This is a genomic window from Anaerosporobacter mobilis DSM 15930, assembly GCF_900142955.1.
Classification (GTDB): domain Bacteria; phylum Bacillota; class Clostridia; order Lachnospirales; family Lachnospiraceae; genus Anaerosporobacter; species Anaerosporobacter mobilis.
This window is the reverse complement of record NZ_FRCP01000012.1, coordinates 173,014-230,684: the sequence shown is the minus strand read 5'-3', so window position 1 is coordinate 230,684 and position 57,671 is coordinate 173,014. Positions and strand designations below refer to the sequence as shown.

Annotated in this window: 42 protein-coding genes, 1 other RNA gene, 1 pseudogene and 1 riboswitch (2 of these 45 only partly in view); of the genes and pseudogenes, 7 read left to right on the top strand and 37 right to left on the bottom strand. The window is 35.4% G+C overall.

From position 1 onward, the window contains the following. The 3 genes from BUB90_RS12615 to BUB90_RS12605 all read right to left on the bottom strand — a co-directional run. Positions 1-655, bottom strand: the 5' end (the start) of a protein-coding gene (locus tag BUB90_RS12615) for a phosphoribosylformylglycinamidine synthase (protein ID WP_073288227.1). Its footprint begins 3,104 nt before the window's first position; 655 of the gene's 3,759 nt are visible here — the first part of the coding sequence; the start codon lies at positions 653-655; its stop codon lies beyond the left edge, outside the window. 320 nt (positions 656-975) lie between these two features. Continuing rightward, complete coding sequence (locus BUB90_RS12610) at positions 976-2,223, bottom strand: peptidylprolyl isomerase (protein ID WP_073288225.1); 1,248 nt, start codon at positions 2,221-2,223, stop codon at positions 976-978. A gap of 147 nt (positions 2,224-2,370) precedes the next feature. Next, the gene (locus tag BUB90_RS12605) at positions 2,371-3,267 is read right to left on the bottom strand and encodes a LysR family transcriptional regulator (protein WP_073288282.1); all 897 of its coding nucleotides are present in this window, start codon (positions 3,265-3,267) and stop codon (positions 2,371-2,373) included. Between the two features lie 271 nt (positions 3,268-3,538). Between BUB90_RS12605 and BUB90_RS12600 the strand changes: the two genes are divergently transcribed. Together BUB90_RS12600 and BUB90_RS12595 are read left to right on the top strand one after the other, a co-directional pair. Next, entirely contained in the window at positions 3,539-4,480 is a 942-nt protein-coding gene (locus BUB90_RS12600; protein WP_073288222.1) for a M14 family metallopeptidase, read from the top strand. Further along, positions 4,474-5,409: a M14 family metallopeptidase gene (locus BUB90_RS12595; protein ID WP_073288219.1), complete on the top strand. Its 936-nt coding sequence runs from the start codon at positions 4,474-4,476 to the stop codon at positions 5,407-5,409. Before BUB90_RS12600 ends, BUB90_RS12595 begins: the two co-directional genes overlap by 7 nt. A 71-nt stretch (positions 5,410-5,480) precedes the next feature. Here the strand turns inward: BUB90_RS12595 and BUB90_RS12590 are convergent, their stop codons facing one another. Then, positions 5,481-7,238 (bottom strand): putative bifunctional diguanylate cyclase/phosphodiesterase, encoded by a 1,758-nt coding sequence (locus BUB90_RS12590; RefSeq protein ID WP_084139234.1) that lies wholly within the window; start codon positions 7,236-7,238, stop codon positions 5,481-5,483. Positions 7,239-7,458: 220 nt separating this feature from the next. Next, positions 7,459-8,115, bottom strand: a complete 657-nt coding sequence (locus BUB90_RS12585; protein ID WP_073288218.1) for an HAD hydrolase-like protein — start codon at positions 8,113-8,115, stop codon at positions 7,459-7,461. Between the two features lie 240 nt (positions 8,116-8,355). Further along, positions 8,356-8,454, top strand: a riboswitch (TPP riboswitch). A gap of 176 nt (positions 8,455-8,630) precedes the next feature. Between BUB90_RS12585 and thiT the strand changes: the two genes are divergently transcribed. Then, a complete protein-coding gene (gene thiT / locus BUB90_RS12580; RefSeq protein ID WP_242952537.1) occupies positions 8,631-9,302 on the top strand; it encodes an energy-coupled thiamine transporter ThiT in 672 nt (223 codons plus the stop codon). Positions 9,303-9,511: 209 nt separating this feature from the next. Here the strand turns inward: thiT and BUB90_RS12575 are convergent, their stop codons facing one another. From BUB90_RS12575 to BUB90_RS12560, 4 genes are all read right to left on the bottom strand, one after another. Then, positions 9,512-9,919 carry an RNA polymerase sigma factor gene (locus tag BUB90_RS12575; protein ID WP_073288216.1) on the bottom strand — a complete coding sequence of 136 codons (408 nt, stop codon included), beginning with the start codon at positions 9,917-9,919 and terminating at the stop codon, positions 9,512-9,514. A gap of 403 nt (positions 9,920-10,322) precedes the next feature. Then, positions 10,323-13,529, bottom strand: coding sequence for a carbamoyl-phosphate synthase large subunit (carB, locus tag BUB90_RS12570; protein ID WP_073288214.1), 3,207 nt, complete (start codon positions 13,527-13,529; stop codon positions 10,323-10,325). Beyond that, a complete protein-coding gene (locus tag BUB90_RS12565) occupies positions 13,529-14,617 on the bottom strand; it encodes a carbamoyl phosphate synthase small subunit (RefSeq protein WP_073288212.1) in 1,089 nt (362 codons plus the stop codon). Before BUB90_RS12565 ends, carB begins: the two co-directional genes overlap by 1 nt. A gap of 409 nt (positions 14,618-15,026) precedes the next feature. Next, entirely contained in the window at positions 15,027-15,797 is a 771-nt protein-coding gene (locus BUB90_RS12560) for a flagellin (RefSeq protein WP_073288210.1), read from the bottom strand. 220 nt (positions 15,798-16,017) lie between these two features. On the opposite strand from BUB90_RS12560, the gene BUB90_RS12555 reads away from it, so the two are divergent. Continuing rightward, on the top strand, positions 16,018-16,899 hold the full coding sequence (locus BUB90_RS12555) for a carboxypeptidase-like regulatory domain-containing protein (protein ID WP_330393788.1): 882 nt from the start codon (positions 16,018-16,020) through the stop codon (positions 16,897-16,899). A 17-nt stretch (positions 16,900-16,916) separates the two neighbouring features. Here the strand turns inward: BUB90_RS12555 and BUB90_RS12550 are convergent, their stop codons facing one another. The 13 genes and pseudogenes from BUB90_RS12550 to gltB form a co-directional block, all read right to left on the bottom strand. Further along, a complete protein-coding gene (locus tag BUB90_RS12550) occupies positions 16,917-18,263 on the bottom strand; it encodes an ABC transporter permease (protein WP_073288208.1) in 1,347 nt (448 codons plus the stop codon). Beyond that, positions 18,253-18,870: a hypothetical protein gene (locus BUB90_RS12545; RefSeq protein ID WP_073288206.1), complete on the bottom strand. Its 618-nt coding sequence runs from the start codon at positions 18,868-18,870 to the stop codon at positions 18,253-18,255. Before BUB90_RS12545 ends, BUB90_RS12550 begins: the two co-directional genes overlap by 11 nt. An 18-nt stretch (positions 18,871-18,888) precedes the next feature. After that, positions 18,889-21,084 (bottom strand): COG1361 S-layer family protein, encoded by a 2,196-nt coding sequence (locus BUB90_RS12540; RefSeq protein WP_073288203.1) that lies wholly within the window; start codon positions 21,082-21,084, stop codon positions 18,889-18,891. A 341-nt stretch (positions 21,085-21,425) separates the two neighbouring features. Next, positions 21,426-22,046 (bottom strand): annotated as a pseudogene (locus tag BUB90_RS12535) (ABC transporter ATP-binding protein); the annotation flags it as partial. Positions 22,047-22,346: 300 nt separating this feature from the next. Next, positions 22,347-23,576 carry an AI-2E family transporter gene (locus BUB90_RS12530; RefSeq protein WP_073288201.1) on the bottom strand — a complete coding sequence of 410 codons (1,230 nt, stop codon included), beginning with the start codon at positions 23,574-23,576 and terminating at the stop codon, positions 22,347-22,349. Positions 23,577-23,581: 5 nt separating this feature from the next. Further along, on the bottom strand, positions 23,582-24,196 hold the full coding sequence (locus tag BUB90_RS12525; RefSeq protein WP_073288199.1) for a cytidylate kinase-like family protein: 615 nt from the start codon (positions 24,194-24,196) through the stop codon (positions 23,582-23,584). Positions 24,197-24,558: 362 nt separating this feature from the next. Then, the gene (locus BUB90_RS12520) at positions 24,559-25,836 is read right to left on the bottom strand and encodes a S41 family peptidase (protein ID WP_073288197.1); all 1,278 of its coding nucleotides are present in this window, start codon (positions 25,834-25,836) and stop codon (positions 24,559-24,561) included. Between the two features lie 113 nt (positions 25,837-25,949). Continuing rightward, on the bottom strand, positions 25,950-27,548 hold the full coding sequence (locus tag BUB90_RS12515; protein WP_073288195.1) for a flotillin family protein: 1,599 nt from the start codon (positions 27,546-27,548) through the stop codon (positions 25,950-25,952). A gap of 81 nt (positions 27,549-27,629) precedes the next feature. Continuing rightward, entirely contained in the window at positions 27,630-28,202 is a 573-nt protein-coding gene (locus BUB90_RS12510; RefSeq protein ID WP_073288192.1) for a hypothetical protein, read from the bottom strand. A 464-nt stretch (positions 28,203-28,666) separates the two neighbouring features. Next, a complete protein-coding gene (locus BUB90_RS12505; RefSeq protein ID WP_073288190.1) occupies positions 28,667-31,651 on the bottom strand; it encodes a C25 family cysteine peptidase in 2,985 nt (994 codons plus the stop codon). Between the two features lie 25 nt (positions 31,652-31,676). Further along, positions 31,677-32,375 (bottom strand): hypothetical protein, encoded by a 699-nt coding sequence (locus BUB90_RS12500; RefSeq protein ID WP_073288188.1) that lies wholly within the window; start codon positions 32,373-32,375, stop codon positions 31,677-31,679. A 316-nt stretch (positions 32,376-32,691) separates the two neighbouring features. Further along, positions 32,692-34,179, bottom strand: a complete 1,488-nt coding sequence (locus BUB90_RS12495) for a glutamate synthase subunit beta (protein WP_073288185.1) — start codon at positions 34,177-34,179, stop codon at positions 32,692-32,694. A 147-nt stretch (positions 34,180-34,326) separates the two neighbouring features. Next, a complete protein-coding gene (gene gltB, locus BUB90_RS12490; protein WP_073288274.1) occupies positions 34,327-38,886 on the bottom strand; it encodes a glutamate synthase large subunit in 4,560 nt (1,519 codons plus the stop codon). Positions 38,887-39,462: 576 nt separating this feature from the next. On the opposite strand from gltB, the gene BUB90_RS12485 reads away from it, so the two are divergent. Further along, entirely contained in the window at positions 39,463-39,897 is a 435-nt protein-coding gene (locus BUB90_RS12485) for a helix-turn-helix domain-containing protein (RefSeq protein ID WP_073288183.1), read from the top strand. Positions 39,898-39,955: 58 nt separating this feature from the next. Here the strand turns inward: BUB90_RS12485 and BUB90_RS24290 are convergent, their stop codons facing one another. The 5 genes from BUB90_RS24290 to BUB90_RS12465 all read right to left on the bottom strand — a co-directional run bounded on the left by BUB90_RS24290 (position 39,956) and on the right by BUB90_RS12465 (position 43,386). Then, on the bottom strand, positions 39,956-40,177 hold the full coding sequence (locus BUB90_RS24290; protein ID WP_242952540.1) for a GyrI-like domain-containing protein: 222 nt from the start codon (positions 40,175-40,177) through the stop codon (positions 39,956-39,958). A gap of 78 nt (positions 40,178-40,255) precedes the next feature. Further along, positions 40,256-40,384, bottom strand: coding sequence for a hypothetical protein (locus BUB90_RS24105; protein WP_278277291.1), 129 nt, complete (start codon positions 40,382-40,384; stop codon positions 40,256-40,258). Positions 40,385-40,428: 44 nt separating this feature from the next. Then, entirely contained in the window at positions 40,429-41,352 is a 924-nt protein-coding gene (locus BUB90_RS12475) for a hypothetical protein (protein ID WP_073288181.1), read from the bottom strand. Positions 41,353-41,389: 37 nt separating this feature from the next. Continuing rightward, positions 41,390-42,187 (bottom strand): YdcF family protein, encoded by a 798-nt coding sequence (locus BUB90_RS12470; protein ID WP_084139232.1) that lies wholly within the window; start codon positions 42,185-42,187, stop codon positions 41,390-41,392. 116 nt (positions 42,188-42,303) lie between these two features. Next, positions 42,304-43,386 carry a hypothetical protein gene (locus BUB90_RS12465; RefSeq protein ID WP_073288179.1) on the bottom strand — a complete coding sequence of 361 codons (1,083 nt, stop codon included), beginning with the start codon at positions 43,384-43,386 and terminating at the stop codon, positions 42,304-42,306. Positions 43,387-43,996: 610 nt separating this feature from the next. Between BUB90_RS12465 and fliK the strand changes: the two genes are divergently transcribed. Then, entirely contained in the window at positions 43,997-45,892 is a 1,896-nt protein-coding gene (gene fliK / locus BUB90_RS12455) for a flagellar hook-length control protein FliK (protein ID WP_073288174.1), read from the top strand. A gap of 157 nt (positions 45,893-46,049) precedes the next feature. On the opposite strand, the gene BUB90_RS12450 is transcribed toward fliK, so the two are convergent. Continuing rightward, positions 46,050-46,796 carry a hypothetical protein gene (locus BUB90_RS12450; protein ID WP_073288172.1) on the bottom strand — a complete coding sequence of 249 codons (747 nt, stop codon included), beginning with the start codon at positions 46,794-46,796 and terminating at the stop codon, positions 46,050-46,052. A 260-nt stretch (positions 46,797-47,056) separates the two neighbouring features. Between BUB90_RS12450 and rnpB the strand changes: the two genes are divergently transcribed. Further along, positions 47,057-47,405, top strand: an RNA gene (gene rnpB, locus BUB90_RS12445) — RNase P RNA component class A. A gap of 99 nt (positions 47,406-47,504) precedes the next feature. Here the strand turns inward: rnpB and BUB90_RS12440 are convergent. The 9 genes from BUB90_RS12440 to feoB form a co-directional block, all read right to left on the bottom strand. After that, positions 47,505-49,166 (bottom strand): nucleoside kinase, encoded by a 1,662-nt coding sequence (locus BUB90_RS12440; RefSeq protein ID WP_073288170.1) that lies wholly within the window; start codon positions 49,164-49,166, stop codon positions 47,505-47,507. 12 nt (positions 49,167-49,178) lie between these two features. Beyond that, positions 49,179-49,952: a Nif3-like dinuclear metal center hexameric protein gene (locus BUB90_RS12435; protein WP_073288168.1), complete on the bottom strand. Its 774-nt coding sequence runs from the start codon at positions 49,950-49,952 to the stop codon at positions 49,179-49,181. Beyond that, complete coding sequence (locus BUB90_RS12430) at positions 49,942-50,643, bottom strand: tRNA (adenine(22)-N(1))-methyltransferase (protein WP_073288166.1); 702 nt, start codon at positions 50,641-50,643, stop codon at positions 49,942-49,944. The genes BUB90_RS12435 and BUB90_RS12430 overlap by 11 nt, the downstream gene beginning before the upstream one ends. 228 nt (positions 50,644-50,871) lie before the next feature. Then, entirely contained in the window at positions 50,872-51,783 is a 912-nt protein-coding gene (locus tag BUB90_RS12425) for a LysR family transcriptional regulator (RefSeq protein ID WP_073288164.1), read from the bottom strand. Positions 51,784-51,976: 193 nt separating this feature from the next. After that, positions 51,977-53,098: an RNA polymerase sigma factor RpoD gene (gene rpoD, locus BUB90_RS12420; protein WP_073288161.1), complete on the bottom strand. Its 1,122-nt coding sequence runs from the start codon at positions 53,096-53,098 to the stop codon at positions 51,977-51,979. A gap of 32 nt (positions 53,099-53,130) precedes the next feature. Further along, the gene (gene dnaG / locus BUB90_RS12415; protein ID WP_073288159.1) at positions 53,131-54,903 is read right to left on the bottom strand and encodes a DNA primase; all 1,773 of its coding nucleotides are present in this window, start codon (positions 54,901-54,903) and stop codon (positions 53,131-53,133) included. 22 nt (positions 54,904-54,925) lie between these two features. After that, positions 54,926-55,957 carry a deoxyguanosinetriphosphate triphosphohydrolase gene (locus tag BUB90_RS12410; protein WP_073288269.1) on the bottom strand — a complete coding sequence of 344 codons (1,032 nt, stop codon included), beginning with the start codon at positions 55,955-55,957 and terminating at the stop codon, positions 54,926-54,928. A 461-nt stretch (positions 55,958-56,418) separates the two neighbouring features. Continuing rightward, a complete protein-coding gene (locus BUB90_RS12405) occupies positions 56,419-56,562 on the bottom strand; it encodes a FeoB-associated Cys-rich membrane protein (protein ID WP_073288158.1) in 144 nt (47 codons plus the stop codon). Between the two features lie 60 nt (positions 56,563-56,622). Next, positions 56,623-57,671, bottom strand: partial view of a ferrous iron transport protein B gene (gene feoB / locus BUB90_RS12400; protein WP_073288156.1) — the 3' portion only. The gene runs 1,000 nt beyond the window's last position; the window shows 1,049 of its 2,049 coding nt (coding positions 1,001-2,049); its start codon lies off the right edge, out of view — the gene reads right to left on this strand; its stop codon occupies positions 56,623-56,625.

Here is a 57,671-nt window from a genome sequence, read left to right as displayed (position 1 = left end):
GTACACGAATTTCAGTCATAGAAGGATCACGTTTTTCCTCATTCTTGAAGTAGTTTTGAATGTGGAGGAAATCTTTGAAGGTCATAGCAAGGTTAAGTGATTCATATAATTCATTCAATTCGGCTTCTTCCATAGTAACAAATCCATCAAACGTAATAACATCAGCCGGCTCTTTAAACTTGACTACTAATGTTTCTGGTTTTGCAGTATTACTTTCTCTTGAATCAACAGGGTTGATACAATATGCTTTAATGCGGTCGAATTCTTCTTCTGAGATATCTCCTGTTAATACATACGTTGTAGCGGAACGAATAATTGGTTCTTCTTTCTCGTTTAATAGTTTCACACATTGTTCTGCCGAATCTGCTCTTTGATCAAATTGACCTGGAAGATATTCAACAGAGAATACTTTATCATTACTATTCTTTTCAAATTCTTCTTCATATAATACATCTACAGGAGGCTCTGAAAATACGATGCCAAGTGCCTTCTTATAAGTTGTTTCAGTTAAATTCTCAATATCGTAACGGATTAATTCACGAACAGTATCTAATCCCTTCATTCCAAGATAACTCTTAATTTCTTCTTTTAGTTCATTTGCTCTGACAGCGTATGGTGCTTTCTTCTCAACATAGATTCTCTTTACGTTACTCATCGCTTACCTTACCTTTCTGACATACATGTATTTCAAGAATATCATTGCATTCTTGCTGCGCCTGCGCGTCAGCTATGCTGACTTACGGTTACTATCTTATCATTGGTTATATTATACCATACTAAGTTTTATAAATAAAATTAATATAATTCAATTTACTAATTAGGTTTCCTTATATAAGCGATTTGCTTTATTTTTATTATTTCTTGTAACCACAATGGATTTTTTCCTTATAATTCATGTTATAAAAATAGCCTTCTATCCCGAATTGGAGCAGATTCACAATGAATCCACTCCAATACTTGATAAAAGGCTATATACTAGTTGTTGTTAGATGAATCTTCTGTAGTTGCTTTTTCATCTGATGCACTTGAATCATCAGTTGTAGTTTTATCTTCTGTTGTTGTCTTATCATCCGTAACTGTTGTATCACCAGTTGTTGCTTTATCTTCTGCTGTTACAGGAACGATTGTGTTACTACCCATAACTACCTTGTCCCAAACTTCATTATTAATTTCTATTTTGTAGTTTTCTTTAATCTTCTCAAATTCTTGATCAAAACGAGCAGCTTCTGCTTCTTGAATCGCTGTATCTACCGCTTCATCGTAGCTTGTAGTTGCATTGTTATCAACCATTTTGATAATGTAGTAACCTTCTTCTGTTTCTACAATACCACTAATTTCTCCATTTTCAAGTTTCATAGCTTCTTTCATAAAGGTCTTGTTCGCTGTTTCGTTCTCATCGTTTGGTAAGAAGGATAAATCTGTATAATTCACATCTGAATCACCATCAGTGATACCGTCTTGTAAATTCTTGCTTTCTTTTACTTTATCATAGATCGCTTCAATTTTTTCTTTCGCAGCTTTTTTCTCATCGTCTGAAAAAGGTGTTACATTTCCTTCTTCATCTGTTGTTCCAGTTGGTACTAGAATATATTCTGTACTGTATTCTTTGTATTGTTTTTTATCAATACCTTCTTTAATTGCTTTATCATCGATATCGAAAGAATCAATTAAATCTTGATAATACTTATCTGTAACAGCCCATTTTTGTTGAATAGCTGTAACTGCTTCTTCAGTAAATCCTGTTAATGCAAGTTGTTCTTCTGACATCTGTTCAATAACAGCTGCGGAATTCTCTTTGATTTTTGCAATCTCTTCATCAGTTAAAGAATAATCTTTTTTAATTGCTTCTTTATATAATACTTCATAACGAATTGCTGTATCCATAGCTTGCTCTTTTGCATCTTGACGGATTGTTTTTCCTTCTTCGATTTCCATATCCCAATATCCAGTATTAAAATAATATTGGTACATTTGATCCATATAGTCAATTTGTGATTCGTAAGAATAGATATAATAAAGCATCTCTTCCATTGTTAACTTCTCACCATCAACTGTTAACGCTACATCATCTTTTTTATATTTGACACTTGTATCAACTGTTCCATCTTCTGTTTTACTAGATTCTTCTTTAGAATCTTTTTTACTACATCCAGCAACTAATGCCATACTACAAACTAGTACAACCATAAGTACTAGAAATTTTAACTTTCTAAACTTATTCACTTTATTTCCTCCATATTATCTTAAATTATAGCACACGATTCATTCTATATAACTTTGTCCCATTCGTCAAGTTGATTGCTATAATTCACAAAATCTTCACTTTTATTGGGCATTGATTTTTTATTCATATTCAATCACAATTTACTTCTATTGTGAAGCCAAATTATCTAAAAAATACTGAGAAGCTGCTGTTAACGGTATTTGATTACTGTAAGCTGCCACAAGCTTTCTTTGTGGGAGTTCTTCCTTCATATTAAGAATAATCATATCCTCATCTTTTGCATTCACAAGGTCTTTCACACAATAATCTGGAACAAAAGCTACTCCTAATCCAATATGAGCCATATCGATAAGCAAATCATTACTATTAAGTTCAATCGCAGGGGCTAAATCGATTGACTGCTGTAAGAACAAGCTATGAAGGAATTCACTTGTTGTAGATTGTTTATTTAACATAAGAATTGGATAATTTCTCAAATCTATTAATGTCATCTCACGTTCTACAGTTGGAAAATAATTCTTATTCGCAATGAAAACATCACGGAATGTTCCTACTTCAATAACGTTATTAATACTATTCAAACGACTATTGGGTGAATTCACTATTATTAAATCCACCTGATTGGATTCCAGTAGTTCTACGCATTGCAAGGAGGTACCATTGGTAACTTTTATATGCACTTTAGGGAACTTTTGATGAAAGTCTTTCAAAAACGGAACAAGGTAATAACGGCATATTGTATCACTAGCACCGATACGAAGCTGTCCGCCATTCAGTGTTCCTGCCTCCATAATCTGGCTCTCTCCACGATTAATAAGATTAATCGCTGGTTCTATATGTTTGAATAACATCTCACCCTCTTTTGTGAGTTTTACTCGTTTTGTACTACGTATAAACAACGTTTGATTCAGTCTCTTCTCAAGTACTTTAATGGACTGGCTAACTGCTGATTGCGAGATAAATAGTTCTTTTGATGCTTCCGAAAAGCTCAATGTTTTCCCCACATAATAAAACACTTTATATAATTCGTAATTAATATCCATTCCACATTTACCTTTCTGAATATTCTCTAAGCCAAAACTCAAGGATTACTTTGTAATTTCCCTCGTTAACTTATGACTCCCTCGGAGTATGTAGCTCCACTTTGTTCGGCTACTAGAAGTAACTTTGCTACTTCTCATAAGTTACATTATATCCTCTAATCTGAAGAAAGACAATGTAATTTGAGTAATAGATTTATTTTATCCGAAAATTTGACACCTATGGGATAGTATTGTATCATAATATGGAAAAATAAAAGAAAGGAAGTATCACATGATAAAAGACGTTATATCAGTCGGTCTGCCTGTTGCAGAATCAATGGACATCAAGAAAAATCGCTTACTTCCGCTAACTCTTACTGGTAAGGAGAAACGTATCTGTATCGTCACAGGAATCCATGGAGATGAATTAGAAGGTCAGTTTGTTTGTTACGAACTGATCCGTAAAATAAATGCTAATATTCAGTGTTTAAATGGTATTGTAGATGTTTATCCTTATGTTAATCCTCTTGGAATGGAATCCATAACTAGACGTATTCCAACCTTTGATCTTGATATGAACCGTAACTTTCCTGGCAATGAAGAAGGTGACATGGCAGAATGTGTAGCTGCTACCATTATTGATGATATTCTTGGCTGTGATTTATGTATCGATTTACATGCAAGTAACATATTTATTCGAGAAATTCCTCAAGTACGTATTAGTCAAGATAATCTAAATACCTTATTACCATATTCTAAACTATTGAATGTGGATTTTGTATGGGTTAATGACTCCGTTACCATTCTTAAATCTTCTTTAGTACATAGTCTGAATTCATTAGGTGTTCCCTCCCTAGCTGTAGAGATGGGCGTTGGAATGCGTTTAACAAAAGAATATGGGATGCAATTAGTAGATGGCTTGTTTAATGTTATGAAGGAACTTGGAATCTGGACTGGTGAAGTACCTCCAATACGAAAGCCCATTGTTTCTACGGATGGGCAAGTTGAGATGATTCACGCGGAAGCCTCTGGAATATTCGTTCCTGCTATCTCTCACTGGAAGGGGATCTGCAAAGGGGATTGTGTTGGTGATATTATAGATCCTCTAACAGGAACAGTGAAAGAACAAATTATCGCACCTTGTAGTGGCACCGTATTTACTCTTAGGGAATATCCTGTTGTTTACACAGGGTCTTTAATTGCTCGAATACTAGGAGGTACTGGCTTATGTTAAAAGAAACAATCTATACCTTAGATGCTCCATTTCGTGCCAATATGAATATATATGGATACACCTTCGGTAATGGTGACAAGTCTGCATGTGTCGTTGGTCCAACAAGAGGTAATGAAGTACAACAGCTCTATGTTTGTTCTCAATTAATAAAAACCTTAGCCCAGATTGAGAAAAATGGGCACATCCTAAATAATCATGAAATCTTAGTTATTCCATGTGTTAACAACTTCTCTGTCAATGTTGAAAAACGTTTCTGGGCCCTTGATAAAACCGATATTAATCGTATGTTTCCTGGCAACCCTTTGGGTGAAACCACTGAACGAATTGCTAACGCTGTATTCGAGAAGACAAAAGGATATAATTATGGTATACAATTCGCCAGCTTCCATACTCCGGGAGATTTCATTCCACATGTACGCATGATGGAAACGGGTCATCAAAACACTAGTTTAGCTAACCTATTCGGACTCCCTTATGTCTTAACTAGAAAACCTGAACCATTTGATACAACTACCCTTAATTATAACTGGCAGATGAATGAAACAAATGCTTTTTCTGTCTATACGAGTGCAACCGATCAAATTGACGAACCATCAGCAAGGCAGGCCGTATCCTCTATACTTCGTTTTCTCACTCGTATGGGGATTATTAAATATAACTGTCATAATGGTTTCATCGCAAGTGTAATAGAAGAAGAAACACTTTTACCAATTCGAGCAGATGTATCTGGTATCTATCGTAGACTCAAAAATCCCGGCGATGAAGTGCAATTTGGCGATACCCTAGCAGAAGTAATTGATCCATTGGAGGGGGAAGTCATATCTCAGATTCTTGCTCCAAGTGATGGTATTATCTTCTTTGCACATACCAAGCCACTAGTCATCCAAAACTGTGTGGTATATCAATTGATCAAACGGTTACATGAATAGGTTCCTTATATAAAAAAACCAAATGCATTTATTCTCTTTGCATTTGGTTTTTTTTACATCGTATTTTATTATTAGGTATTTTGTAATAGCTCTGCTTCAAAACTATCTAATGGCATTGGTTTAGCAAAAAAATAACCTTGTGCCATATCACACATGATACCTTTCAAGAACTCAGACTGTGCACGTGTTTCTACACCTTCCGAAATAACCTTCATATTCAATTTCTTTGCCATATTGACGATGCTAGTAATTATAATTTGTTCTTCTTTATGCATCTCACCTTCACGGAAAAACTGACGATCAAGCTTAATGATATCTGTTTCCATATCTTTCAATAAGTTCAATGATGAAAAACCAGAACCGAAATCGTCTATTGATACCAAGAAGCCATTTTCTCTGAACTGTTTCACCATATCAATCGCTACCTTGGAATTCTCAATACATACGGATTCTGTTAGTTCAAGCTCAATTAAATGAGTAGGTATTTCATATCTCTTCACCAACGATATCACATTCTGAACAAAGTATGGATTTGTAAGATGCGAGCCCGACACATTAACAGATATCGGTACTACCTTCTGCTTCCTATCTAAACGTTCTTTCAAAAATCGGCACACCTCTTCATATACAAAAAAGTCTACACGCTCAATAAATCCATTCATTTCAAAAATGGGTATAAACCGTATTGGTGATATAACCTCTCCATCTGCTACAATCCATCGCACTAGCGCTTCTGCTCCTACGATACACTCCGTTTCAAGAGAAATCTTTGGTTGATAGTACACACTGAATTCCTTGTTATTCAACGCAGCTTCCATATGTTGATTTACATACGTCTCCCATTGGATTTTTTGCTGCATCTCATTCGTAAATAATCCACAGCTAGTTATTAATGGATTACCCTTAACACTTTTTCTAGCAATATTTGCATTATCAATTGCACTTCTTATTGGAGTATCTTCTTCAAGGAGTGCAACACCACTACTTAGTATCAGTTTAACCCCTATACGTTCTTGATAGCACTGGTTTGAAAACTCTTCATTAAGTGTACAAATCTGCTCTGTTACTGCATCTTCTGTATCATAAGTAATAAGAAAAACAAAATTATCTGCTGATAACCTTGTAGCTTCCTTAACAACATTACGTTCTCTCTTCATCATCGCTGCAAAGTAAGCAAGCAATCGATTGCCTTCTAGATAACCATACATCTTATTCACAAATCCAAAATAATTGATGTCTGTGTATACTATCGCATATTTTTTTTCAGGTTCTCTTTTCATAATTTTCTTAGCTACTTCAAAGAAAAGAAGTTCATTAGGTAAACCTGTTATCCTATCACATTTATAACTCTTCTCTTTCGAAGGTAGATTGTTTTCAATCTCTTGAATCATAATCTCTTCAAAAAGCTCTTCATCAATTGCTTCTCTAGCACCAACTGTCTCTCTTTGCGATAAATAGTGATTTATTAATCTCTCAGAATTAAGGTTAAGCAACGTGGCGTATATCGAATCCTCTTCCTTTAATCCCTCACACGGATACCCTATAAGAAGTAACCAGTCTGTTTTTGCATTATTCATCAAACTATTACATTCAAATAATGCACGTCTATACGTTTGTAAGGCTTTGCAAAAAGCTTCCTTTTGATCTTCTTTTACAAAATGTATTAAATTGCTTTGAAAATCTGTTTCAAATTGTTCTTTGTTAAATCCTATCAAATCATATAATTCATTATCGGCTTGTAGAACTACGCCTCCTCTGGTTACTGACAAAATCAAATTAACATAGGTAGGTGGCGTCTTCCTAATGCTTTGAATTTTTGCCTTTATCATGTTTATGTACCTCACAATCTATGAATTGCATTACAGTATAGCTATCGCAAAACCGTTTCCGAACATCTTTACTCTGGCTATTTATTCTGGCTATTCTTTCTTACAATAAGCAACAGTATACCATATAATGGCACCTTTAACAACTTCAATCTAACAAGATATAACATTATATGATAAAAGCAGACATTCCCCTGCAATGCCTGCTTTATTCTTAACTATTCTATTTATTAAGTAATAATTTTTCTAATTCTAGCACTGTCTTTACAACGTAATCTGCCCCTGCACCTACTAATTCTTCTTCGCCACCATATCCGTAAGTAACTCCTATTACTTCAATTCCACGCTCATGCGCCCCAATTACATCGAACTTGCGATCTCCTACCATAATAATATCAGTTTTATCAACTTGTCCAAAGCCCGAAATAGAAACATCAACAACTTCCGCTTTATCAGAACGTGTCCCATCTAGGTTACTACCTATAATGTGATGGAAATACTCTTTGATTTCAAAATGCTCTAGAATCTTCTCTACAAAAATAGTTGGTTTCGAACTTGCTATTGCTAACATCTTACCTTCAGCTCTTAAATTCTGCAACATTGAGGCAATCCCTTCATAGATAAAATTCTCATACATACCAATCGTCTGGAATCTCTCTCTGTACTTAGCTTCCGCTTCATGTGCTTTTTCTTTCGTAAAACCATAGAATTCAACGAAAGAGTCTCTTAGTGGCGGCCCTATAACAACCTCTAATTTATCCAAATCTGGTTCATCAATCCCACAATGTGCGAGTGCATATTGAAAACACTTAGTTATTCCTTCTTTGGGATCTGTTAACGTTCCGTCTAAATCAAACAAGATATATTTCTTATCCTTCATTGAAATTTCCTCACTCTTCTTAAATTATATAGGCAATTGCTCCTCTTTACATTAACAACATAGATAAGATATTCGCAATTGGTAACTAAAATCATACTTTTCGTATCCTTTATGTTATTTCTAACATTTCAATAGATTGTACCACATTAATCCTATCCATTGCAATGTAGACTCTTTTAATATTGCCATTACACATTGACATATCCTAATTAACTTGCTATAGTATAGTCGTAAAACATAGCATAATGCTAGGGGAGCTCTTGTGGCTGAGATGTATTTATACAACCCTCATAACTTGAACTGGTTAAAACCAGCGTAAGGAAGCACATGTTTGTACATAATTCAGATTGTTTGCATTAAGCAATCTCGATCAAGTTGTTTTGTATACTACCATAAAACATAGCAGTTACCTATCTATATTCTGGTAAGTTATGATAGTAACAAAAGTCATTAACTTGAATTATATACAACAAAAGACAAGCTCCTCCTACGCAAGAAAAGGGAGGAATTTTTTTATGTATTTAGGAATTATGAATTTTTTTGCAACTGGTAATACTGATGATGGCTACGCACTAAAAGCACCAAGTTATGTTCTTTTTGTTGCTTTGGTACTTGCTCTTTTAGCAATTGTTTTTTTAAGCAAAAAGGAATCAAAGAAGATTCAAACGAAACAATTAGTATTTGCTTCTGTTGCAATGGCACTTGCGGTAGTAACCTCATTTATCAAATTCGTTAACTTACCATATGGTGGTTCTGCTACACTATTCAGTATGTTCTTCATCTGTTTAATAGGTTATCTATATGGAACAAAAATTGGTTTACTTACTGGTGTTGCTTACGGATTTTTACAATTAATAATCGATCCAAGTGTATATCATCCTGTTCAACTATTACTTGATTATCCAGTTGCATTCGGATGTTTAGGTCTTGCCGGTGTATTCAGCAAATCTAGACATGGTCTAATAAAAGGATATATTTTGGGTGTTGTAGGAAGATATATTGTACATGCAATCTCTGGTTACATCTTCTTCATTCAGTGGTTTCCAGCAGAGACAAATCCAGTCGTATACACATTAACATACAATGCTTCTTATATCGTACCAGAAGCTCTTGTTACAATCATAATCTTACTTATTCCAGCTTTCACTAATGGATTAAAAGAAGTAAAGCGCATGGCTAACGAATAAAGTTAACATAACAAACACGGCCCATTCACTGTATGGTTACGTCGGATATACATATCCTCGTAATTCATATAGCCAAGGGCCGTGTTTTATTCTACTCTTCTAGCCTTTCATATACACGAATTGCACTCATTAAATCGTCATGCAATTAGGTCATACCTCCAAATTGAGCATACCATTTTTCTCTATATTCTTGCAGTTCTTCATTTTCTTTATTTTCTTGTATTGATCTTTGATATGCTACCCAGTCCTCTTAGAGTAAACACTTCTTTATAAGGTTCCGGAATGGAATGCAGCACTTTATGTACAGACAAGGCTTGATCTCTATTAACAAGTTTCTCTGTAAACTCACTGGATTCTTCTCTTCTAACTTCTTCTTTACTAACATCGCAATCCGCATATTTTTTTCCACGTTTGCACTCGTTATAATACAGATTTTTTGCAATTTGACAAAGCCAAGCATACATGGTGCAATCACCACGAAATTGATGAATATGTAAGAAAGCTTTATAAAAGGTTTCTTGTGTCAATTCTTCCGCTATATGCACATCCCCCGATAAAGCAATTAGAAATCTTAGAACTTGTTTTGCATATTCATCATAGATATCCGAAAATCCCACCACCTTTTCTCCTTTCGCTTGAAGTAATCATTACGTAACGATATAGATAAGACAACCAAATGATAATAAAGATACAAAAAATTGCGAAACTCATAATAACTTCCCCTACATGTTTCATACCTTAGTTCTAAGACTAAGAAACGATTGCGTAGCAACTCTAGTACTTCTTTGTGTGTGTTAATTAACCTAGGAAGGCAAGGCATGGAAGCCGAGCCAGCCTGAGCACGACAGGATGTCGTGTCGATGGCGTTTCCGTAACTTTTGATTACAGAAACGCACACACTTAGAAGTACTTAGTTACGTAGCGTGTTTCGTGTCATAGAACTAAGTATGAAACATGTATGAAAAGCTTTCACAGTTTCGCAATTCTCTATAATTTATATTGTCAAAAATACGCAACAACCTAGATTTTAGCTACATCTATTAATGTAAGGTTCTTCTTATCATCTTCTGCTGTTTCTAAGCTTGTAAGAAGTGCATTCGCTGTATCAAGTGATGTAAGACATGTTACACCTGTTTCGATTGATACACGACGGATTAAGAAGCCATCTTTTGATTTTTCTGCACCTTGCGTAGGGATATCAATTACAAGGTCGATTTCATGTTCAAGGATTAAATCCATTAAGTTTGGTGATTCTTGCTCAATCTTGTTGATTGCGATTGCTGATACGCCATTTTCATTTAATAATTTAGCAGTACCTCTTGTTGCATAGATTGTATATCCTAAATCGATAAATCTCTTACCAACGCTAACTGCTTCAAGTTTATCCGCATCTTTAACCGTCATAATCATCTTCTTATGTTTAGTAGGATTTACGCCAGCACCAAGGAACGCTTTATATAGTGCTTCATTGAATGTCTTTGCGATACCTAAACATTCACCAGTAGATTTCATTTCAGGTCCAAGGCTAATATCAGCTCCACGAAGTTTCTCGAATGAGAATACTGGCATCTTAACAGCGATATAATCTGCTTCTTTTTGAAGCCCTGGTGTGTAACCAAGGTCACGAATCTTCGCTCCTAAGATTACTTTTGATGCTAGGTCTACGATTGGAATACCCGTAACCTTACTAATATATGGTACCGTACGGCTAGAACGAGGATTAACTTCAATTACATAGACTTCATCTTGGTAAACGATGAACTGAATGTTAATTAAACCGATAACGTTCAAGCTCTTAGCAAGTTTTCTTGTATATTCTTCTATTACTTTCTTAATCTTATCTGATACATTTTGTGTAGGATATACAGAAATACTATCACCTGAATGGATACCTGCACGTTCCACATGTTCCATTATTCCAGGGATTAAGATATCTGTTCCATCACAAACCGCATCCACTTCCACTTCTTTGCCCATTAAGTATTTATCTACTAAGATAGGGTGTTCTTGTACAATACGATTAATAATTCCCATGAATTCTCTTACGTCTTGATCATTGATTGCAATTTGCATACCTTGACCGCCAAGTACATAGGAAGGACGAACAAGTACTGGATATCCAAGTTCATTGGCTGCTGCTAGTGCTTCTTCTACCGTATATACCGTTTTTCCTGCTGGTCTTGGAATATTACAATTTTCAAGAATCTCATCAAATAGCTCTCTATCTTCTGCTGCATCTACATTCTCAGCGCTTGTTCCAAGGATCGGAACTCCCATCTTCAGAAGTGCTTCTGTTAATTTGATTGCAGTTTGACCACCGAATTGTACTACCGCACCATCTGGTTGTTCTAGATCCACAATGTTCTCAACATCTTCTGGTGTTAATGGTTCAAAGTATAATTTATCTGCGATATCAAAGTCTGTACTTACCGTTTCAGGGTTATTGTTTACGATAATCGTCTCATAACCACTTCTTCTAAGTGACCATACACTGTGTACAGAACAGTAGTCGAATTCGATACCTTGACCGATTCGTATTGGACCAGAACCAAGCACCATAACTTTTTTCTTCGTTTTCGTAGCATCTACTTCGTTTTCATTGTCGAAACAAGAGTAATAATATGGTGTGGAAGCTGAGAACTCAGCTGCGCAAGTATCAACCATTTTGAAAGAAGCTGTGATTCCATATTGCTTACGAAGTTCCTTCACTTCTTTTTCTGATTTACCAGTCCATTTACCAATTAACTTATCTGGGAATTCTAATTTCTTTGCTTCTAATAATAATTCTTTTGTTAATTCAGACTTCTTAAGAGTATCTTCCATCTCTACTAAGATCGCAATCTTATCGATGAACCATTCATCAATCTTAGTAATTTCATGTATCTCTTCATAAGTGATGCCAAGACGTAATGCCTCTGCGATTGCATAGATTCTTCTATCATCAATTTTATGAAGTTCTTCTAACATTCTTTCACGGTCAAAACCATCATATAATCCTGTATTTTCAAGACTATCTACGTGTTGTTCTAAGGAACGAATAGCTTTCATTAGAGCACCCTCGAAGTTAGTACAGATACTCATAACTTCTCCAGTCGCTTTCATTTGAGTCGTTAAGGTTCTCTTTGCAGAGATGAATTTATCGAATGGAAGTCTTGGAATCTTAACAACTACATAGTCAAGTGCTGGCTCAAAACTTGCATAGGTCTTTTTCGTAATTGCATTAGGAATTTCATCTAAGGTATAACCAAGTGCTATCTTTGCTGCTACTTTAGCAATTGGATATCCAGTTGCTTTAGAAGCAAGTGCTGATGAACGGCTTACACGAGGGTTAACTTCGATTACACAATATTCAAAAGATGTCGGGTGAAGTGCGTATTGTACATTACAACCACCAGTAATTTTAAGTTCATCAATTATGTTAAGTGCTGAGCTTCGAAGCATCTGATATTCTTTATCTGATAGCGTCTGAGAAGGTGCTACTACGATACTATCGCCTGTATGAACACCAACAGGGTCTAAGTTTTCCATATTACAAACGGTAATGCAGTTTCCATTAGCGTCACGCATTACTTCATATTCGATTTCTTTCCAACCTGATATACAACGTTCTATTAAACATTGTCCTACACGACTAAGTCTAAGACCGTTAGTACAGATGTCAATTAATTGTTCTTCATCCTGCGCGATACCACCACCACTTCCACCAAGGGTGTAAGCCGGGCGAACAACTACTGGATAACCAATTGTTTTTGTGAATTCAATTGCAGCTTCAACCGTTGTAACAACTTCACTGGCTGCACATGGTTCCCCAATCTTCTCCATTGTATTCTTGAATTCAAGACGGTCTTCTGCTTTCTTAATAGTAAGAGAAGTTGTACCAATTAAGCGAACATTGTTTTCACTAAGGAATCCGCATTCTTCAAGTTCCATAGCTATATTAAGCGCTGCCTGACCACCAAGTGTAGGTAATACACTGTCTGGTCTTTCTTTTATAATAAGTTGTTTTACAATTTCAGGATTTAATGGTTCGATATATACACGATCTGCTATATCTTTATCTGTCATGATTGTAGCTGGATTAGAGTTTACTAATACAACTTCAACTCCTTCTTCTTTCAGAGAACGGCAAGCCTGTGTGCCAGCGTAATCAAACTCTGCTGCTTGACCAATAACGATTGGTCCAGAACCAATAACTAATACTTTTTTAATATCTTCAATCTTTGGCATTATTTGCAATCCTCCATCATAGTAATAAATTTATTGAATAAAAGTTCGGAATCTCTTGGACCTGCACATGCTTCTGGGTGGAATTGCACTGTGAAGATATTCTTACCAGTATATTCTAGTCCCTCTACTGTACCGTCATTAACATTCACAAAACTTACTTTCGCAATACTTTCGTCTAAGCTACTGTCATCTACAACGTACCCATGATTCTGTGAAGATATGTATACTCGATTTGTTGATAAATCCTTCACTGGGTGGTTCGCACCTCTATGACCGTATTTCATCTTGTGAGTATCCCCTCCATTAGCAAGTGCCATCAATTGATGACCAAGACATATTGCGAAGATTGGAACATCACTATTATATAATTTCTTTATCTCTTCAATGATACTGGTACATTCTTTTGGATCACCAGGGCCATTTGACAACATAATTCCGTCAGGATTCGCTGCAAGAATCTCTTCTGCTGATGTTAGTGCAGGATATACTGTTACGTGGCATCCTCTCTTAGTAAGGCATCTTGTAATATTATTCTTAGAACCAAAGTCCATCAGTGCAACCTTTAATCCCTTATCTGTTCCTTCATCAGCTGGGTGTTCCGTCTTCTTAAGACGACTTACTTTCTCAACAACACCTGCTGGGGAATACTCTTTTAGTTTTGCCTTCACTTCTTCTAAATCATAATTCTCATTCGTTGTTATCATACCATTCATGGTACCCTTTTCTCTTAGAATCTTTGTAAGAGCTCTTGTATCGATTCCGCAGATTCCCGGAATATCATGTTTTAAAAGAAAGGTTTCAATTCCATCTTGAGAACGGAAATTGCTTGGTCTTCTGGCAATCTCACGTACAATGTAACCATCTGGCCATGCTCTAAGAGATTCCATATCCTCATAACACACACCGTAATTGCCAATCAAAGGATATGTCATAACAACTGCTTGACCAGCATAAGAAGGGTCTGTTAGCACTTCTAGATACCCTGTCATAGAAGTATTAAATACGATCTCACTCACAACTTCTTTTGTTGAACCAATACTGGTTCCTGTAAACACATTGCCATCTTCAAGTATTAAAAAAGCTTTCATATATTAATACCTATTCCTTTCTTTAATAACATTGTTATATATAAACTCTATGAGCTTATTTTAGTTTCCATTTGATTTTTGATAAATTTTTATTATTCTACCACAGAGATAACCAATACACAAGTATAATATGCACTTTTTTCTTGATTTAGTGAATTTTTATACAATTGTGTAAATATTTTAATTTATTAATACATTTTACACAATTTATTCGTCATTAGAAATGGGCAAAAAAAATTAAAACTTAAATTCTTTTTCTTTCTTCCAAATGTTACATTGATTTACCATGAGATACTTCACTAATATTATTCTCAGAATCATTATAAGAATATTTTCTACGATTTTTTTCGTGAAAAAGGATATTTCAAAATCTATGATTTCAAAATACCCTTCCTATATATACCATCCATCAGGATCGATTCCCTAATAAAATGGAAATGCCTCTAGTTGCTTGCCCTGTCTTTGCTGACTGAACAAACATTCTATACTCATCCAATATTCTATTTTTACTTAAATCTGAAACATATCTAGGTACATCTAAATCTTCTATACGACTTCTTGCATCCGTAAGATTTTGACTTGTATATTGATTATTAGAATATACATAATCAAGAGCGTTTGATGAAGCACCAATAGAACTTCTCGACGCCGATACATTCTTAATCGCGTCGTCAATCTTTTGAATGTCAAATTCACCGGTTACATCGTAATCGGCTATCCCCAGTGCATCTAAAGTCGAATTAGGTAATTTTGTATTCATACCAGAACCATTAGCAGACAAAGCAGTATTCACGCTTGTAACACTACCATCTAATAATTTCTTTGTATTATACTCTGTATTCCCAGCAACAGAACTTATATGCTGTTTTAATTGGTCAATTTCACTTTGTATACCTGCTTTATCGTCATCAGAGTAAATTGAGTTGCTTGCTTGCAAACTAAGTTCTCTAATTCTTTGTAGACTATCAGATATAGAACCAAGTGCACCGTCAGCAACATTAAGCATATTCTTTGAATTCGCTGCATTATTACTTGCCATGTCGTATCCATTCGACTGACTCTTAAGACTTTCAGCAATCGATAAACCTGCCGCATCATCTGCCGCAGAATTAATTCTCTTCATTGTTGATAGATGTTCATAGTTGGTATTTAATTGTTTATTAATACTTGATACTGCCATACTATCACCTTCCAATCGAATTCCAAATTCTACACATAAGTTACCACTGTATTACTTAGTTAGACACATTATACTAGAATCCTCATTTGTTGACAAGTCCTTATTTTCACTTTATTTATTAATCATAATTATAGACTATATCACTTCTCTCTATAAGCTTAACATTTTCCAAAGAGAAACATATCTTAATACTATATCTTATTATGAATTGAGGTATCTCATGAGAAACTATGTTTACCCTGCGCAAATGCAGACACAATCTATGGGTAAGTTATCAGTTCGTGTTAACTCACAAGCAAACTTAAGACCAATAGAGAATGCAACTGTTAAAATCACTCGTACTGGTGACCCTACTAATGTACTTGAAGAAATACAAACTAATTCTGTAGGTAGAACGGAAACAATTGAGCTACCAGCTCCTCCATTAGACTACAGTTTAGAACCAGAATCCATGCAACCATACTCGGAATATACTTTAGTAATTTCTGCACCTGGTTTCGAAGATATGACTGTTTCAGGTGCACAGATTCTACCTACCGTTACGGCTTTACAAAGTTCCCAGCTATTACCTATCGTTCAACCTGAAACAAGCGAATTGTTTGTTATCGCACCTCATACTTTATATTACGAATACCCTCCTAAGATAGCGGAAGACGAAATCAAAGATGTTTCTAATTTTAATATCGTACTTGATCGAGTTGTTGTACCTGAATACGTTGTTGTTCATGATGGTCCACCTTCTGATAACTCCGCTAAAAATTATTATGTACTCTACCGTGATTACATTAAAAACGTAGCCTCCAGCGAAATCTATGCGACTTGGCCAGAGGCTACGATACAAGCAAACGTTTTAGCAATTATGTCCTTCACGCTAAATCGTGTATATACGGAATGGTATCGTAATAAAGGCTATAGCTTTACAATCACTTCCTCCACCGCTTTCGATCATAAGTGGATTCCAGAGAGAAATGTTTTTGAAAATATCTCTGTAGTTGTTGACAGTATATTTAATAACTACTTATCACGACCTGGCGTAAAACAGCCAATACTCACACAGTACTGTGACGGTGTTCGTGTTCAGTGTCCGAATTGGATGACCTAATTGCAATTAGGGAGGCATTAGCCTTCCGTCTTCATTGCTTCAATTGCACTAATCTTTGTTGCTCTCTTAGCTGGATAATATCCTGAAATTACACCAACTGCAATAGCAAAACCTGCTGCTAAGAATGGTAACCAAATTGGTATAATCGAGAAGCTTGTCGTAACCGAATTATCATACATAACAGATGTAGATTTCATCAACGCTTCGAATAGAGGTCCACCATATTTGTTAATACAAAAGGATGCAATATAGCTAAGAATAATACCAATTATTCCACCGATTAAGCCAATCATTCCTGCCTCAAACAAGAATAATTTCTTGATGTCCGTAATACAGCATCCTAGTACTTTCATAACGCCTATCTCTTTGGTTCTTTCATAGATTGACATAATCATAGTATTGGCGATACTAATTGCAGATACCAGCATGGCAACTGCACCAACACCACCAAGAACCATTTGCATCATATTCGAAGTTTGCTCTAATGGGGCTAGATAAGAATTCAAACTTTCTGTTTGATATCCCATCTCCTTAATCTTTTTCTCTACCTTGCTAACGTTCTTAACATTATCTACATTCAATTGTATGGTTTCATATTCTTTCAGCGCTTTGATAGCCTTCTTCTTATCTGATGGTTTTATATAATCAATAGCTTCCATATACCATTTCTTAAAGGTATCTAATGACATAAAACATTGATAGTCATACTGTGAATTCTGTTGTAAGATTGCAATATTAGTACCTAAATAAAATTCAGCTCTTTTTGCAGGATCCTTTAACTCATACTGATACATCTCCATATAAGCTAATATCTTATCCTTACCAGCTTCAAACTGATAGGGTTCATATCGATTACCTTTCGTTGAATAGAAATAATTCTTAGGTACCTCACTTCCCATAATCAGTACGTCAGGATTTTCTTCTGTTGGCATTTCACCATACTGTACATCTGGCATACCAAATTCTTTCATTGCATCAACATCCATAACAGAACAATACGCATACCCTTCTACTGAGTTACCAATTTTAAGAGTTAATTGCGCATTAAGAACTGGACTGGCTGTTTTAACATGCTCAATTTGCTTTACGGTATTCAATAAATCCTCGTTAATGATCTGCTCTTTCGTATCAATATAATTACCTTTATCATCCTTAATAGCTGCATACTTACTAATTGTTATTGTGGACAAACTTCCAAGTTCCATTACCTGAGACTTGAATCCTGTATTCATACCAATACCGATGGAGATCATTACTACAATCGAAATAGTACCAATCACAACACCAACAACAGTTAATGCAGTTCTGGCTTTTCTTCTACTAAGATTTCGAAGTCCCATCTTAATAAGATCACTAATCTTCATACAGATCAATTCCTTTTTTTATTTTCTTCTTAGCTAGTAGAATTCCAATAATAACTCCTACCACCAAAGTAGCTGCTGATATTCCTGCAATCGGTACATAACTAGATAAGAACGGGTCCTTAGTTGTCGAACCAGTAGTTTCACCATACATACCGTCCACGCCAGGCATATCGCCTCCAATAGACGTATCTCCTCCTATCGCCATATCTCCGGTATCTCCAGTGCCATCGATTACTTCACCTTCATCGACACCTGTATCCATATTGGTTGAATCTGTATCTCCTTCTACTGTACCATCTGTAGTATCTGTATTCGTTGTTTCACCTTCCACATTCGTTGCATCGGTATTAGCTGAATCACCTTCCACATTGGATACTTCTGTATCCGCCGTATCTCCTTCTACATTGGTTACATCGGTATTGGTTGTTTCACCTTCTACATTCGTTGTGTCAGCTGGTGCTTCATTTGTTGTAGACTCTGTACTGCCTTCTGAACTTTCTAATAAGTTCCCACCACTGCCTGAACTAGAAGTATCTGAACCTCCAATTTTTATTTCTGCAGTCGTTGTTGTATATAATAACTCATTACCTATCATGGTATTATGCATCTATCTTCATCTCCTTTCTTATAAGTCTGCTTCCTCTTCTTTACGTAATTTCTTCTTGTACAAGCTGATTACTACCTTCCTAGCAATAACAATAGCTACAACGAACACTACTACTTGAATTACGATAAATAACCAAGTAGGTAGAATCGCTTTCTTTGCTTCTGGTACAACTGGAATCTCTTCTGGAAATTGACCATTAGTATTAGGATCCATAGTAGGTTGTGCATTAATGAATTGAGTAAAGTCCGCAAACAATTCTACCGTTTCTCCATTACTATCTTCATAAGTAATCTTTAACTGACCAGGACAATCACCTTCCATCAATGGAATTACATCAATCTCATATGTATTTCCTTGTCCTGCTTCAACATTACCAATGAACTTAGTTGATGTATCTGATGCTTGATAGAAATCACTTACTACAGTTGCTGTTACATTATTAAGAGTTGATTTACCCATATTATAGAAGTTAAATGTTAATGTAGTTGCTTCGTTTACACGTGGTTCATCATAGGAACTAATATAGATATCTTGCACTACTGGTCTTGCATTCTCAGCAACTTGAATATTCAATACTTCATCTACTGTTTTAGAAGCAGTACCAACTTCTTCTGTCTTTCCATCTGGACTTGCTGTTTTTCCATCATATTCATAATCAAAACTTATCTTTAATGGATACGCATTAGAAGCTGCATCTGCTTTTACTTTTAATTCAATTGATTGTGTTATTGTTGTTCCTGCTGGTATCTGTTCTATATAGAAACTATTACTTCCTTCCGTTTGAGAGAATATATTATTTTCAGAAGAAATTGTTACTTTAATGTTTTTTGCAGCAATTGACGCATGTGTATTCTTAACATCAAACGTAAATGTAAATACAGATCCAGCCTTTAACTTTTCATCACCTGTATTAAAATTACTTATAATTAATTTTGGTACACTCGTATTTACCGTAACTTTTGGATTAGTAATATCCCGTACGAATAAACTAACATTCTCAGTACCATCTTCAAAATCAGTACCGTCTTTGTTTAAGTATTTATATGTGAACACATATGTTAATTCATGTAAACCTTCTGTAATATCCTCTGATAATTCGTATTGCATCTTAACTGTCTTCTTCTTACCAGCTTGTAATTCATCAATATAAACATAAGGTTTTGCCGATGCTGGGCTAAGTCCTGATGCTGCAATATTAGATGGTGTGAATTTTAATTGTTTAACCGTTGTCTTACCTTTGTTCTCAACTGTAAAAGCTAGAGTTACTTTACCATTAGCAATTGGTGTTTCTGGAGATTGTATTACATTGGTAATAACAATGTTTGGTTTACCATTATTCTGTACTTGATCTTCAGGAACAACGACATTGATAAAGATATTTGCCGTTTCTGTATATCCTTCACCTTTTTTATCATCATACCATGAAACTGTAACCTTTAAGGATTTCGTTCCTGCTGTAGCTTTCGAAGTAACCTTTACAGGGAATTTAACACTCTTTGTAGCTCCGTTTGATAGATTACCTAAAGACATATCGGATGTTGAATAATTTGGCACTATATCTGTTTGAGTTCCAAAATCCCCTAAAGATATACTTACATCCTTAGCAGTTAAGTCACCTGTATTCCCAACTTTCAATGAAATATCAAATTCATCTCCACGATTCACTTCTTCATCATAATTAATACTACTGATTTTAATCTTTGATGCAGCTTTCTGTCCTGTTACTTTAACGCTTAATTTCTTAGAAAAATTTAAAGCACATGTAGAATACTCACCTGTATCATAGTCAATATAATCTCCAGTACCTACAATTGATAACTTATATGTCCCATTACTTGCTAACTCTGTGGTTTCAATATCAAACTCTAATACATATTCTGTATTTTTGGTAAGCGTTGTTACTTCTGCTGAAGTACTTGCAAACTTTACAGTGACATCTGACGTAATATTAATCGGTGCATTCGTATCAACATCTACACTAAAACTAATATTTTCTACGGAATTAAAATATGTATTGCTATTTAGGTTAAACGGAATCTTAACATGTTGTGTTTCTCCCGCTTTGATTTCTACAGTATCTAACGTACCCTTTAACTTAAATGTTTTTGTAACCTCTGACGCTTTACTCACCATTCCATTGCCAACAATATTTACGACAACCATCGCAAGTAGCGCAATATATGAAAGCAGTTTTTTCATCTTCTTTCCTTTCATTATAACTTTCCTCCTCTTTACCTACTTTTCTTCCATTTTCAATTATATCAATCATAAATGATATCGTTTCTTCTGATAATCATTTTTCGTAACTCTCAATCCGATTCAACAGTTGCAGCTGATGTTTCTTCCAGTTCATTATCACCTGTAACCTCACTTCCACTTGTAGTCTCTGATTGTGTCACGATTAAACTTTGGATATTATCCTCTTCATCTACTTTCTTTTCTACTTTCTTTTCTTCTTTCTTTTTTGCAACTTCTTGGAATGATTCAGGTTCTTGTGTATCTTCTACACTTTCCTTGTCCATCTTCTCGTCAGAATTCAACAAATCAATACTCTCGATCCTGCCATCTAAGATACGAATAATCTTATCTGCAAATTCTGCTAATCGCCTGTCATGCGTAACCATAACAATTGTCTGATTATTAGCTCTCGCAACCTCTTTTATTAATTCCATAACTTCCATCGTTGTCTTCGTATCAAGATTACCAGTAGGCTCATCTGCAAACACAATTTCTGGTTTTGCAACGAATGCTCTTGCTATACCAACCCTTTGTTGCTGACCACCACTCATTTGCTTTGGCTTATGTTCAAGCCTTGTTTTAAGACCAACCTTAACCAACATATCTCTTGCCATCTTTTTTCTTCTCTTGGGTGGTATTCGTTTGAAAACTAATGGGAACTCAACATTCTCTAAAGCAGTCATTGAATTCATTAGATTATAAGACTGAAACACAAATCCTAGATACTTTTGACGGAATTTCGCAAGATTTTTCTCACTCATCTTATGAATATTCTTACCCTTTATAATAATCTGTCCACTTGTTAACTTCTCAATGCCTGCCATTAAGTTTAGTAAGGTTGATTTTCCAGAACCAGATGTTCCTAACAAGCAACAGAACTCACCTTTATAGATATCAAAACTCACATCTTCTACCGCAGTAATTCGTTCGCTACCCATTCGGTATACCTTTTTTACATTACGAACCTCAATTACTTTTTCTTTTTCCTCTGCCACTATCTCACCCCCCTTTCAAATATAGTAAAACTAGTCAAACGGATTTCTAACCGATTACCCGTTATTCAGTTAATCGTATACAGTCTTACATCTACAATCGTACTCTATATTTGTCCAATATAGAAGTATTTTTTTCTTAAGAATTTCTTACAATAAATTGCCAAAAAACACGAAATCCAAACAAAAACCGTAGTACAGTAGTTAGAACTTGTCTATTTACCATAATACGGTTTGAAATGTCTCTTATTTTGATCTTTTTACAGAAGAAGCAGCTTTTATAACTTCCTGAGCTTCCCGCTCTTCTTGATCTTTCAATTCTAATCGGTAGTCAATAAAACGAACAAATAAAACCTTAATCAAAGCACCTACTGGTACCGCTAAAATCATGCCTAAGAATCCACCAACTGCACTACCAAAAATCAAGAAAATAATAACTAGTAATGGGTGAATCTCAATACTATGACTAAGTAGTTTAGGTCCTATAATATTACCATCTATTGTTTGAATGATGAATAAAGCAATAACCCCCATAATCATTCTCTTATAATCAGTATTAATTAAACATACTATTATCGTTCCCGCATATGCTACAAATGGTCCAAAATACGGTATCAGATTACAAAGTCCAGCCAATACGCCAATTACAATACTAAACTTAACACCTATAACAGATAATGCAACACTAATTAATACCATCATAACAAGAACATCTGTTAATTGTCCTTTCAAATAACCAGAGAAAACGGTATCTGCATCTCTAATAAATTGTCTAGCATGTTTATTGAATTTCGTACTTAATAATGCTCTTGATACTTTACTGATATAGTTCTTAATCATAGCACCATCAATTAAGAAATAAATTCCTATAATAAGTGCAAAGATAAATGTTGTTAGATACCCTGAAATATTTGTTACAGATCCTAATATGGAATTACCAAATCCTTTTAAACCATTCATTAAAAATGTGGTTGCTTCTTTGATATATGAATTCAGTTCAGCTGATTGAATATTCAAGCTCTCTAATTTTCCCATAATCTGATTAACAAATTCATTAACAGTATTGATGAAATTAGTAACAATTACTACAATATCATCAAAACTAGCGAAACGAACCTGATCTGTTACACTGTATACAAGCATTGAAATCAATGCAGTTACTGCTAATAATATGATAACCAACGTTGTTACTACAGCGTAAGTTCTACACGAATTTTGCTTCTTTTTAAAGATACGCCAATTTTTAAAATGGTTCTCAAAGAAATTCACAATTGGTTCTGTCAAGTAAGCAAACACAAATGCTAAAAGTATTGGCTTCATCACGCGTAATATCCAGTTTAGTATCTCTAACAAGTTAGCTACAATAGCTGGTGCACTTTTTGCTACCAAGCTCAAACAGTAGATAATGATACAAGTCACGATAACATAGATGGACACTAAGGTGTACTGTTTGTTCATCTTATCTTTTACTTTCATTCTGTTTAAACACCTTTTTCTACAAATAATTTTATTACTTCCACAGCATTATCAATACCAACGAAATCACTCTTGATAGACAAATGATAGTTTTCTGCTTTACCCCACTTCTCATTGGCATGATAATTGTAATAGTTAGCCCTTCGCTTGTCAATCTTTAAGATATTTTCTTGTGCCTTTGCTATTGGCATATTGTACTTCGTAGTGGCACGTTCAACACGATTTTTTATGTCTGCCCATACAAACACATGAACAACATTAGGATTATCTTTCAATATGTAATCTGCACATCTTCCCACAATTACACATGGTCCTTCTGCAGCAACCTTTCTTATAACATCAGATTGCGCCAAATAGATTCTGTCATCTAAAGATAAATTAGCAAAACCCATATCTTGATTTCCATAAGCGCTCATCCCCATAGCTATTGAATATAACAAACTATTAGTTGCCTTATCTTCAGCTCTTTCGAATACAGATTCAGCAAATCCACTTTCTTTAGCTGCTCTGGTAATTAATTCATTGTCATAGAATGGAATGCCTAATATCTTAGCTAGTTTCTCTCCGATTTCTCGTCCACCACTTCCATACTGTCTACTAATTGTAATGATCTTATTCATAACAATCCCTCCATTCATCATAATAATCTGTACAAACTTATAACTTCTTAAAGTCAAGCTTCTTGACTTTGGTGCGGTCTTACACTACGTGTAACCCTAGCTCTAGAACCTTGTTCTATCGCTAACTGATCAGGTAAAATACGTTAGACTCGAGAAATCACTTCGTAATTTCCCTCGTTAACTTATAACTCCTGCGGAGTACGGTCTTACACTACGTGTAACCCCTAGCTCTAGAACTTCATTCTATCGCTAACTGATCAGGTAAAATCAAATACTCACTTCGTTCGTGCTTGATTTTCTTCCGATCAGTTACATTATACCACTTTTTATAATATCTGGACAGAATTATTTGATAGTTTACTTTAATTTTTCCCTTTCTCGATGATTTCTAAACATTCATCGAGAATATTCTCATTACTTGTCATAATATCGGGTGTAGTACCTACCTCTAAATTACAAGAACCATCTTGATTAAGTGGATAATCTCCACGATACCCCACTAACAGTTTACTATTCGGTAATTGGTATGCGAAAGCATCTAATCCCAAACCACCACCGCTAGTAGTTTCACCGACTACGGTAGCGAACCCCGTCTGTTCACAGAAGTTCGCGAATTTATCAGCCACGCCATATGTGTATGCATTGGTGAGAACCCATAGCTTCGAATTCAAAATCGCTTCTGTATCACTTGGTTCTATTTCGAAGGAATCTACTACATAACAATCCAAATTCTCTAAATCTTCTTTTACAATCTTATCAAAACTTGGGAGCGTATCAATACTCTTAATCTCCTCTTGCTTATAACGGCTTTGAATGAAGTTTCTATTGTTCTCGCCATCCTTAAAAAGAAGATACGTATCTGCAGTTAATGGCTTATCAATATTAGGTGCTATTATATTTTGTACCATATACTCCTCAACCCCTGAATAAACATTCTGTAAATCTATAATAACATGATTAAAATCCTTCACTTCATCAAAAAATGCTAATAACTTTTCTTTATCTTCTTTCACATATTCCCTGTCAAATGACTTAAATGCTATATACGCTACTTTTCCCTCTTCGATAATACCAATATTAAAGTTATTAGCAAGTACTGTCTTAACTTTCCGTTCTCTAAATTCAGAAACATAATCTCTAGTATTGTGGATGTATTTTAATGTATTATAGGATTTAACACTTTCCTGCTCTTCAATCAATGATAATAAATATTGATTCTTATCGGCTGTAAATCTTTGCATATAATCTTCGTTATACTTATATCTCCAGTAATCCCAGATGGAAAGATCACCTACATTCTTTATGCTCGCAAATGCTAAATTAAATATATTAAAATACTCGCTTCCATCTTTGCATTCCATCATCTTCTCTAAATAATTCTGTAATTTTTGTTCATAGTCAATCCCATATCTTTCTAGGAGACCAAAGTAAGGATAATTCTCCTTCAAAGCAGCCTCCATCTGTTCGTAGTCTTTTACCATCTCTTGCGTTGTCATTTCATATTGCTGCTTTCTACAACTAATAACAACCAATGCTGCTATAATTCCAATGAGTATTAGTAAGATAAAAGAAAATAACAATTTTCTTTTCGTAATATATAGTTTGATATCTATTAATAATATCTTTAATTTATTATTCATGTCTTCCCCTTACTGTCCTTTATTAATATCTTTAGAAATCATAACCCCTATTCACAAACGGGGTTGTTGCAAAACCTGTGTAGATATAGTGTTTTGCAACAACCCATGTTTGTTTACTCGCTAATAGCTTCTATTGTTTCTGCAATTTCCTTACTAGCATTCGCATTGATATTAACATTCCTTGTAACTTGTGCATCATACCCTTTTGCCTTAACAAGATCAGATAAATCAATACCGGTTACTTCCTTCATCGACTCCATAACTTGAGTCATAACTCCTGTTACATTAGAAGCTACGTTGGCAACTCCGTTACCTTCTGTACTACCACCGCCATCCATGATAATAATTTTATCAATCTGCGATAATGGTTTTGCAATGTTCTCTGCAACATCTGGTAAAACTTTAATAAGCATCTCTGCAACTGCAGCTCCAGAATATTTCTGATAAGCCTCTGCCTTTTTCTCCATGGCTTCTGCTTCTGCAATACCCTTTGCACGAATTGAGGAAGCCTCTGCAGTACCCTTTTGGCTAATAACATCTGCTTCTGCTTGACCAGTTAGCTTAATAGCCTCAGCTTCTGCAATTGCTTTAATTTTTCTCGCTTCTGCTTCCGCCTGGGCAAATCTTGTTTGTGCTTGTGCCTGTGCTTCTGCTTCTGCTATTTTGCGATACTTTTCAGCATCTGCAATCGTTTGTTGCTTCTCTTTATCAGCAATCGCTGGTTCAACAACTTCTGCACGAAGACTTTCCTTCTTACGTTCCGCTTGTTTTTGTGCAAGTTCGATATTCTTCTGCTCCTTCGCAATCATAATCTGCACTTGAGCAGCTTCAATATCCTTTTGTCTTTCTTGCTTTAATAATTCAGCATCCATCTCTGCTGTTACTACTTCTTTATTGGTAATGTTTTTCTGAATTTCATAGGCTGCATCTGCTTTTGCTTTTGCTGCTTGCTGTTCTTGCATATATGCAGCTTCTTGAACTTGTTTTAACTTAGTAGCTTCTGCTATCTCTGTCTCAGCAAGTAATCTTGCTTGCTCACCAGCTCTTTTTGCTTTAGAAGTCTCAATCTGCATCTCACGGTCAGCTTCTGCTCTCGCTATCTCTGCATCTTTTTTCTTCTCAGCTATCTGTTTAACACCAAGTGCATTAATATAACCATTGCTATCATTAATGTCTTTAATGGTAAATACTTTAACTTCAAGACCCATCTCCGTTAATTCAGTTCCTACTACTTCTTGAACTTTAGAAGAGAAAGTCTCTCTATCACGATATATCTCTTCAACAGTCATGGTAGATACAATTTCACGAAGTTTTCCTTCAAGTACATTCGTTGCTGTACTACGGATTGATTGTTCAATCATAGTCTCATTCTTGCCTGTGAATTGCTCAATTGCATTGAATATAGAATTCTGTTCGTTCTTTACTTTAATTACCGCTGTGCCAATAACTGCAATTGGTACACCTTGAGACGACATACTCTCATCTGTTACAACATCTAACTGAATGTTGCCAAGTGATATGTAATCAATTCTTTCAAAAACTGGAATTACTAGACCACCACCACCGGTGATAATCCTCTTCTTCAATCCTGTAACAACTGCCGCTTTATCCTGTGGTACCTTCTTCCACATCGATAGAATAACCATCAAGATAATGACAATTCCAGCAACAATTAGTATTACTGGTAACATACTTTCTAAACTTTCTGGCATACTATACCCTCCTTAAACTCATTAACCTCTAGTTTCTCTATAGTCAAACAGATACTACTCTGCTTACTATCATACTGATTACTATAACTCCTCTAATTTCTCAACAATCGCAACATTCTTCTCAAAATATAACACTCTTACCTTTGTATCTTGCCGTATTCCCTCGGTAGAAACAACCGACTTTGCTGGATATGATGTTGTTATACCATCTAATGTTGTTATACTAACACTACCAAAGCCTCCCGGAATGATCGTATTCACTATTTTAGCATCGAACAAAAGTAATTGTTCTTTGGAATACGTGGTGTGTTCAATCTGTTTTAACTTATGAATTAAAGTCTGTACGATAATAGCAACTAGATATCCGAACGCCACCGCTATAATCATGCACAAGGTCTGATTACTCTTATGTATTAACATCTTACCAAGTGCACCGAATACCAATAATCCAGCACAGATACTTTGAACTGAAAAAGGGAGCAAACAAAGATGCATAGTACCTATTTCAATATTCAAGTCAATATGTAAACTTTCAAGCATACCAGACAAACCATCAAAAAACCCATCAATTATATTAGTTATTTGACCTAATATTAATGATAACAGTGGGATTCCAATACCGATTATCATACATATCGTATATGCCCTTTCCATATTATTCCCCATTTCTATAATTGTTTATTTTTATTTTATGGTTCGGGTGTCAAAAGTCATTCAATAAACTTACCTTCGTCAATTTGCACATTCACAAACCTGAGTATGTGATGCAGAACATAGTTTATTCGCAACCCGCTCTCGCTTGAATGAAGTTCGTAGTGGTACGTAAGGCTCTAATATACAGAGCCGAAGTACCAACGACTTCATACAATTGCTCACCAAACTATGTTCTGCATCACATTAGTCAGGTTATATATAAATTGTGCAAATTGACGATTCAAAGTATAAAGAGGACTTTTGACACCCAAATCATTCTATGTATCTTCCCAGATCAACAGTAACATTTGAACACAAAGGGAGCTTATTGATATATACTTTTCTGTATTATACACCATTAAACCCACCCTTTGATTAAATATTTATTAAGTTTTGATTTAATATATTTCCATTAATATAATCTTCTATTGTGTCCCATCATCATTAAGTGGTGGTAATATTCCAGTAACCTTACATACAGCACTCTTACCATTCGCCGTTCTACAATAGATATTACACTGCCCAGCACCAACAATCGTTACCACACCTTTGTTCGATACTGTGGCTACATTAATGTCAGAGGAGTACCAAAGCATACCTGTGCCACTCCCTTTAATACTCGCCTTCAATGTAAATGTTTCCCCTCGTAGTAAAGAAGCTTCGGTCTGAGACAACGTAATACTCTTAGTTGCTTTTGAGGACTTCTCAGCGTTGATAACAGTTACGGTGGTTACATATGTCTTTCCTCCCAAAGCCTTTGCGGTAATCTTAGCTGTTCCAGCTTTCCTTCCAGTAATTGTTCCCTTGTCATCTACGGTTGCTATTTTCTTATTGGAGGTTTTCCAATAAACTTTATCTGTATTATTCTTTGGATATAAGAATGCCGTTGCTGTGATATTCTTTCCCTTTTCTAGTTTAATATTCTTACCAATATTGACTTCAACAGAAGTCGCAGGAACTTGAACAGGGTTTGCTATCAGATATAAGCTGGTTTCTGGATCCCCTAACAAATTCTGCTCATAATAACAGAATAACATTGCAGTACTTGTACTGTAGCCCGTAAGATACTCAATGAAGTATTCTTTTGATAATGCTAACATGCTTCCGATATTCCTTGATGATTCATTGGTTGTAAATACTGCATCCCAGAACTTTCTATTATATGCTTGGGACGGACCATCTGTACCCACTCTACTGTACCATCCATATCTTGAATTCACGATACATGCATACGCACCACTTACACTATTACTTACAACCAATTGTTCCGCTACACAATCCGGTGCACTATATGCATCTTTCGTATCCATATTATCAAATGATCCCGCATAACATCCTTGCGTATACAAGAAAAATGCCTCTTTGTTCGTTAATGCCTCTATATCACTAACATCGCATTTCATTAAAGTGGTATTATTACAATGCCCTAAATGGTTGATAACCTCAGGCGAACTATTCATAACGGATATGACTTCTGATTTTGGCCAATTATACTTTTCATAGTCTCTATCATATAGAGTACTTTTATTATAATTATCAGGGAATCCTACCGTTTCGAAATCATTGCTTCCATTCTTAGTAATGGCACCATCTTTGATTTCATCCATGTAATCCCCACCAAAGATATAGTTTTCTTTATCATCTTCTCCATCAATCGACTTATATTCTACTGTCTTTGAAGTTTTGTTTGGATTGGTATATTTACTATTTAACACCACTTCTCCAAAGGATTTCCCCTCTGACATTCCTATATATGCACGCATATATTCAAGTTCATCTAATAACTGCTCTTTCTTATTATAGGAATAAGAACTTGATGTAATTGCCTTCTTTAGTTTTTTACAGAATGAAGTTAATGTTTGCACATCCTTTTTCGTAATCTTCGAGTCACAATCGCCAGTACGAACCAATGTTGACAAACTAGAATAATAATCAACTAAAATACCAGAAAACTCAACCAGCAAAGTCATATCATTAACAAATACACTCTTCAACAGATCATTAGAATCATAATATAGTGCAACATACTCCGCATCTACAATCTGATCTCTAACAACGCGTAAGTTATCTGTCAAAGTATCTGCGTCCATTGTACTCTGGATATCCGCTGCTAATTCAGAGGTACAGCCATCACTGTTGCTTTGTAATACCTCGCCAACGAAGGTAACTTTCGCACTCTGTTGTCTTTGTTCATAAGCAATGGTTTTTGTAACAAAATTCGTTGCCTCCGTTAAGTCATCAACCGGAGCACGACCGACTAATACATCATATGTAAAATCCACACTGTCTGCCATCTCGCCAAATATGGAATTGCGATTTGCATCAAAATCTCCGTCAAGGCAACCAAAATATAAATCAGATGCGATAGACGTGGTTGTATCCGTCGTAACTGGTTCACAATATAGAATACGTGTTGGTACCACAGGGTTCGTGCCATCAGCATCTCCACCAAGTAATACATACTTTATATGGTTAGTTCTATACGCATCGATAATAAAATTACGAATCTGTTCTGCTGTATCTCTACCACTATAACTCGAATAGATCTCCGTTGTTGTTACCGTTTTTGCCTTTATCCCTCTTGTAATCTTATGTGCTACTAGATTCTCGAAGGCAGGTTTTAAATTCTCCGCTGTAATTACTATATAGTCATATTGATCACTACCAAGTAATGTAGAGGATCCACTCGTTCCTCCTATTTTGTTATAGTAAGACATTGCTGCATCGATGTTCTCAACCTTATTCTCAATAAAGCTTTCATCTTCCTTAGTTGGTACAAAGATCTTATTGTCTTTTCTTGCCTGCGCACTAAACTTAATATCCTCATCTGCTAATGACACAACTATCTTCATATGTTTAGCAAATGACAATCCTTTATTCTGATATGTTACTGGATAGAGTAACATATTATAGATTTGATAGCCTCTTGTTGTGCTAGTACTTCCTTCAGATACTTGACTAACTGGATATTTATCATCGCCTTGATATACCGTTTGGTCGTATTCTACAGAGGCATTATCCACAATGAGTTCTGCAGATGAAACAATATCTGCTGCTGGCTCAACAAGTATATTATCATAATCTTCAATGTCACTGGTTAATACTTTTACGTTTGTAACCTGTTTTCCACTAGGTATTAATATGGAGATTGACTTTGATGGTAAATTAGGCATACCAACGTCGTTAACTTTTGCTAATCCCTCTATATCAATACTCTTTCCATTCTTACCTTCACCAATCTGTAGATTACCGAAATAATAATTTAGTTCTATCTCTGATACATCTTCATATGCCACTTTTTCCGTGGTAACTGCATAATTGGGTACACTAGGAACCAAAGATACAACCAACATAATTATTACAAGAAATACCGAGATTCTCTTTGTCATATTGTTATGAATACTTTTCATACTTCAATTTCCTTTCTGTTTATGACTAATTCTCTGACACTTTGTATGAATCAACAATGTCTGGGTTATCAACAACATTCTTCACACGTTCCGGAGAATCATAATGAGACATATCCCAAGCTTCTTCTTTCAGATTAAGCTTAAAATCACCACTTTCAACAAATCTTACTTGTTGTGATTCCTCATCATAGACTATAGGGAATATTGAAATATATACAACGGGTATCCCTTGATATTTCTGTACAAAAGCTTTCATCTTAAACCCATTATCGCTTGTTGATTCGTATACATTTTCTCCTTCTTCGCTTTCAATGGGACTTATCCCTAAGTTGGCAAGCTTAATATTATCCAGCGTATGAATCGTTTCTGACCATGTAGAGGCACTGATATCTTTCAGTGCTGTATCTTGTGGTAATGCTAACACATAGGATAAAAACGGAAGTGAATTTTCATCATAACTTGCTGAAAATCCGTCTACACTAAGCTTCGTGGTTCCATCCTCTTGCTTTTCTAGATCCAAATCATACAATTCAAAATGTATTGTAATTTTATCCTTATCAACAGCAAATTCTTGTTTGTTTTCTTTGATATCTGTATTCTCGTTTTCAAAACCGGTATCAGGAACCACCTCAGTATTTGTATTATTGTCCTTATTAGTAGAACAACCAGCGACAACAAACAAAAATGCGGCAACCATACAGATAAGTTGCTTCTTAATCTTCATAAACTATAAATCTCCTCCCTATAAATTATTTTAGTTTTCCCTCTCTAAAAAACTCGAATGGCTTACAAAAGCTCATACCAACTACATTCTACCATTATTAACCATTTATATCAAGTTGCATTATCTTTTATTCTTCCAGTCGAAAACTCTTTAAGAAGCCCCTATTTTCAAACGCAAAAAGTCATAGAAACATGCCTTTAATAACTGTCATGTTTCTATGACTTACCTATTTCCTATGTCTTTTCTCAAAACCTATTACTTAATTATTTATCTTACATATATCCTTATACAATAGTTATTGATCTATAAAGTTAAATTACTTTAAGTTACTATATCCCATCAGATGGGTATCTACTTCTTTGGCAACCTCACGTCCTTCACGAATTGCCCACACTACAAGTGATTGACCACGGCGCATATCACCTGCTACGAATACATTATCTTCCATAGTCTTATATGTTCCATATTCTGTAGCTACATTCGTTCTTTCGTTAAGATCAACACCAAAAGCTTGAGCAACATAGCTTTGTGTACCTAAAAACCCTGCTGCTATAAGTACTAAATCAACATCAACTTCATATTCACTGCCAGATACTTCTGCCATGAAGTAACGTTTTGCTTCTTCATTGAATTTACTTTCCAACTTCACAAGCTTCGCCTTGCATACGTTACCAGCTTCATCTGCTACAAACTCTTTTACTGTAGTTTGATATACTCTAGGGTCATGACCAAAAACTTCTATAGCCTCTTCTTGACCATAGTCTGTCTTGCAGACGCGTGGCCATTCTGGCCAAGGATTGTTCTCCGCTCTTTGATCAGGAAGTTTTGGCATCATCTCTAGTTGAATGACCGATTTCGCACCATGTCGAACGGAAGTACCAACACAATCATTACCCGTATCACCACCACCAATTACAAGCACATTCTCATCCTTCGCACTGATGTACGTACCTTCTTTCAAATTGGAATCCAATAAACTCTTTGTCGTTGACTTTAAGAAGTCTACTGCAAAGTGGATTCCTTTTGCATCTCTTCCAGGTACATTGATATCTCTTGGATTAGACGCACCACATGTTAAGATTACGCTATCGAATTCTTTTGTAATCTTGTTTGCTTTGTAATTTCCGCCAACATCAGCGCCTGTTACGAATGTAACGCCTTCTTCCTTCATAATGTCAATCTTACGATCAATAATGTGTTTCTCCAATTTCATGTTAGGGATACCATACATTAATAATCCGCCTATACGGTCCTCTCGTTCGAATACAGTAACAAGATGACCTCGTTTGTTTAATTGGTCTGCAGCTGCAAGTCCAGAAGGACCAGAACCAATAATCGCTACTTTCTTACCCGTACGGATTTTAGGAGGATTTGCTTTGATATATCCTTTTTCAAATCCATTCTCGATTATTTCCAGTTCATTTTCCTTGATTGATACTGGATTACCATTCAACCCACAAGTACAAGCCGCCTCACATGGCGCAGGACACACTCTTGCAGTAAACTCAGGAAAGTTATTCGTCTTTAATAGACGATTGAGCGCTTGCCCCATATTATCTGTAAATAACAAATCATTCCATTCTGGAATTAGATTGTTAAGTGGACAACCCGATGTCATTCCACCAATCATCATTCCTGATTGACAGAATGGAACTCCACATTCCATACATCTAGCACCTTGTTTTTTCCGCTCTTCTTGTGATAAAGGAGTGTGGAATTCATTAAAATTCTCAATTCTATCTTTAGGCTTAACTGCCTGATTCTCTTTTCTCTCATAATCCATAAATCCAGTTGGTTTTCCCATACCTTACGTTCTCCTTTCTAAAGTCCAGAGACTTTAGGCAATTGCGAAACTCTTTGTAATGGAGAAGAGTTTCGCAATTCCCTAGCCCAAAAACTTGATGCGAAGCACAAATCTCCAAGAGCAAAGCTTTTTCAACCTTTTCTCACTCTACTTCCTTGTGTTTGCATAGAATGCTTCTATTTGTGCTTGTTCACTGCTAAGTCCTTTTTCTTCCATCTGTACAATTGTCTGTAACATTCTACGGTAATCATGTGGAATGATCTTTTTAAATTTAGGAAGGTACCCCATAAAGTCATCAAGAATTACTTTACCACGGGCTGAATTCGTAACCTTAACATGTTCAGAAATCATACTCTTAAGTTCCATTACATCGTATTTATCAGCAACTGGTTCTACTGCAACTAGCTCTTTATTCAATCGCATGTATAGGTTGCTATCTTCATCAAGTACATATGCAACACCGCCACTCATACCAGCAGCGAAATTCTTACCAGTGCGTCCAAGAACAGCTACGCGACCACCTGTCATGTATTCGCAAGCGTGATCACCCACACCCTCAACAACTGCTGACGCACCAGAGTTACGTACACAGAAACGTTCGCCAGCCACACCATTGATGAACACTTTACCACTTGTAGCACCATATAAAGCTACATTACCTACGATAATATTCTCTTCTGCTTTGAAGTTTGATCCTTTTGGAGGATATACAATAATCTTTCCGCCAGATAAACCTTTACCAATATAATCGTTACAATCACCTGATAACTCTAATGTTAGACCTTTTGGTATAAATGCTCCAAAACTTTGACCACCAGCACCATGACATTTGATTGTAATCGTATCTTCCTCTAATGTTGTTCCATGGAGCCTTGTAATCTCAGAACCAAGAATCGTTCCAAGTGAGCGATCCACATTCGTAACTTCAGCTTCCATCGTCTTTTTCTGTCTATTTGCAATTGCTGGACGTAATTTTTTAAGGAAGAGTTTCTCATCAATTGTGTTCTCTAATTCAAAATCATAGATCTGTTTTGGATCAAAGATATGAGAATTGTTAGTATCTGTATATTCCGTTTCAAGAATTGCTGACAAATCAAGCTTATTAGCGTGTTCTTTCTTGAATGTATCTTTAACTTTAAGTAAGTCTGTACGACCAACTAATTCATCTATTGATTTAATACCTAACTTAGCCATATACTCACGAAGTTCCTCTGCTATAAATCGCATGAAGTTTTCTACGTATTCTGGTTTACCTTTGAAGTTCTTTCTAAGTTCAGGATTTTGAGTCGCTACGCCAACTGGGCAAGTATCTAAGTTACATACTCTCATCATAACACATCCCATTGTTACTAATGGTGCAGTAGCAAATCCGTATTCTTCGGCACCAAGTAAAGCTGCAACTAATACGTCACGACCACTCATTAATTTACCATCTGTTTCAATACGAACTTTAGAACGAAGTCCATTCATAATTAATGTTTGGTGTGTTTCTGCAAGGCCAAGTTCCCATGGAAGTCCTGCATTGTAGATAGAGCTTCTTGGAGCTGCACCAGTACCACCATCATATCCAGAGATTAAGATTACTCCAGCACCTGCCTTAGCAACGCCTGCTGCAATCGTACCAACACCTGCTTCTGAAACTAACTTAACCGAGATTCTAGCATTCTTGTTCGAGTTCTTTAAGTCATAGATTAACTGCGCTAAATCTTCGATTGAGTAGATATCATGATGTGGTGGTGGTGAAATCAAACTCACACCTGGTGTTGAGTGTCTAGTCTTAGCAACCCAAGGATATACTTTATTACCTGGGAGGTGCCCGCCTTCACCCGGTTTTGCTCCTTGTGCCATCTTGATTTGGATTTCGTTGGCACTTACTAAATACTCAGAAGTTACACCAAATCTACCAGAAGCCACTTGTTTGATTGCAGAGCAACGATTCATACCATCTTTACCTACATGAAGACGGTCTAAACTTTCTCCACCTTCACCACTGTTTGATTTACCTCCTAGGCGGTTCATTGCAATGGCTAAGGTTTCGTGTGCTTCTTTGGAGATAGAACCATATGACATTGCGCCTGTCTTAAAGCGTTTTACAATGGAATCTACACTTTCAACTTCTTTGATATCAATTCCCTTCTCAGGGAAGTTAAAATCCATTAATCCTCTTAAATTAAGTCCCGCTTCCTCTTCGTCGATACATGCTGTATATTCTTTAAACATCTCATAATTACCTGTACGAGTAGCCACTTGTAATAAATGAATTGTCTTTGGATTATATAGATGTTCTTCCTGATTGCTCCTTAATTTGTGACTACCAACACTATCTAGTGTTAAATCTACATTTAACCCAAGTGGATCAAATGCCCTTGAATGTAATCGATCTACCTGTTTTTCAATATCTTTGATTGTGATACCACCAATACGACTCACTGTATCTGTGAAGTATTTGTCGATAACATTTTTATCAATACCAATTGCTTCGAATATCTTAGAACCTTGGTATGACTGGATTGTTGAGATACCCATCTTAGAAGCTATCTTAACGATACCATGAAGGATTGCATTATTGTAATCATCCACTGCTGCATAATAGTCTTTATCTAGCATGTTATTATCAATTAATTGCTTGATACAATCTTGTGCAAGGTATGGATTAACTGCACATGCACCATAACCAAGTAATGTTGCAAAATGATGCACTTCTTTTGGTTCAGCACTTTCAAGAATCATTGCTACTCGAGTTCTCTTCTTAGTCTTAACAAGATGTTGTTGCAAGGCAGAAACAGCAAGTAAAGAAGGAATTGGAACGTGATTTTCATCAACTCCACGGTCTGATAGAATTAGCACATTGGCTCCTTCTTTGTATGCACGGTCTGCTTCAACGAATAAATGATCAATTGCCTTATCTAAGGAAGTATTCTTATAGTACGTAATTGGAATCTCTTCAACTTTGAATCCATCTGCTTTCATGTTCTTAATCTTAAGAAGATCGGTATTCGTAAGAATTGGATTGTTAATCTTTAAAACCTTACAATTTTCAGCTACTTCTTCTAAGATGTTTCCATCTTCTCCAATGTAAACTGAGGTAGAAGTTACTATTTCTTCACGAATCGCATCAATTGGTGGATTCGTAACCTGTGCAAACAATTGTTTAAAGTAGTTGAACAAAGGCTGCTCTTTCGTTGATAGTACAGGAAGTGGGCTGTCTGCTCCCATTGCAGAGATTGGCTCAGCACCAGCTTTTGCCATAGGAAGAATTGTCGTTTTGTAATCTTCATATGTGTAACCGAAAGCTTTCAATAACTTAGCTCTCTCATCTTTGGTATATTCCGTAACTTTCTTATTCGGAATCTTTAAATCTTTTAGACAAACTAGATTTCCATCTAACCATTCACCATATGGTTTTCTTCTTGCGTATTTATTCTTTAGCTCTTCATCATCAATTAATTCACCTTTAACAGTATCTACAAGCAGCATCTTCCCAGGACGAAGACGTTCTTTCTTAATAATCTTATCTGCTGGAATGTCAAGTACACCAACTTCTGATGATAGAATTAGATTATCATCACTTGTGATATAATAACGTGATGGACGTAAACCATTACGATCAAGGATTGCTCCCATAATATCACCATCACTGAATAAGATTGAAGCAGGACCGTCCCATGGTTCCATCATGGTTGCGTAGTATTGATAGAAATCCTTCTTTTCTTTACTGATAGCTCGGTCATTACTCCATGGTTCAGGAATTGTTATCATAACCGCTAGTGGTAACTCCATTCCACTCATTACTAAGAATTCCAATGCATTATCAAGCATTGCAGAGTCGGAACCTTCCGTATTAACTACTGGCATAACTTTATGCATATGCCCCTTCAAATACTTCGATTCCATTGTTTCTTCACGAGCAAGCATCTTATCTGCATTACCACGAATGGTATTAATCTCACCATTATGAACGATAAAACGGTTTGGATGGGCTCTTTGCCAACTAGGATTTGTATTCGTACTAAAACGGCTATGTACCGTTGCGATTGCTGATTCATATTCAGGACATTGTAAGTCCTCAAAGAATAAACGTAATTGATTTACCAAGAACATACCCTTATATACGATTGTTCTACTTGATAAAGAAACAACATATGTATTGTCATTACTTTGTTCAAATATTCTCCTAGCAAGGTATAATTTACGGTCAAAATCAAGTCCTTTATTCACATCAGCTGGTTTTTTAATGAAACCCTGGATGATACAAGGCATACATTCTATTGCCTTTTGACCTAATGTATCAGGTTGAGTCGGAACCTCTCTCCAACCAAGGAATTCTAATCCTTCTTTTTCTACTATTATTTCAAACATTTTCTTTGCTTGATTTCGACTTAACTCTTCTTGTGGGAAGAAAAACATTCCTACTCCATATTCTCTCTCTCCACCTAATTCAATGCCAAGTGGTTTCACTGCTTTCTTAAAAAACTTGTGTGAAATCTGTAATAAGATACCTACACCATCTCCAGTTTTTCCTTCCGCATCTTTACCCGCTCTGTGCTCCAGATTTTCTACAATACGAAGAGCATCTTCTACAGTTTTATGAGTCTTGATACCTTTAATATTTACTACTGCACCGATACCACAGTTATCATGTTCGAATCTTGGATCATACAACCCTTGTTTAACACGTCTTACTTCTTCTACATACATCTCTTTCATATCAATACCCCTGCCCTTTCTATAACCTGCAAACATATTTCTTTTTATTTCACACTAAGTTCCTAACTAAAAAATCCGCCATTAAAATACAAAAAGACGCCCTTGGACAGTAATAATCTACTGTACCAAGAACGCCTTTGTTCTTACTCGTGATTATAATCTAGATTGTACAGAGATTCAACAATAAAATTAATTATTATATAACATTTGTACAATTGCATAAAAATCTGGCATTTTATGTACTGTTTTTTGCACATTTTTTATATTTTAAAGTTTTACATCTCTTTTCATTAATTATATTAATTTATTTTGATTTTAAGTTATTTTTCTTTTGCTTCATTGTTATAAATGTTATATTTATTGGTGTGAAACCTAATTTTATTAACTGAACTTTGTAGATTCTACCCACAAAATATCGCAATCACAAAATCCAACTCTATATTGATAGCAATTAAATGTTATTGTATTATGTTACTATTATGAAACATTCGTGTATTTATAGCGAAGTTATTATGCATTGCTTGTAGCAACGGCTAGAATCAGGGTACTATAGAAGTAGCAAAGGAGGTAACAAACATGTTAAGTGAGAATTTAAAAAATCTTAGAAAGATAAAAGGAATAACACAAGAAGAACTTGCTATTAGATTAAATGTAGTACGTCAAACAATTTCAAAATGGGAGAAAGGATTATCCGTACCCGATGCAGATACCTTAATTAAACTGGCCGATTTTTTCGAAGTATCAGTCAGTGAACTTCTGGGTGTAACTGTAGAAAAGGAAGTTGATTCTAACATTATCGCCGATCAATTATCCAGAATTAACGAGCAACTGGCAGCAAAGAATAGACGCTCACATCGTATCTGGAAAACAATTGGTATAATCTTTGTAGCTTTCGTAGTTGTGAATATTTTACTTGTTCTATTAGGAACTGTTTCTTTTTATAGTTTTAAAAGTGATAAAACTACAACGTTAACTACAGAATCAGAAATTATTACGAACGAAGAAGAATAAATGAACTATTAAGCACCGAGGGCTTTATAAAATAGCCATCGGTGCCATGTGTTTAATCTTATGTTGTTAGTTTCAGCCAGATTTCTATATTTGTAGTTTCGGAAGAATGACTTGCATAACGTTCTGCGCAAAATGCCTCGGTTTGCAGTTTATGGTTTGGCATCCAAATATTATATATATACTGCTGTGCTTTATAAAGAGCATCCATGACGAGAGCTTCAAAGTTATCAGCTTCAAAAGAACAGACTATATACTCTCCCTGTGGTAATTCATAATGTATAAACTCATCAGGGACTTCTCCCAGAGAATACTTTGCACCTAAAATAACTGAAATACCCTTCTTCTTGGCATGGATATGCTACATTCCTGTATTTGTTCCCATGCGTGTATCTATAAGCACCTCTTTCTCACTCATAATATCACAGAAGAGTACACTTTCTCTTGACTGAGCATGCTTTTTTAATGCAAATCCATTTCGTTGATACATTAACTGAACCTTCACATGACTCGTATCATTACACCTTGTATGTTCTACTTGTATGTTCTACCGAAATTTCTAAGAAAAACGACCTTTTCAATTGTTTTATATGCTTTGCTCCAGTTCTCACTTATACTAGATTCCTTCGGATATGTAACATTATTCTCAAACCAACTCCAAGATATTGGCCATACATCATTTTGTGGAAGAGTATCAACTAAAAAATCTAATTCCTTTTCGATAATCTCTTCATTACCCACATAAAACATACTATCTTTGGAGTTAATATAAGCGGATGGACGATATCCATAACTTAACCATTGTTCTGGCTCTCTTTGAATTGAACAATTTACTAATTCTCTTAATATCTGCTCTATTTGATGATAATTATAATTAGTTAAATTAGCTTTTTTCATAGCAAGAAAGAGCGTTACATACCCAGATGCTCCCATATCCCCTTGATTTTCAGCATACATTTCTCGAATCATTGTATCCACTATTTTTATAACTTCATCATATATTGCTGATTGTGGATAATGTTCTAGTATAAAAGAACAGAAACTTATTATGATCCCTTTGCTTTCTACTTTGTTATATTCCACATCATAATTATAGTAAGCCGCATGAGGATATTCCTGATTTGATGGCAATGTGAAAACCCAACCTTCTAAAAAATTGCTAGTACAATCTAAGTATTTTTTAATTCCAATATAAATTGGATGATACAAATCAAAGAAATCAATTTCTTTTAGTATCTCTAATACAAAATACGTTCCATATGGAACAGAATTTTGGTTCCAATTATCCGGATCTACAGCATTGCCAAAACCACCATCCGAATTCTGATAATACAACAAAGCATTAACAACCTCCATCTTGTCCCCATCTTCAAAAAGATACTTCCATCTTGCAAGCTCCAGTTCTCTTGCATTTCTATGCATCCAGTTATGTATTGGCAGTAAACAAATCCTCTTCATTCTACGGTAACCTCCCAGTTTTAATTCTTTCTCTTAATTAGAAAACCCACTCAAAGAATATAGCATACAATTCTCTTACGTAATACGTGGGTAATAGCCACCAAGCTGTCCTTGAGGGAACTGCTGAATACTCTAATCCTAAGGTTTTTGCGATTTTTCCTGCTCGGTATTCATGAAATTCATTGGTAACAATAGCAACATATTGATTAAGTTCTTTGCGATCCATTATTTCTTTTGAATAAATTAGATTTTCTCGTGTGGATGTTGATCTTTCTTCTTTAAACAATCGTTCTGGATTAATGCCTTTGTCCGTAAGATATCGATACATACATTCCGCTTCAGAAATATCTTCATCGATCCCTTTCCCTCCCGATATTATACACATGGAATCTGTGTTATCAATCAAGTAATCATACGCCGCTTCAAGTCGCTCCATCAACATCAAACTTGGACGCTCTCCATAAACTCTACAACCAAGTACAATAACTGTTGCATTCTCTTTTGGTTTCTTCCTATTCGCTGTTACCATACAACTTGTCAAAAGGAGCACTAACCCAATACCTATGACTGCACCTATACCAATAGCACTTAGTGTTATTTTCCCTATATTAATATTATTATAAGTATAATTCCAGGTTTTTTCGATCCAGCTGTTAATACGAGACATCTGGCAAGCATATATCATCACGACAAAGCCTCCAACAATCCCTGTTGCATTCCCTACATTCATAATACCGTGAGTAAATAATGGCAACAAAAACCAGACAAACGTTAATAATCCTATTAAAAATATAACACTCTCTAAAAATTCCATAATATTCTTTTTACCCTTCATATATTACATTGACACCTATATACATAGTTATGCTTACTTCTATTTTTTCACATGTTACTCTTTTGGTCAATAACACTTAAGAAATCTTAGATACTATTCATAACCACAAAATATTATTAATTATCTAAAATTCTGTCCACTTCCTCTAACACTGCAAGTATATTAGCAGAAAGCTCTGGAGATAAATTACGCCAATTCAACGAAAAGCCAGGATAATATGGACATTTTTTACTTCCATTTATATCAATCGCTGCTAACGGCCGTGTACCAGTTTTATCAGTCTGAATACAATAGCGACACCCATCGCATGTTTTGGTCCAACCACTGATGAACTTAGCAGTTTCTTCTGGCATTTCCTTGATATGTTCTAGTATCTTTTTGAACATAGGCATTCGAATCCATATAAAGCAAGGCTCAAGACGAAGATCTTCATAACTCACTTCAATACCTGAGTGGCTTCGTTCTCCCCAAGCCATCTTAAGCTCTTCTTGTTTTCCATGCTGTTTAACATAATCTAGACTTATCCTTTTACCATCACGACAATCAATACGTTTAAATCCTCTTTTTTCCAATTCGCTGCATAGATTAATAAGTTCCCCCTGTGCATTTAGCAGTTTATCAAATGCCACTGCTGCCCAGTTAGCGGATGTATCATATACACAACGGCTAAATAGCAAAAATGCAGCATCAGACATGGAACTATCTATAATATGTACATTATCTTCACGGGAGATGGCAGCAAGTTCTTTTAACCCTTCTGCTACTCCAATAGGCATACGTAACATAACCCGATCTCCTTTTTCGATGGATATACCTATTGCCTCAAGTGCTTTTGCCAAAGCTCTTTTGGGTGAAACCGAACCTTCAGCCAATAACAATCCTTCCCCATGTACTTCACCTGATTCCACCAATTCAAAAAACTCTTTCATCATAGAAGCAATCTTTGCTACAGCATCACGAATGATTTTTACCTCCTTCTCACGCCCTTTTTGCTGCTCCCAAGGATTAAAGGATACATCATTTACCGGTTTAACTCCTATTATGGTCGCATCTTTGGCAATAACTTCATAAATCCCAGTGATAATTCTAAATGCTTGTAAGCGTTTCTCATCTTCTGGAGCAGGCGCGCAGGTACCTAAGAAATAAGCCGCTGCTCGTCCATAATTAGTGGAATATGACATTCCATTTTTTATTATCATATAAAATTCCTCCTTTTATTCTAAACTGAAATTAGTTTCAATACCTCTTTACTTAGTTTTTATCTTTGACCGTAAAATCAGAGCTATTATATAACAGAGAATACTTGGTGGCAAAAATATTAATCCATGTATTACATTATAAACATATAATGGTGTCGAAGCGTAAGGCGATAATTTATAGTAATCATAATATAGATATACTAATCCTCCAAAAAAGCATATTAATAATATTGTTCCAATACCAAACAAGATTTTTGCTAAAACTGATTTCAATATTGAATACTCCTCTCCGCATCTAATTATTTACATTTATTATATAACCTAACATACCAACTTTCAATAATATATTACGATGTCCATCGCTCCCTTCTATACAATACCATAGCTCGTGGTCATACTTGTCCAATCTTAATATATATTGTATACTTATATATCTAGGTATATAGTCCGATATATATAATATCAATGGACTTGATTACGTAACTCTAGAAACACACTTTAAAGTAACTTAGTTGCGCAGCGTGTTTCGTGCACTATCAAGAAGACTGTAGCATATTAACAGCCTTCCGTAACTTCGCACTCACCTAAGAGCTTGAAAGGAGCAGCAACGATGAGTTTATCAAATAATGCAATTGGAAATGTTAGCTCGAATCCAAGCAACATGACACCAAAGAAACGTCCATCTTCTGGACAAACCTCTACCTTCCAAACAACAGCCGGCTCCTCTTCTGGTGCGACAAATACTGGGAATAGTAATCTTAGTTATTCTGCAACTGGACAGATTCTGATAGATAAAGGCCAAATTATCCGCGGAGAAGTTACTGATATTAGGAATGATACCGTATCAATCAAGGTGGATCTGGGTGAGACCATTACCTATCCACTTCAAGGAGACCCTGAGCTTACCATCGGCCAGACTGCAACCTTCAAAGCAGTTGAGACAGAAGATGGAATTGCTCTTCGTGCGATATCGGTTAAACCATCACAAGCTAGATTAGCTACGATTAACAAAGCGTTAGAAGAAGCTGGTTTACAAAAAAGTGAGCGAAATCAAATGATTGTATTGGAATTATTGGATAATCATATGTCTATCGACAAACAAACCATTCAAAAACTCTTCCAGCAATCTTTACTGAATAAGAATGCTTCCATAGGTACTCTTGTTCTTATGAATAAACATAATATACCTATTACGAATGAGACATCTACACAATTTGAAAACTATCGAAATTATGAACACCGATTAAGCAAAGAAATAGGTTCAATAGCAGAAGATATTCCAAAACTTCTAGACAAGGTAAGTACTTTTACTACAGCAAAAAACTTCCTCGCAATTAATGATGGACTAATGGACATCTTCTTAAGAGATACCCATGGGGATACAGATCTGCCTTTATCTTCTGTTATTCGCTCAAAGAGTGAGGTTTCTACCCTATTAGATATCCTAAGACCTTTTGCACTAACAGACTCTTTAACCGAAGCGATCCAAAATCAAACCGCTTCCCTCCGTGAGGTTATAGATTGTATTCAAAAAAGCATCACAATAGCAGAACAAATGGATCTTGAATCACAGAGCTCTCTAGTAGAGATAGAAGCTACCGCCAATAAAGTGCATGCACCGTTAACAGATATGTTCCAAGCTCCAATTATTAGACATATTCTAGATCATTTTACAAATCAGCAATTTAATAACAATGAATTATCAACCTTCTTAAGTCTACAAAATCGTCAAACACTAGCTTTAGCACTTGCTGACTTCCCACTATCGCAAGATATTCGTGAGGGTATAGTAAACGGACAGGTTGGAACGAATACCTTATTACATGCTATTAAAACCGCTCTACCAGCTACGAATTCTCCAGATGCCAAAACCTTGTATTCCACTCAAGTTTATCAATGGGTATTAAAAGAACACATTCGAAGCTCCATGTCGTTAACAACGAATGATATTGCGGACAATAAGGTGAATGATTACTTTGATACGACGTACAATCAGATTACTGCTTTGAGAGACTTCTTGCAAAATACAGGTTTGAAAGATGTGTTTTCACAATTAAGTGGAACAACACAGAATTTTCAAGAGAATCTGGAATTTATGAAAGTAATAAACCAACTCTTTCCTTACGTACAGTTACCAATCAAGATGAAAGATCAATTCGTTCATAGTGATCTATATGTATATACGAAAAAGAAGAACTTACAAGAGAATCCAGATAGTATAAGCGTCTTATTACATCTAGACATGGATAACCTAGGTCCTACTGATATCCACATTAATTTAACTCGTGGTAATGTGGAGGCCAAATTCTACATGTCAGATGATTTTTCAACTAGTCTTTTAAGAAATAATATTGACTTATTAGAAGACGCTATGGCTCGCAATGGATATTTACTTCAAACAGAATTTATAGAACGTCAGAAGGAAGTAGATATCGTTAAGGATATCATAGAAAGAGATCAACCTACCTCCTCTCTTAAACGTTATTCCTTTGATATCCGTGCATAACCTTCAAGAGTTTCTCTATAATAACTCTCAATAGACCGGAAAAAGGCTCAAATAGCAAATATCCCTTTTGCTATTTGAGCCTTTTAGTCCTATAATTAATTCGATAATCCTGCTAGTCTAACATATTGGTTACATATCATAGACCTATTAACTTATATCATTTATACAAGGCTATAATTTCTTTTTGATTTTGATAATATTCTAACTCTTCACACCAACAAACAAGGCTATTTAATATGCTTTTTGATGCATATACATATTTTTCTTTTAATTCTTCAAGTGATAGATTATTCATTCTACAATCAATAAAAATCTCTCTTGTTTCATGGAACAACTTTTTCTTCGTATCTTCTTCCATATAATTATATATTACTGTCATTCTAGGTTCTAAATCTAGCATTAACTGCTGTTCAAATCGATTCATATCTTTATAATTTAAAGATTCCTCTAATATATTAAATAATCGATTATGCGCTTTATTCGGGATTCCCGCATGTATTCCAATCAATGCAAATAATCCTTCTAACGAATAGATGTCTAATCCATATGTATTAATTCCATACTCTTCAAACGTTCCCGCTATAACATGAATCGTCTTTCTCATCGTATGTTGCTGTAACTTATTAACCTTGTTATACATAGCTTCATAACTTTCCTTTTCTATGTTTGCATAACGCATTGAAAATACCCACGTGACTAAAGTAACAAATCTGTACTTCTCAATTATAGCCAAATCATTCTCATATCGCTGAAGCCCCTTTGCTTTCAGCGAAAGGAAACAAAACTCCTCATAAGTAAGTTCTAAATCACCAATAATTCGGTAATCTTTCTCTTCATCTCTAAGCTCCTTTTCAAGTAGTCGCTCAATTTCCAGTAAAGTTAAAGGTGTTTGTAATAAATTCATAATTTCTCCTCCTTTGTCCCCAAATGGTCACATTTTATAAAATATAATTCTGCATATAATCTATAATAGTATGTATTAATTACTTACTACCAAATAACATCCCGCTTATATATATATGTCCAAATTCTAGATAAAATGTTAAAAACTTACATTTTTATTGTATGAAATTTAATACAAGTATTTCTTTGGTTTAATTTTCTGGATATAAATTATGATTTTTAATTTACAACTTGTCTTATTCATGATAGAATATATCCTTGTGAGTAGCACAGATGATTGCGCCTATTAGCACCGAAAGGTCTTAGGTGAGGAAAGTCCGGGCTTCACAGGGCAGGGTGCCGGATAACGTCCGGTGGAGGTGACTCCAAGGCTAGTGCAACAGAGATATACCGCCAAATTCGTTTGGTAAGGATGGAAAGGTAGCGTAAGAGACTACCGCATTCTTGGTAACAAGAATGGCTATGTAAACCCCACTCGAAGCAAGACCGAATGGAGAGCGATACGGTTGCCCGCCGTGCTTTCGGGTTGGTCGCTTGATCTTACTGGTAACAGTAAGACTAGATAGATAATCATCTAATACAGAACTCGGCTTATAGTGCTGCTCACATGAATAATAAGAATATATTTCATTACTATAAAAGTAACTGCTCATTCTCTCAATGATTTGAACAGTTACTTTTTTATTACGACCGTTCTCGGGAACTTCTCTTAATCTACTTTAAAATAACTTCCCCCAACGAATTCACGTATTATAGAATTACGTGGTACTTCTTCTGGGCTAACACCGATGAAATAATCTAAGAATTTTAATAGGCGTTTTGCTTCTACATATTCTGTACATTCACGGTCAATCCCAAATAGAATTGGCTCCGCGTATAGTTTAAGAATTGCTAACTCATAGATTAGCGCCGAATTGAACATGACGTCTGCTTCTTCTTGGAATGGGAAGATATTCTCTTCTTCTCCTCTTCGAACCGATGCCCACATTGCTATTGTATCTTTTGCTGCAATTCCTCTTGTTCTTGCATCTCTTACCATTCTTCGTATCAATCTACCATCAGTTGTTGGAATACGATTATGCTCATCGATATTCAACTGCGTTAAAGCACTTATGTAGATCTTGAATTTACTTTCTTTTGGAAGAGAATGTGACAACTTATCATTCAAACCATGAATGCCTTCAATAACTAATATATCATCCTCACCAAGTTGTTGATAGTTTCCTTTATATTCACGTTTACCTAACTTGAAGTTGTAGGATGGTAACTCAACTCGTTCCCCATTCAATAGCTTCATCATATCATTGTTGAATTGTTCTATATCAATTGCTTCTAAACATTCAAAGTTAGGATTACCCTCTGCATCTAAAGGTGTATTCATACGATCTACAAAGTAATTATCTAGAGCGATTGGTAACGGGTTCATTCCATGTGTTCGAAGTTCAATGGATAAACGATGTGAAAAAGTTGTTTTACCAGATGAAGATGGACCAGAAATCATAATAAATTTATTGGTTCGATTCGCTACAATCTGCTCTGCTATCTCACCAATTTTCTTTTCTTGAAGTGCCTCTTGAACAAGGATTAAATCATTAATTCCACCCTTACAGATTACATCATTAAGTGCTCCAACCGTTTCGATTTTCATCGTATTGCCCCAACGATTCGATTCTTTTAAAACTCCGAAAAGCTTGTGTCTTGGCTCAAACGGTGGTACCACTCTTGGATCTTCATCACTAGGTAATTGCATAATTAACCCATCATCGTATTTATATAATTTGAAATATTGTAACATGCCAGTTCTCGGTGGCATATACCCATAGAAATAATCTTCAAATCCACCAAGTTTATAGATATTCGCTTTCGATACACGTCGATAACGGAATAATTTTTCTTTGTCATACATACGGTAATTTTTGAATAACTCTATTGCTTCATCCGTTGTAATACTTCTCTTTTGGAATGGTATATCATCTGCTATGATTTTTCTCATACGTGCTTCAATTCTCTCAATTAATGCTTCATCTAATATAGCATCTGATTTAATCTCGCAGTAATAACCGGATCCTATTGAATACTCTACCAGTACTTTTTCTACATTCAGATTTCCTATTTCATCATGAATTGCCTTTAGAAGCACCAGTGTCATACCTCTTTTGTATGTTTTTCTACCAGCAGAATCTTTTGTAGTCACAAATCGCACGGTACAGTCTTTGGTAACTGTTTTGAATAATTCTCTAAGTTTGTTATCAACAAATGCAAGAATAATATCCTCTTGATAGTCTTTTTGAAAATCTTTGCTTATCTCCAATAGACTAGTATTTTCTTCGTAAACTTTGGTCTCTCCATTAATAATTACATTTATACTCATATATAATCTCCTCTATATATTTTTAAAAGGTGATTGCTCCTTTGCCACCATAGCAGTAACGTTACTCACATCAAGATGAGCAGCTAGCCATTCAACCATGAATCGCTCTGTGCCATAGTGTCCAGCATCAATGATACAAAGATTTCTCTCAATCGCATCAAGCGCTTTATGATGTCTTATATCACCTGTTATAAGAACATCCGCCCCTCTCTCTATGGCATGTTCAATAAAATCTTCTCCTGAACCTGTAGATATTGCAACCGTTTTAATATCTTTGGTTAATTCCCCAACTACACGGACCCCATCAAGATGAAACTGTTTTTTCACCTCGTTAGCTAAATCCAGTAAAGTTATTGTCCTAGTTAGCTTACCAAAACGTCCAATTCCAACATGTAGGTTATTAGATTCTATCGGTTCTAATGCGATAGTATCCTTTAGTCCTATCATAGCTGCTGCTTCATCCGCCATTATAGCAATATCCATATTGGTATGCATCGCGTAATATGCTATGGAATGATTCATCATATTCAGGATTCGTCTACCAATAAAGTCATTGCTTGTGATTTTCTTCATCGGTGAAAAAATCAACGGGTGGTGGGTTATTATCATATCACATTGTTGTTCAATCGCCTGTTCAATTACTTCTGTAGATGGATCTAGGGCTATAAGTACTTTGTTCACTTGCTGTTCTTCATCCCCTACAATCAATCCAACATTGTCCCATTTTTCTGCATAATGAACAGGTGCTATTGTCTCTAGTTGTTTTATCAAATCTCTACATTTCATAATATCGTAATCCTTCTACTATATATTCTAATTGTTGTTTTACTTCATCTTCTCTCTTCTTCGAATGTTCTGTTTGCATCTTAAGTAACTTATGCAATATTCCCTCATAGGTTCCTTTTTCTTTGTTCAAGAACTGATATAAAATCTCATTCTTATTCTTGAGTAATAAGGCACCATATTGATAACACACTTCATCAGAATATCTTTGATGACCTTCTGCCTTTGTTGCACGCATCATCACGTAATATTTTCCTTCATCTATAACCATATTCTCATCTGTAATCTGATAACCAATCTCATGGAGGTATTTTCTTACCAGAAAGATTTCTGATTGTGGTTGTAAGATTAATTCAGAACAAGACTCCACTACTTCTTTACTATCCGATAATATCTTAACTACCAGTCCACCACCCATTCCTGAGACAAGTAGTGTATCAACTTCACCAGGCTCTATCTTCTTAGCACCATCTGACAATCTAGTCTCAATGATAGAACTGTAACCATACCTAGCAATATTCTCTTTTGCGCGTTGTAGTGGTCCTTTGTTTATATCGCATGCGATTACTTTGGAAGCAATTTTATTTTCCACAAGATATATTGATGTATATGCATGATCACATCCTATATCTGCTACACGATTATTCTTAGTTACTAGTGCAACTGCTGCACCAAGTCTTTTTGATATTTGCATCTCGTACCTCTTCAAACTGGCACCTTTTCCCTTGCATTCATTACACTTGTAATATTCCATGTAATTACCATTATTATAACACTTATGTAGGAAAAGTTCCATTTATTCTATATTAATTTATCTTGAATTTCTAGTATTTTTAGTTTTATTACTAAATTATTATTCATTTCCAGTTATTATTATGATATATCTATTATAATTCGTTAATCTGATACACAATTTGTTTAATTAAACCATCTTAATTAAACTTTTTATAGATTCTAAGGGCTCAATTGCCTTTATAATCTCCATTATAGCTCGCATAGATTCTGTCATATATTTATCTTTGTGGTATATAACACTAAATTGTCGGCTCCAATTGCAGCCCTTAACTAATCTAGCACATAAAGTTTGATTCTCAATTTCATCCCTCACCAAACGAACGGACATAACAGATACACCAAGATTATTCGCAACTGCTTTCTTCATAACCTCTGGCGTGTTACATTCCCAACCTATAGTAACTCTACTCTTCATCTGTGCCATACTAGATTCGAATAATTCTCTTGTACCACTACCTAGTTCACGCACAATAAAATTCTCGTTCACCAATTCTTCAATTGGTATGATATCCATCTTAGCAAATCGATGATTTGGACTACATACTAAAACTAGAATATCCTCTATACAAGGTATAGAAACAATATCTAAGCTTTTCACTTCTCCTTCTACTAATGCAATATCTAATTCTGATCTTAATATTCTACTTACAATCCCTCTGGTGTTATCCGTATATACATTAACCTGCGTATCTGGTGATTTGATTGCCATAGTCGCAGCGATATCTGTAATTAGACTGTTAGCTACTGTAATAGTTGCGCCAATACGTAATGTTTGAGTATGCTTACGATCAAACATTCTCTCTTCTAATTCATCAAATGTTTGTACTACTGTTCTTGCATACCGAAGTAGTTTTTCCCCATCTTTTGTAATGTATAATTTCTTAGATAATCTCTCAAACAATAATACATTATAATATTCTTCAAGTTCTCTTATGGCCTGACTTACTGTGGGTTGAGAGATATAATACTTTGCTGCAGCCAAACTCATCTTTCCTGTATCAGCCACTTCTATAAATAATTTCAGATGACGAAGAGTCACTATATTTCCCCCTTTCTAATTCTACCCTGTAAACGTCACAAGCAACGCTTATAATACTCTATAACATAGTATCACTTTTACTAAATACAGTAAAGAATAGTTTCTTTCACACCAATAGGAGGAAAATCCAGAAAACAAAAAAGCCTGGGATGAAGGTTCAGATTCATCTTTGGCTTTGTTATACCTGTTTATTCTATTCTAGATAATCCTTTAGTTTTCTACTTCTGCTTGGATGACGGAGCTTACGAAGGGCTTTTGCTTCTATCTGACGAATTCTTTCTCTTGTTACATTGAATTCTTTTCCGACTTCTTCAAGTGTCCTAGCTCTACCATCATCTAAACCAAAACGTAAGCGTAGTACCTTTTGCTCCCTCTCAGTTAACGTACTTAGTACTTCTACAAGTTGTTCTTTTAGTAATGTAAATGCTGCAGCCTCAGCTGGAACCGGCACATTATCATCTTGAATAAAATCACCAAGATGGCTATCTTCTTCCTCACCAATTGGTGTCTCTAATGATACAGGTTCTTGAGAAATCTTTTGAATTTCACGAACTCTCTCTACCGGTAACTTCATAACCTTAGCAATTTCCTCTGGTTGTGGTTCTCTTCCTAATTCTTGAAGCAATTGACGCTGAACTCTGATTAACTTATTGATTGTCTCAACCATATGAACAGGTATACGAATCGTCCTAGCCTGATCCGCAATTGCTCTTGTTATTGCTTGACGAATCCACCAAGTTGCATACGTACTGAACTTGTACCCTTTCGTATAATCGAATTTTTCAACAGCCTTTATAAGTCCAAGATTACCCTCCTGAATTAAATCAAGGAACTGCATGCCTCTTCCTACATAACGTTTTGCAATACTAACAACAAGACGAAGATTTGCTTCTGCAAGTCGTTTTCTTGCCATCTCGTCTCCTTCTTCCATTCTTTTAGCAAGCTGTATCTCTTCATCAGCGTTAAGTAGTGGTACTTTACCAATTTCCTTAAGATACATACGAACCGGATCTTCTACGCTAATGCCTTCTGGAACTGAGAGATCAATTTTTTCAAGATCATCAATTTCCTCATTATCTTCTAGAAGGATATCTTCTGGAACAATATCCTCTTCTTCCTCATTCGATGTAATTCGTAGTACGTCAACCCCATTTTTTTCAAGATAAGAATAGATTTTTTCAATCTTTTCTTCGTCGATATCAAAGTCGGCAAAAAAATCATTAATTTCCTGATATTCAAGAACGTTCTTCTTGGATTTTGCAAATTCAAGGAGTTCTTTTAATTTCTCCGCAAACTTTGCCATATTTTCGTCCATAGTAGTCCACCTCTTCCTAATCTGTTAATATTCTAACCATCAATAAGAGAAATATGCAATTTTTGTAAATCTACCTGTTCCTTTATTAAACTTTGCATTTGCTCAATATCTGTAACATTCCTACTTCTTAGATCTAAGCTATATTTTTTAATACGGTAAACTAAATCATTCAGTGCCTTTTCTTTCTCAAGCATACTCATCTCTTCTTGAAATGTAGTACTAAACAAAGAAGCTACTTCACTTTGTTCTTCTTTACTTTCAAATTGATTAATTATCTTTGCAGGTATAACTTGTCCTTGCTCTTTATACTGCTGAAACAGCATTCTAGCAACCGTTTGATACAATTCCCCGTCAAAATCCTTCTCACTAATTACTCCATTTAATTTCTGGAATAACCTGATATCTTCTATCATCCAGGTCAATAGTAATTTACTAGCTTGTTTCATACTATCTTCCGCTGTAACTCTCTTATTACTTCTTTCCTGAACCTTCTTAATGACTGTTTGCGTAGGAACCAATGTAGCTCCATAATGATTCACTAATTTGCGAAGGTTATCAAATCCTACATGGTATTTGCGATCCATTGCTTCGATATAATTATTTCTTTCAATTTCTTCTGTGAATACTAATAATTTCTTAGCAACCTCATTAAAGAACTTTGTTTTTTGCTCCGGATCGTTCAAATCATAATCTCTTTCCAAAACTTCGATTTCAAAATAAAAACTATTCTGGGCCTCATCAATTCGCTTCTGGAACTCGTCGGCTCCTAGCGCCTTAATGAACTCATCTGGATCCTTATAAGGTTGCATATTAATAACCTTAATACTAAGCCCCGCTTCCTTCAATATAGGAATCGCTCTAAGTGCTGCCTTCGTACCAGCACCATCACTATCGTATGTCAGTAATACCTCACTCGTATAACGTTTCAGCAAATTGGCTTGCAAGCCAGTGAAAGCGGTACCTAAGGATGCAACTGCATTGTTAAAACCTGCTTGATGTAATGCGATAACATCCATATAGCCTTCGCAGATAAGCATATTGTGCTTTCTTGATGTTCTGGCTACATTCAAACCATATAAATTCCTACTCTTGTCAAACAGTAATGTTTCAGGTGAATTCAAGTATTTGGGTTCCCCCTCTCCCATAACACGACCACCGAATCCAATTACTCGATTATTTACGTCCATAATAGGAAACATAACTCGGTTCCAAAACTTATCATACGCTCCTTTTGTTTCATCAATGGACACCAATCCGGATTGTTTTAGAATTTCATCACTATAGCCTAATTGTTTTAGATACTGATATAAATCATTGCTATATTTATTAGAATACCCAAGACCAAACTTACTAATCGTTTCATCGCTGAGCTTACGGTTTGTCAAATACTCATATGCTATTGTACCGCGTTCTGATTTTAACTGATAGAAGAAATACTTTGCCGCCTGTCGATTAATCTCTAACAACTGCCCTTTCAAATCCTTCTTCTTCTTCGCTTCTTCACTATATTCTTGTTCTGGTAATGTAATATTCACTCTCTCAGCAAGATACTTAAGAGCTTCAACAAAAGAATAGTTCTCATATTCCATAACAAATGTGAATACATTACCTCCTACTCCACAACCAAAGCAATGGTACATCTGCTTTTGTCCACTAACACTAAAGGAAGGGGATTTTTCATTATGAAACGGACATAGTCCCATATGATTATTTCCAGTACGCTTTAACTTTACGTGCTCAGAAACAACGTCAACTATGTCATTTCTCTGTCTAATCTCTTCAACTAAATCCTCTGGGTAATACATCAGATTGCCATTCCTTTCTAAGCTAATAGATTCCCCATGAACCTGGAATCATTAATTCTTTAAATTTACTTATTGCATAACGATCCGTCATTCCCGCTATGTAATCACAGACAACTTGTTCTACTGATTCTTTCGTTTTCTCCATCATCTCAATATACTCTTCTGGTAACTCATTCATATGTTCTACATAATATTCAAATAATTGTTTCACTAAGTTTTCTGCTTTCTTTTCTTGGCTTTTCGCTACTTTATTCGTATATACACTACGAAACATATATTTTCTTAACGATAGCATTGCCTCCTCAACTTCTGGTGACATTACAATATCATTCTTACCTTCACTGTGAATTACTATATCATGGATAAGTGTATTTAGACGTTCTCCCGAGCTATGTCCTAAGATATCCGTATAAATACTTGGTATATCTTCTTCTTTGATTATCATGCCACGAATGGCATCATCAATATCATGATTGATATAAGCAATCTTATCTGACAATCGTACAATCTTACCTTCTAACGTAGACGGCTTTCCACTTGTTTGATGATTCAGTATACCGTCTCTGACTTCTTTTGTTAGATTCAATCCTTCTCCATGTTTTTCAAGTAGTTCCACCACACGAATACTTTGCTTATGATGTTCGAATCCATCTCTACAAGCTTCGTTTAGCGCTCTTTCTCCAGCATGCCCAAATGGGGTATGCCCAAGATCATGTCCAAGGGCAATCGCTTCAGTTAAATCTTCATTCAGACGTAACGCTCTTGCTATAGTACGAGCATTCTGTGCTACTTCAAGGGTATGTGTCAAGCGGGTTCGATAATGATCCCCTTCTGGTTCAAGGAATACTTGAGTCTTATGTTTTAATCTACGAAATGCCTTACAATGTAAAATACGATCGCGGTCTCTTTGATATACAGTTCTTAGGTCACAAGGTTCTTCTAAGATATCCCTTCCACCAGATTCATCACTAAATGAAGCGAATGGACTTAGGTTTTGATGTTCTCTGAGTTCTTGTTTTTGCCGTAGATTTAGCCCTCTTTCATTCTCTAACATAATTTCCGCTTGTCTTAATTGTTCCAATAACTTAAGATTTTTATCCATTTGATAAAACCTCCCTAGCAAAAGAACTTGCCTATTACTATGTATATTCTACGTAACGATAGAATTTTACTTTTTATATCGTGTTAAATACTTATATTATACTAAATATTTTCAAATTTTTAAAGAGTTCTTTCAAAAATAACATTTTTTTATAGCAATACAGGTAGAATAACCACGATATTCTACCTGTACTTGTTTCATTATTCTAACTTCGCACTTGAAGATTTTTAGGAGTAGTTAATTGTTATATTCAACGAAAAACACGCTCTCGCTTAGCTTCACACGTAGCAGTACTAAGATTTCGCAATGCGAAATCAAGTGCTGACGTGTTCAGATAGTTTTTCTTATGAACATAGCAATTCCCTACTCTAAATGATGTTATTATGTGCGAAGTTTGAGGTCAATTATTCATATTACTTTGTGTGACACTTCTTTGCCGAAGGGCAATCGGAACATCCACAACTGCAGAACTTTCCTGCCTTCATTTCTTTTACTTTCTTTCTTATTACAAATGCAGCATATACCACTATTGCTGCTACTATAATGATTGAAATCATATTACGATCAGGCTCCTTTCCAATCTTATTATACACTAGACAATTGCAAAGCCTCGAATCCTATATAAACAAGTTCGCAACTTGGAAAAACAATACAGATACTATCCAAGCAACAATGACCTGAAATAATACCGCGAATACGGTCCATTTTGTTGATTTCATTTCTCGTTTCATTGTTGCTATTGTAGCAACACAAGGTGTATATAATAAAACAAAAATCATCAATGCATAGGCGTTCACTGCGGTAAAATTAAACCCGCTTAAAGCATCCATTAAAGCACTCTTGCTACCAGAAGAAGCAATATTCCCTATTCCAAACAAAATTCCAAGATTAGATACCACGATTTCTTTTGCCGCCAATCCTGAAATTAGTGCTAATGCGATTTGCCAGATTCCTAACCCGGCAGGTATAAGCACAGGTACTACTAACTTACCAATTCCTGCTCCAAAGCTCTTTGATATATCTGTTACAAAGCCATGAGGACCTACATTCAATATAAACCACATAATAATAGAAGCTACGAAAATTGTTGTTCCCGCTTTTGTTAAATAATCTTTCACTTTATCCCATACATAAATAATAATCGTATGAAGATTTGGTGTCTTATATTCTGGCAATTCAATTAATAAGGAATTCTTCACTTTCTTCTTCTGTAATTTCGTCATTACGAAAGCTACGAGAATAGCCACAACAAGACCAATTACATACATAGAAAATGCTGCTACTACTGCATATTTTCCAAAGAATAAATCCGAAAACAACACGTATACCGGTAGTCTAGCACTACAAGACATAAACGGGGTAACAAGTATTGTCTTCCTGCGGTCAGTGGTATCTTCTAAAGCACGAGTTGCCATAACAGCTGGTACACTACAACCAAAACCTAATAACATCGGTATAAATGCACGACCTGAAAGACCTATACGCCCCATAATTCCGTCCATAATATACGCTACTCTTGACATATACCCACTATCTTCTAAGAAAGCAAGCGCTAGGAATAATATGAATATATTCGGTAAGAAGGTCAAAATTCCACCAACTCCAGCGATAATTCCATCCACCACTAACGAGATGACCATATCATTGGTATGTAACCGTTGCAATA

Excerpts from the sequence above, each read along its gene's own strand:
- BUB90_RS12555 (WP_330393788.1), top strand. The coding sequence starts at position 16,018 with ATGAGAAACTATGTTTACCCTGCGCAAATGCAGACACAATCTATGGGT.
- BUB90_RS12605 (WP_073288282.1), bottom strand. The coding sequence starts at position 3,267 with ATGGATATTAATTACGAATTATATAAAGTGTTTTATTATGTGGGGAAA.
- BUB90_RS12585 (WP_073288218.1), bottom strand. The coding sequence starts at position 8,115 with ATGAAGGATAAGAAATATATCTTGTTTGATTTAGACGGAACGTTAACA.
- BUB90_RS12440 (WP_073288170.1), bottom strand. The coding sequence starts at position 49,166 with ATGAGTATAAATGTAATTATTAATGGAGAGACCAAAGTTTACGAAGAA.
- BUB90_RS12465 (WP_073288179.1), bottom strand. The coding sequence starts at position 43,386 with ATGATAATAAAAAATGGAATGTCATATTCCACTAATTATGGACGAGCA.
- gltB (WP_073288274.1), bottom strand. The coding sequence starts at position 38,886 with ATGAAAGAGATGTATGTAGAAGAAGTAAGACGTGTTAAACAAGGGTTG.
- BUB90_RS12525 (WP_073288199.1), bottom strand. The coding sequence starts at position 24,196 with ATGAATAAGATCATTACAATTAGTAGACAGTATGGAAGTGGTGGACGA.
- BUB90_RS12520 (WP_073288197.1), bottom strand. The coding sequence starts at position 25,836 with ATGAATAATAAATTAAAGATATTATTAATAGATATCAAACTATATATT.
- BUB90_RS12470 (WP_084139232.1), bottom strand. The coding sequence starts at position 42,187 with ATGAAGGGTAAAAAGAATATTATGGAATTTTTAGAGAGTGTTATATTT.
- BUB90_RS12545 (WP_073288206.1), bottom strand. The coding sequence starts at position 18,870 with ATGCATAATACCATGATAGGTAATGAGTTATTATATACAACAACGACT.
- BUB90_RS12505 (WP_073288190.1), bottom strand. The coding sequence starts at position 31,651 with ATGAAAAGTATTCATAACAATATGACAAAGAGAATCTCGGTATTTCTT.
- BUB90_RS12600 (WP_073288222.1), top strand. The coding sequence starts at position 3,539 with ATGATAAAAGACGTTATATCAGTCGGTCTGCCTGTTGCAGAATCAATG.
- BUB90_RS12450 (WP_073288172.1), bottom strand. The coding sequence starts at position 46,796 with ATGAATTTATTACAAACACCTTTAACTTTACTGGAAATTGAGCGACTA.
- BUB90_RS24105 (WP_278277291.1), bottom strand. The coding sequence starts at position 40,384 with ATGTATCAACGAAATGGATTTGCATTAAAAAAGCATGCTCAGTCAAGA.
- BUB90_RS12550 (WP_073288208.1), bottom strand. The coding sequence starts at position 18,263 with ATGAAGATTAGTGATCTTATTAAGATGGGACTTCGAAATCTTAGTAGA.
- BUB90_RS12435 (WP_073288168.1), bottom strand. The coding sequence starts at position 49,952 with ATGAAATGTAGAGATTTGATAAAACAACTAGAGACAATAGCACCTGTT.
- BUB90_RS12560 (WP_073288210.1), bottom strand. The coding sequence starts at position 15,797 with ATGGCAGTATCAAGTATTAATAAACAATTAAATACCAACTATGAACAT.
- BUB90_RS12510 (WP_073288192.1), bottom strand. The coding sequence starts at position 28,202 with ATGGAAAGGGCATATACGATATGTATGATAATCGGTATTGGAATCCCA.
- BUB90_RS12485 (WP_073288183.1), top strand. The coding sequence starts at position 39,463 with ATGTTAAGTGAGAATTTAAAAAATCTTAGAAAGATAAAAGGAATAACA.
- BUB90_RS12500 (WP_073288188.1), bottom strand. The coding sequence starts at position 32,375 with ATGAAGATTAAGAAGCAACTTATCTGTATGGTTGCCGCATTTTTGTTT.
- BUB90_RS12495 (WP_073288185.1), bottom strand. The coding sequence starts at position 34,179 with ATGGGAAAACCAACTGGATTTATGGATTATGAGAGAAAAGAGAATCAG.
- rpoD (WP_073288161.1), bottom strand. The coding sequence starts at position 53,098 with ATGGACGAAAATATGGCAAAGTTTGCGGAGAAATTAAAAGAACTCCTT.
- BUB90_RS12530 (WP_073288201.1), bottom strand. The coding sequence starts at position 23,576 with ATGAAAGTAAAAGATAAGATGAACAAACAGTACACCTTAGTGTCCATC.
- dnaG (WP_073288159.1), bottom strand. The coding sequence starts at position 54,903 with ATGTATTACCCAGAGGATTTAGTTGAAGAGATTAGACAGAGAAATGAC.
- BUB90_RS12430 (WP_073288166.1), bottom strand. The coding sequence starts at position 50,643 with ATGCAAATATCAAAAAGACTTGGTGCAGCAGTTGCACTAGTAACTAAG.
- BUB90_RS12475 (WP_073288181.1), bottom strand. The coding sequence starts at position 41,352 with ATGAAGAGGATTTGTTTACTGCCAATACATAACTGGATGCATAGAAAT.
- BUB90_RS12595 (WP_073288219.1), top strand. The coding sequence starts at position 4,474 with ATGTTAAAAGAAACAATCTATACCTTAGATGCTCCATTTCGTGCCAAT.
- BUB90_RS12410 (WP_073288269.1), bottom strand. The coding sequence starts at position 55,957 with ATGTTAGAGAATGAAAGAGGGCTAAATCTACGGCAAAAACAAGAACTC.
- BUB90_RS12565 (WP_073288212.1), bottom strand. The coding sequence starts at position 14,617 with ATGAAAGCTTTTTTAATACTTGAAGATGGCAATGTGTTTACAGGAACC.
- BUB90_RS12590 (WP_084139234.1), bottom strand. The coding sequence starts at position 7,238 with ATGATAAAGGCAAAAATTCAAAGCATTAGGAAGACGCCACCTACCTAT.
- carB (WP_073288214.1), bottom strand. The coding sequence starts at position 13,529 with ATGCCAAAGATTGAAGATATTAAAAAAGTATTAGTTATTGGTTCTGGA.
- BUB90_RS12515 (WP_073288195.1), bottom strand. The coding sequence starts at position 27,548 with ATGCCAGAAAGTTTAGAAAGTATGTTACCAGTAATACTAATTGTTGCT.
- thiT (WP_242952537.1), top strand. The coding sequence starts at position 8,631 with ATGTATTTAGGAATTATGAATTTTTTTGCAACTGGTAATACTGATGAT.
- fliK (WP_073288174.1), top strand. The coding sequence starts at position 43,997 with ATGAGTTTATCAAATAATGCAATTGGAAATGTTAGCTCGAATCCAAGC.
- BUB90_RS12540 (WP_073288203.1), bottom strand. The coding sequence starts at position 21,084 with ATGAAAGGAAAGAAGATGAAAAAACTGCTTTCATATATTGCGCTACTT.
- BUB90_RS12405 (WP_073288158.1), bottom strand. The coding sequence starts at position 56,562 with ATGATTTCAATCATTATAGTAGCAGCAATAGTGGTATATGCTGCATTT.